This is a genomic window from Streptomyces sp. NPDC005195, from assembly GCF_040608315.1.
In the GTDB taxonomy this organism is placed as follows: Bacteria; Actinomycetota; Actinomycetes; order Streptomycetales; family Streptomycetaceae; genus Streptomyces; species Streptomyces kaempferi.
Window position 1 is genome coordinate 1 of the sequence record NZ_JBEXHZ010000013.1, and the last position, 53,653, is coordinate 53,653.

At 72.0% G+C, this 53,653-nt stretch carries 60 protein-coding genes, 1 tRNA gene, 1 other RNA gene and 2 pseudogenes (1 of these 64 cut by a window edge); 35 read left to right on the forward strand and 29 right to left on the reverse strand.

The window, feature by feature from the left end; genetic code table 11:
- The 4 genes and pseudogenes from ABZV34_RS16465 to ABZV34_RS16480 form a co-directional block, all read right to left on the reverse strand.
- A pseudogene (locus tag ABZV34_RS16465) lies at positions 1-604 on the reverse strand (energy-coupling factor transporter transmembrane protein EcfT); the annotation flags it as partial.
- Positions 605-784: 180 nt separating this feature from the next.
- Positions 785-1,465, reverse strand: a complete 681-nt coding sequence (locus tag ABZV34_RS16470) for an SCO2322 family protein (RefSeq protein WP_356276167.1) — start codon at positions 1,463-1,465, stop codon at positions 785-787.
- Positions 1,462-2,718 (reverse strand): prenyltransferase/squalene oxidase repeat-containing protein, encoded by a 1,257-nt coding sequence (locus ABZV34_RS16475; protein WP_356276170.1) that lies wholly within the window; start codon positions 2,716-2,718, stop codon positions 1,462-1,464. The genes ABZV34_RS16470 and ABZV34_RS16475 overlap by 4 nt, the downstream gene beginning before the upstream one ends.
- Positions 2,719-2,925: 207 nt before the next feature.
- A tRNA-OTHER gene (locus tag ABZV34_RS16480) sits at positions 2,926-2,997 on the reverse strand.
- Between the two features lie 59 nt (positions 2,998-3,056).
- On the opposite strand from ABZV34_RS16480, the gene ABZV34_RS16485 reads away from it, so the two are divergent.
- Positions 3,057-3,719 (forward strand): phosphotransferase, encoded by a 663-nt coding sequence (locus ABZV34_RS16485; RefSeq protein ID WP_356276173.1) that lies wholly within the window; start codon positions 3,057-3,059, stop codon positions 3,717-3,719.
- 100 nt (positions 3,720-3,819) lie between these two features.
- Here the strand turns inward: ABZV34_RS16485 and ABZV34_RS16490 are convergent, their stop codons facing one another.
- Positions 3,820-4,857: an MBL fold metallo-hydrolase gene (locus ABZV34_RS16490; protein WP_356276176.1), complete on the reverse strand. Its 1,038-nt coding sequence runs from the start codon at positions 4,855-4,857 to the stop codon at positions 3,820-3,822.
- A gap of 191 nt (positions 4,858-5,048) precedes the next feature.
- Here ABZV34_RS16490 and ABZV34_RS16495 point away from each other — a divergent pair, with 191 nt between their 5' ends.
- Positions 5,049-6,506 (forward strand): aldehyde dehydrogenase, encoded by a 1,458-nt coding sequence (locus ABZV34_RS16495; protein ID WP_356276179.1) that lies wholly within the window; start codon positions 5,049-5,051, stop codon positions 6,504-6,506.
- A 3-nt stretch (positions 6,507-6,509) separates the two neighbouring features.
- Positions 6,510-6,743, forward strand: coding sequence for a ferredoxin (locus ABZV34_RS16500; protein WP_356276182.1), 234 nt, complete (start codon positions 6,510-6,512; stop codon positions 6,741-6,743).
- Between the two features lie 62 nt (positions 6,744-6,805).
- On the opposite strand, the gene ABZV34_RS16505 is transcribed toward ABZV34_RS16500, so the two are convergent.
- Entirely contained in the window at positions 6,806-7,453 is a 648-nt protein-coding gene (locus tag ABZV34_RS16505) for a TetR family transcriptional regulator (protein ID WP_356276185.1), read from the reverse strand.
- A 226-nt stretch (positions 7,454-7,679) separates the two neighbouring features.
- Between ABZV34_RS16505 and ABZV34_RS16510 the strand changes: the two genes are divergently transcribed.
- Genes ABZV34_RS16510 through ABZV34_RS16520 form a run of 3 tightly spaced genes read left to right on the forward strand, consistent with a single transcriptional unit; the run spans position 7,680 to position 10,986 of the window.
- Positions 7,680-9,182 (forward strand): glycosyltransferase family 4 protein, encoded by a 1,503-nt coding sequence (locus ABZV34_RS16510; RefSeq protein ID WP_356276188.1) that lies wholly within the window; start codon positions 7,680-7,682, stop codon positions 9,180-9,182.
- Positions 9,176-9,922, forward strand: a complete 747-nt coding sequence (locus ABZV34_RS16515) for a class I SAM-dependent methyltransferase (RefSeq protein ID WP_356276191.1) — start codon at positions 9,176-9,178, stop codon at positions 9,920-9,922. The genes ABZV34_RS16510 and ABZV34_RS16515 overlap by 7 nt, the downstream gene beginning before the upstream one ends.
- The gene (locus ABZV34_RS16520) at positions 9,919-10,986 is read left to right on the forward strand and encodes a prenyltransferase/squalene oxidase repeat-containing protein (protein ID WP_356276194.1); all 1,068 of its coding nucleotides are present in this window, start codon (positions 9,919-9,921) and stop codon (positions 10,984-10,986) included. The genes ABZV34_RS16515 and ABZV34_RS16520 overlap by 4 nt, the downstream gene beginning before the upstream one ends.
- A gap of 38 nt (positions 10,987-11,024) precedes the next feature.
- On the opposite strand, the gene ABZV34_RS16525 is transcribed toward ABZV34_RS16520, so the two are convergent.
- The gene (locus ABZV34_RS16525; protein WP_168527884.1) at positions 11,025-11,318 is read right to left on the reverse strand and encodes a hypothetical protein; all 294 of its coding nucleotides are present in this window, start codon (positions 11,316-11,318) and stop codon (positions 11,025-11,027) included.
- 144 nt (positions 11,319-11,462) lie between these two features.
- On the opposite strand from ABZV34_RS16525, the gene ABZV34_RS16530 reads away from it, so the two are divergent.
- A complete protein-coding gene (locus tag ABZV34_RS16530; RefSeq protein WP_356276197.1) occupies positions 11,463-12,035 on the forward strand; it encodes a hypothetical protein in 573 nt (190 codons plus the stop codon).
- 21 nt (positions 12,036-12,056) lie between these two features.
- On the opposite strand, the gene ABZV34_RS16535 is transcribed toward ABZV34_RS16530, so the two are convergent.
- The 4 genes from ABZV34_RS16535 to ABZV34_RS16550 form a co-directional block, all read right to left on the reverse strand.
- Positions 12,057-13,091, reverse strand: a complete 1,035-nt coding sequence (locus tag ABZV34_RS16535; protein ID WP_356276591.1) for an LLM class F420-dependent oxidoreductase — start codon at positions 13,089-13,091, stop codon at positions 12,057-12,059.
- Positions 13,092-13,207: 116 nt separating this feature from the next.
- Positions 13,208-14,041 (reverse strand): hypothetical protein, encoded by an 834-nt coding sequence (locus ABZV34_RS16540; protein ID WP_356276200.1) that lies wholly within the window; start codon positions 14,039-14,041, stop codon positions 13,208-13,210.
- A 159-nt stretch (positions 14,042-14,200) separates the two neighbouring features.
- On the reverse strand, positions 14,201-15,190 hold the full coding sequence (locus tag ABZV34_RS16545; protein ID WP_356276203.1) for an N-acetylmuramoyl-L-alanine amidase: 990 nt from the start codon (positions 15,188-15,190) through the stop codon (positions 14,201-14,203).
- A 130-nt stretch (positions 15,191-15,320) separates the two neighbouring features.
- Positions 15,321-15,533, reverse strand: a complete 213-nt coding sequence (locus tag ABZV34_RS16550; RefSeq protein ID WP_356276206.1) for a helix-turn-helix domain-containing protein — start codon at positions 15,531-15,533, stop codon at positions 15,321-15,323.
- A 211-nt stretch (positions 15,534-15,744) separates the two neighbouring features.
- Between ABZV34_RS16550 and ABZV34_RS16555 the strand changes: the two genes are divergently transcribed.
- The 11 genes from ABZV34_RS16555 to ABZV34_RS16605 all read left to right on the forward strand — a co-directional run bounded on the left by ABZV34_RS16555 (position 15,745) and on the right by ABZV34_RS16605 (position 21,399).
- Positions 15,745-16,212, forward strand: a complete 468-nt coding sequence (locus tag ABZV34_RS16555) for a hypothetical protein (RefSeq protein ID WP_356276209.1) — start codon at positions 15,745-15,747, stop codon at positions 16,210-16,212.
- 109 nt (positions 16,213-16,321) lie between these two features.
- Positions 16,322-16,459 carry a hypothetical protein gene (locus ABZV34_RS16560; protein WP_356276212.1) on the forward strand — a complete coding sequence of 46 codons (138 nt, stop codon included), beginning with the start codon at positions 16,322-16,324 and terminating at the stop codon, positions 16,457-16,459.
- On the forward strand, positions 16,456-16,698 hold the full coding sequence (locus ABZV34_RS16565) for a hypothetical protein (RefSeq protein ID WP_356276214.1): 243 nt from the start codon (positions 16,456-16,458) through the stop codon (positions 16,696-16,698). The genes ABZV34_RS16560 and ABZV34_RS16565 overlap by 4 nt, the downstream gene beginning before the upstream one ends.
- The gene (locus ABZV34_RS16570; RefSeq protein WP_356276217.1) at positions 16,695-17,060 is read left to right on the forward strand and encodes a hypothetical protein; all 366 of its coding nucleotides are present in this window, start codon (positions 16,695-16,697) and stop codon (positions 17,058-17,060) included. The genes ABZV34_RS16565 and ABZV34_RS16570 overlap by 4 nt, the downstream gene beginning before the upstream one ends.
- Positions 17,061-17,199: 139 nt before the next feature.
- On the forward strand, positions 17,200-17,943 hold the full coding sequence (locus tag ABZV34_RS16575; RefSeq protein ID WP_356276220.1) for a DUF6879 family protein: 744 nt from the start codon (positions 17,200-17,202) through the stop codon (positions 17,941-17,943).
- Entirely contained in the window at positions 17,940-18,779 is an 840-nt protein-coding gene (locus ABZV34_RS16580; RefSeq protein ID WP_356276223.1) for a helix-turn-helix transcriptional regulator, read from the forward strand. Before ABZV34_RS16575 ends, ABZV34_RS16580 begins: the two co-directional genes overlap by 4 nt.
- An 86-nt stretch (positions 18,780-18,865) precedes the next feature.
- A complete protein-coding gene (locus ABZV34_RS16585; RefSeq protein ID WP_356276226.1) occupies positions 18,866-19,330 on the forward strand; it encodes a hypothetical protein in 465 nt (154 codons plus the stop codon).
- On the forward strand, positions 19,327-19,728 hold the full coding sequence (locus ABZV34_RS16590) for a hypothetical protein (protein WP_356276229.1): 402 nt from the start codon (positions 19,327-19,329) through the stop codon (positions 19,726-19,728). The genes ABZV34_RS16585 and ABZV34_RS16590 overlap by 4 nt, the downstream gene beginning before the upstream one ends.
- Before the next feature lie 330 nt (positions 19,729-20,058).
- Positions 20,059-20,247, forward strand: a complete 189-nt coding sequence (locus ABZV34_RS16595; protein WP_356276232.1) for a hypothetical protein — start codon at positions 20,059-20,061, stop codon at positions 20,245-20,247.
- A gap of 61 nt (positions 20,248-20,308) precedes the next feature.
- The gene (locus tag ABZV34_RS16600) at positions 20,309-20,872 is read left to right on the forward strand and encodes a hypothetical protein (protein WP_356276235.1); all 564 of its coding nucleotides are present in this window, start codon (positions 20,309-20,311) and stop codon (positions 20,870-20,872) included.
- A 38-nt stretch (positions 20,873-20,910) separates the two neighbouring features.
- Positions 20,911-21,399, forward strand: coding sequence for a tyrosine-type recombinase/integrase (locus ABZV34_RS16605; protein WP_356276238.1), 489 nt, complete (start codon positions 20,911-20,913; stop codon positions 21,397-21,399).
- A gap of 100 nt (positions 21,400-21,499) precedes the next feature.
- On the opposite strand, the gene ABZV34_RS16610 is transcribed toward ABZV34_RS16605, so the two are convergent.
- Both ABZV34_RS16610 and ABZV34_RS16615 read right to left on the reverse strand, forming a co-directional pair.
- A complete protein-coding gene (locus ABZV34_RS16610) occupies positions 21,500-22,150 on the reverse strand; it encodes a class I SAM-dependent methyltransferase (RefSeq protein WP_356276241.1) in 651 nt (216 codons plus the stop codon).
- Between the two features lie 187 nt (positions 22,151-22,337).
- The gene (locus tag ABZV34_RS16615) at positions 22,338-24,077 is read right to left on the reverse strand and encodes an MFS transporter (RefSeq protein WP_356276244.1); all 1,740 of its coding nucleotides are present in this window, start codon (positions 24,075-24,077) and stop codon (positions 22,338-22,340) included.
- 238 nt (positions 24,078-24,315) lie between these two features.
- Between ABZV34_RS16615 and ABZV34_RS16620 the strand changes: the two genes are divergently transcribed.
- From ABZV34_RS16620 to ABZV34_RS16630, 3 genes are all read left to right on the forward strand, one after another.
- The gene (locus ABZV34_RS16620; protein ID WP_356276247.1) at positions 24,316-25,512 is read left to right on the forward strand and encodes a lipid-transfer protein; all 1,197 of its coding nucleotides are present in this window, start codon (positions 24,316-24,318) and stop codon (positions 25,510-25,512) included.
- A 223-nt stretch (positions 25,513-25,735) separates the two neighbouring features.
- The gene (locus tag ABZV34_RS16625) at positions 25,736-26,275 is read left to right on the forward strand and encodes a SigE family RNA polymerase sigma factor (protein ID WP_356276250.1); all 540 of its coding nucleotides are present in this window, start codon (positions 25,736-25,738) and stop codon (positions 26,273-26,275) included.
- A complete protein-coding gene (locus ABZV34_RS16630; RefSeq protein ID WP_356276253.1) occupies positions 26,272-27,102 on the forward strand; it encodes a hypothetical protein in 831 nt (276 codons plus the stop codon). Before ABZV34_RS16625 ends, ABZV34_RS16630 begins: the two co-directional genes overlap by 4 nt.
- A 34-nt stretch (positions 27,103-27,136) precedes the next feature.
- Here ABZV34_RS16630 and ABZV34_RS16635 read toward each other — a convergent pair whose 3' ends face one another.
- The 4 genes from ABZV34_RS16635 to ABZV34_RS16650 form a co-directional block, all read right to left on the reverse strand.
- On the reverse strand, positions 27,137-27,769 hold the full coding sequence (locus ABZV34_RS16635; RefSeq protein WP_168533566.1) for a response regulator transcription factor: 633 nt from the start codon (positions 27,767-27,769) through the stop codon (positions 27,137-27,139).
- Between the two features lie 68 nt (positions 27,770-27,837).
- Positions 27,838-29,205 carry a sensor histidine kinase gene (locus tag ABZV34_RS16640; RefSeq protein ID WP_356276256.1) on the reverse strand — a complete coding sequence of 456 codons (1,368 nt, stop codon included), beginning with the start codon at positions 29,203-29,205 and terminating at the stop codon, positions 27,838-27,840.
- Positions 29,206-29,325: 120 nt separating this feature from the next.
- Positions 29,326-30,048: an ABC transporter permease gene (locus ABZV34_RS16645; RefSeq protein WP_356276259.1), complete on the reverse strand. Its 723-nt coding sequence runs from the start codon at positions 30,046-30,048 to the stop codon at positions 29,326-29,328.
- Positions 30,048-30,929, reverse strand: a complete 882-nt coding sequence (locus ABZV34_RS16650) for an ABC transporter ATP-binding protein (protein WP_356276594.1) — start codon at positions 30,927-30,929, stop codon at positions 30,048-30,050. Before ABZV34_RS16650 ends, ABZV34_RS16645 begins: the two co-directional genes overlap by 1 nt.
- 356 nt (positions 30,930-31,285) lie before the next feature.
- On the opposite strand from ABZV34_RS16650, the gene ABZV34_RS16655 reads away from it, so the two are divergent.
- The 3 genes from ABZV34_RS16655 to ABZV34_RS16665 are packed head-to-tail and all read left to right on the forward strand — an operon-like array spanning position 31,286 to position 34,265.
- Positions 31,286-32,170, forward strand: coding sequence for a MaoC/PaaZ C-terminal domain-containing protein (locus ABZV34_RS16655; protein WP_356276262.1), 885 nt, complete (start codon positions 31,286-31,288; stop codon positions 32,168-32,170).
- Between the two features lie 30 nt (positions 32,171-32,200).
- Entirely contained in the window at positions 32,201-33,277 is a 1,077-nt protein-coding gene (locus ABZV34_RS16660) for a Zn-dependent alcohol dehydrogenase (RefSeq protein ID WP_356276265.1), read from the forward strand.
- 31 nt (positions 33,278-33,308) lie between these two features.
- Positions 33,309-34,265 carry a 3-oxoacyl-ACP reductase gene (locus tag ABZV34_RS16665; RefSeq protein WP_356276268.1) on the forward strand — a complete coding sequence of 319 codons (957 nt, stop codon included), beginning with the start codon at positions 33,309-33,311 and terminating at the stop codon, positions 34,263-34,265.
- A 217-nt stretch (positions 34,266-34,482) separates the two neighbouring features.
- Here the strand turns inward: ABZV34_RS16665 and ABZV34_RS16670 are convergent, their stop codons facing one another.
- Entirely contained in the window at positions 34,483-34,650 is a 168-nt protein-coding gene (locus ABZV34_RS16670) for a hypothetical protein (RefSeq protein ID WP_356276271.1), read from the reverse strand.
- 58 nt (positions 34,651-34,708) lie between these two features.
- A complete protein-coding gene (locus ABZV34_RS16675; RefSeq protein WP_356276274.1) occupies positions 34,709-36,103 on the reverse strand; it encodes a hypothetical protein in 1,395 nt (464 codons plus the stop codon).
- Positions 36,104-36,356: 253 nt separating this feature from the next.
- Between ABZV34_RS16675 and ABZV34_RS16680 the strand changes: the two genes are divergently transcribed.
- The 3 genes from ABZV34_RS16680 to ABZV34_RS16690 are packed head-to-tail and all read left to right on the forward strand — an operon-like array spanning position 36,357 to position 39,387.
- Positions 36,357-37,217: a Nif3-like dinuclear metal center hexameric protein gene (locus ABZV34_RS16680; RefSeq protein WP_356276277.1), complete on the forward strand. Its 861-nt coding sequence runs from the start codon at positions 36,357-36,359 to the stop codon at positions 37,215-37,217.
- Positions 37,214-37,957, forward strand: a complete 744-nt coding sequence (locus tag ABZV34_RS16685) for a C4-type zinc ribbon domain-containing protein (protein WP_356276597.1) — start codon at positions 37,214-37,216, stop codon at positions 37,955-37,957. The genes ABZV34_RS16680 and ABZV34_RS16685 overlap by 4 nt, the downstream gene beginning before the upstream one ends.
- Before the next feature lie 11 nt (positions 37,958-37,968).
- Positions 37,969-39,387, forward strand: a complete 1,419-nt coding sequence (locus tag ABZV34_RS16690) for a bifunctional RNase H/acid phosphatase (RefSeq protein WP_356276280.1) — start codon at positions 37,969-37,971, stop codon at positions 39,385-39,387.
- Here ABZV34_RS16690 and ABZV34_RS16695 read toward each other — a convergent pair.
- Positions 39,362-40,201: a helix-turn-helix transcriptional regulator gene (locus ABZV34_RS16695; RefSeq protein ID WP_356276283.1), complete on the reverse strand. Its 840-nt coding sequence runs from the start codon at positions 40,199-40,201 to the stop codon at positions 39,362-39,364. The genes ABZV34_RS16690 and ABZV34_RS16695 overlap by 26 nt on opposite strands.
- Positions 40,202-40,374: 173 nt before the next feature.
- Between ABZV34_RS16695 and ABZV34_RS16700 the strand changes: the two genes are divergently transcribed.
- Positions 40,375-41,397 carry an NAD(P)-dependent alcohol dehydrogenase gene (locus ABZV34_RS16700; protein ID WP_356276286.1) on the forward strand — a complete coding sequence of 341 codons (1,023 nt, stop codon included), beginning with the start codon at positions 40,375-40,377 and terminating at the stop codon, positions 41,395-41,397.
- Between the two features lie 15 nt (positions 41,398-41,412).
- Here ABZV34_RS16700 and eda read toward each other — a convergent pair whose 3' ends face one another.
- Together eda and yaaA are read right to left on the reverse strand one after the other, a co-directional pair.
- Complete coding sequence (gene eda, locus ABZV34_RS16705) at positions 41,413-42,123, reverse strand: bifunctional 4-hydroxy-2-oxoglutarate aldolase/2-dehydro-3-deoxy-phosphogluconate aldolase (RefSeq protein ID WP_356276289.1); 711 nt, start codon at positions 42,121-42,123, stop codon at positions 41,413-41,415.
- 99 nt (positions 42,124-42,222) lie between these two features.
- Positions 42,223-43,023, reverse strand: coding sequence for a peroxide stress protein YaaA (yaaA, locus tag ABZV34_RS16710; protein ID WP_356276292.1), 801 nt, complete (start codon positions 43,021-43,023; stop codon positions 42,223-42,225).
- A gap of 95 nt (positions 43,024-43,118) precedes the next feature.
- On the opposite strand from yaaA, the gene ABZV34_RS16715 reads away from it, so the two are divergent.
- The 4 genes and pseudogenes from ABZV34_RS16715 (at position 43,119) to rnpB (ending at position 46,933) form a co-directional block, all read left to right on the forward strand.
- Positions 43,119-44,552: an RNB domain-containing ribonuclease gene (locus tag ABZV34_RS16715; RefSeq protein ID WP_356276295.1), complete on the forward strand. Its 1,434-nt coding sequence runs from the start codon at positions 43,119-43,121 to the stop codon at positions 44,550-44,552.
- Between the two features lie 171 nt (positions 44,553-44,723).
- Positions 44,724-45,548: an AraC family transcriptional regulator gene (locus ABZV34_RS16720; RefSeq protein ID WP_356276298.1), complete on the forward strand. Its 825-nt coding sequence runs from the start codon at positions 44,724-44,726 to the stop codon at positions 45,546-45,548.
- A 74-nt stretch (positions 45,549-45,622) separates the two neighbouring features.
- Positions 45,623-46,411: pseudogene (locus ABZV34_RS16725) on the forward strand (DMT family transporter); the annotation flags it as partial.
- Between the two features lie 118 nt (positions 46,412-46,529).
- Positions 46,530-46,933, forward strand: an RNA gene (rnpB, locus tag ABZV34_RS16730) — RNase P RNA component class A.
- Between the two features lie 377 nt (positions 46,934-47,310).
- On the opposite strand, the gene ABZV34_RS16735 is transcribed toward rnpB, so the two are convergent.
- Entirely contained in the window at positions 47,311-47,679 is a 369-nt protein-coding gene (locus ABZV34_RS16735) for a VOC family protein (protein WP_356276301.1), read from the reverse strand.
- A 62-nt stretch (positions 47,680-47,741) separates the two neighbouring features.
- Between ABZV34_RS16735 and ABZV34_RS16740 the strand changes: the two genes are divergently transcribed.
- Positions 47,742-48,200: a MarR family transcriptional regulator gene (locus tag ABZV34_RS16740; RefSeq protein WP_356276304.1), complete on the forward strand. Its 459-nt coding sequence runs from the start codon at positions 47,742-47,744 to the stop codon at positions 48,198-48,200.
- A gap of 597 nt (positions 48,201-48,797) precedes the next feature.
- Here the strand turns inward: ABZV34_RS16740 and ABZV34_RS16745 are convergent.
- The 3 genes from ABZV34_RS16745 to ABZV34_RS16755 form a co-directional block, all read right to left on the reverse strand.
- Entirely contained in the window at positions 48,798-48,983 is a 186-nt protein-coding gene (locus tag ABZV34_RS16745; RefSeq protein WP_356276307.1) for a hypothetical protein, read from the reverse strand.
- A gap of 377 nt (positions 48,984-49,360) precedes the next feature.
- Positions 49,361-49,585 carry a hypothetical protein gene (locus tag ABZV34_RS16750; RefSeq protein ID WP_356276310.1) on the reverse strand — a complete coding sequence of 75 codons (225 nt, stop codon included), beginning with the start codon at positions 49,583-49,585 and terminating at the stop codon, positions 49,361-49,363.
- Positions 49,582-49,797 (reverse strand): hypothetical protein, encoded by a 216-nt coding sequence (locus tag ABZV34_RS16755; RefSeq protein ID WP_168527863.1) that lies wholly within the window; start codon positions 49,795-49,797, stop codon positions 49,582-49,584. The genes ABZV34_RS16750 and ABZV34_RS16755 overlap by 4 nt, the downstream gene beginning before the upstream one ends.
- A gap of 208 nt (positions 49,798-50,005) precedes the next feature.
- Here ABZV34_RS16755 and ABZV34_RS16760 point away from each other — a divergent pair, with 208 nt between their 5' ends.
- The gene (locus ABZV34_RS16760) at positions 50,006-50,848 is read left to right on the forward strand and encodes a helix-turn-helix transcriptional regulator (RefSeq protein ID WP_356276313.1); all 843 of its coding nucleotides are present in this window, start codon (positions 50,006-50,008) and stop codon (positions 50,846-50,848) included.
- Complete coding sequence (locus ABZV34_RS16765; protein ID WP_356276315.1) at positions 50,830-51,039, forward strand: DUF397 domain-containing protein; 210 nt, start codon at positions 50,830-50,832, stop codon at positions 51,037-51,039. Before ABZV34_RS16760 ends, ABZV34_RS16765 begins: the two co-directional genes overlap by 19 nt.
- A 25-nt stretch (positions 51,040-51,064) precedes the next feature.
- Here ABZV34_RS16765 and ABZV34_RS16770 read toward each other — a convergent pair whose 3' ends face one another.
- From ABZV34_RS16770 to ABZV34_RS16780, 3 genes are all read right to left on the reverse strand, one after another.
- Positions 51,065-52,069 carry a Gfo/Idh/MocA family oxidoreductase gene (locus ABZV34_RS16770; RefSeq protein WP_356276318.1) on the reverse strand — a complete coding sequence of 335 codons (1,005 nt, stop codon included), beginning with the start codon at positions 52,067-52,069 and terminating at the stop codon, positions 51,065-51,067.
- Between the two features lie 79 nt (positions 52,070-52,148).
- Entirely contained in the window at positions 52,149-52,913 is a 765-nt protein-coding gene (locus ABZV34_RS16775) for an SDR family oxidoreductase (RefSeq protein WP_356276321.1), read from the reverse strand.
- Positions 52,914-52,936: 23 nt separating this feature from the next.
- On the reverse strand, positions 52,937-53,653 hold the 3' portion of the coding sequence (locus tag ABZV34_RS16780; protein ID WP_356276324.1) for a phytanoyl-CoA dioxygenase family protein. 450 nt of this gene lie beyond the right edge of the window; the window shows 717 of its 1,167 coding nt (coding positions 451-1,167); its start codon lies beyond the right edge, outside the window; it ends in the stop codon at positions 52,937-52,939.

Consider the following 53,653-nt stretch of genomic DNA (forward strand, 5'->3'; position numbering starts at 1 on the left):
GGCCGCGCAGCCGGCGGGCGGCGCGCAGCCGCCCCGCGTCCGCGATCAGGTGCGGCGCGAAGGTCAGCGCGACGACGACGGCGACGCCCGCCTCGTACAGCGCCCCGGGCAGGGACTTCAGGAGCCGTGCCGGGTTCGCGAGGGCGTTCGCCGCGCCGACGCAGATGAGGAGCGTGGCCAGTTTCAGACCGTCGTAGAGCGCGAAGACCAGGCCCTCGGCGGTGACCCGGCCACCGATACGGATGCCCTGCGCCCAGTGCGGGAGGGGGACCTCGGGAAGCGTCACGAGGACGTGGGAGCCGGGGACGGGGGAGCCGAGGAGGACCGCGAAGGCGAGTCGGATGCCGAGCACGGTCATACCGAGCCTGACGAACGCGCCGTACGAGCGGGACCAGGGCGCCGAGGTGCGGCGGGCCGCCACCACGTATCCGGCCGTGCCGATGAGGAGGGCGAGCAGCAGCGGGTTGGTGGTGCGGGAGGCGGCGGTGCCCAGGCCCAGGGCCCAGATCCACCAGGCCCCGGGATGCAGGGCGTTGCCACGGTGCGCCTGCGGCGCGCGGGTACGCCGTGGCCGCCGACGCCCACGGCGGCCGGCAGCGGGCATGCCCGGCGTGGCGTGGGCGCGGGAGTCCGACTCCGTCCGGGGGAGGCGGGCCGGCCGGGCGGGGCGCCCGAGGGCGGCGAGGGAAGTGCCGGGTTCGCCGGCCCCGGCGGCTCCCCGTTCCTCGTTGCCAGTCGTCACCCGCGTCACCCTCGTCACCCTTGTGGTCCTCGTCACCCCGGCTCAGCTCCGGCGGCGGCGGGCCTGCCAGATCGCGGCCGCGCCCAGGAGGGCCACCGCGGCGACGCCCGCGAGCAGGCCCGCCGACGGGCCGTGGTGGGGCGCCCCGGACCGAGGCCGGGCGGACGCCGTCGGCTCGTGCGGGGCCGAGACCTGCTCGCCGCAGCCGGTCCGCGGATAGCCCGCGATGGCGCACAGCAGGGCGTTGGTGTCGTAGCGGAGGGGCTTGGCCACCGAGGCCAGGGCGTCCGCCGCCGTCGCGTCGGAGGGGACCCGCGCACAGGCCGTACGCGGCGCCGGCGGCGTCTCCGCGGAGGGAGCGTCGGCCGCCGTGCCGAAGTCGAGGACGAGGGCCACCCGTTTGGTGCCCGCCCGTGCCTCGGTCCTGGCGCAGACGGACGCGAAGTCCGCGTTCCCGCGCGGCTTCGAGGCGTCCTGCGAGTCCTCGCTCACCGCGAAGCGGAAACCCTCGACGTCCCCGTCGGACGGCCGCGCGGTCGACGGGCCCTGGGTCGCGTACGTCCAGGAGTGGCCGGTCCGGTCCCAGAAGGACCAGTAGCGGTAGCCGACCGCCTGCGCCTGCCCGGCCGCGGTGAGCACGAGCAGCAGCGGGGCGAGCAGCAGGAGGACGAGGAACAGGGGGACGGGGAACAGCGCCGGGGCCGTCGTGCGGCGCCGGCTCACAGCTGCTGCTGCTTCTTCGAGCGTCCGCTGATCAGGAAGCCGATGCCGATGCCGCCGACGAGACCGACACCGATGATCCACCAGACGTTGACGCTCTTCGCGTCGTCCTTCCGGTCCTTCTTCTCCGCGTCGGTGGAGGCCGCCGCCGAGCCGGACGCCTGGGCGGCCGGGCCCGTCGCGCCGAGCTTCTGGACGAGGTCGGTGCCGCCGAACGCGCGCGGGTCGGTGCCGGTCGCGTGCGCGGCGAGGATCAGCTGCGCGTACGCGGCCGGGCCGGACGTCGCCGCCCAGGGACCGGAGTTCTTCTCCAGCCAGGCGAGTGGCTTCTTCGTCTCCGCGATCCAGCCCCGCGCGGCAAGCGCGACGACCGCGTCCGCCGTGTTGCCGTAGTCGGGCCGGTCCTTGGCGCCGGGCATCGCCGACTTCAGGTACGGGGTGTCGCGCAGCAGGCGGGCGAGGTAGGAGGCGCCGTTGTCCGCGGCCTGCGCGGGGGTCGGGGTGTCCGCCTTCTCGCAGGTGTAGCCGTGCGGGAGAGCCGTTCCGGCCGTCGTCACGAGCCCCTTGCCGAGGGCTCCCAGCACCGCCGCGGCCGTGGCGTCCGCGTTGGCGGTCAGCGCGCCCCGCTTGTCCGGCTGGTAGGCGAAGGCGCCCGCGTCGGCGCCCTTGCCGTCGCACGGGACCGACAGCTCGACCAGCGCGTCGTACGGCGAGCTGCCGTCCTTGGACTTCGCGTCCCCGGGCTTCCCGCTGGCCGCGGCCAGCGCGCCGACCACCACGGAGGTGGAGTTCGCGTCGCTCGCCCCGCCCGCCGTGTAACCCCAGCCGCCGTCCTTGTTCTGTACGGACGCCAGCCAGTCGGTCGCCTTGCGCGTCGCGCCGTCGTGCCCGCCGAGCGCGGCGAGGGCCTGGACGGCCGAGGCGGTGCTGTTCGTGTCGACCATGGTCTTGGCGTCGCACGGGGCCGCGGCGTCGGCGCGGTACGCGGCGAACGCGCCGTTCGCGCACTGCTGTCCGGCCAGCCAGTCGACGGCCTTGGCCGCGGGCCGCTCGCCCACCGTGTGCTGGGCGAGCAGGGCGAGGGACTGCCGCCACACACCGTCGTAGGTGGGGTCGGTGCTGCCGAAGAGCCCGGAGGGTATCGCCCGGGTCGGGGTGGGGGACGGGGAGGAGCCGTCGGCCACGGCGGCCGGGACAAGGACCGTACCGATCACGACGGTGGCTGCCAGTACCGCGGCGGTGCGGCGAACGATCATGACTCTCCCTGCGGGGGCCGGGCAGCACCGGGCGCAGGCTTGGCCCCGAGCGGCTCCGGCTCCGTATGCCTTGACGGTGCCGGCCACCGGCGGGCTGCCGATGGCACGAGTCGTCCACGTCCCGGGCGCGATGATCCGGCTCACCGCCGGCCGGGCGGTTCACGGATCGGGGTCTCCCCGCTCGGACGGAGCCGAGAGCTCGGGGACAGGGCCGGCGCCGGATTCGAACCGGCTTCCTCCCGTACGGGCGTGATGACGACGCGTTCACTCTACCGGCCCGTAGGAATCGCCCCGGCGCCGCCTGTGGGGCGGGGCTCACGACCGGCTAGGTTCGCCTCATGCGGACGGGGAGACTGCTCGGCTCGGGGCGTTCGGCGGATGTCTACGAGATCGACGAGACGTGGGTGCTGCGGCGCGACCGGGAGGGCTGGGGTGACGCGACGGCCGAGGCCACGGTGATGGAACACGTACGACGGCACGGCTATCCGGTGCCGGGGGTACGGGCGGCGACCCGCGGCGACCTGGTGATGGAACGGCTGACGGGGCCGACCATGCTGGAGGCGTTCGGCGCGGGGCTCTTCTCCGCCGAGGAGGCCGGGCTCACCCTCGCCCGGCTGCTGCGCAAGCTGCACGCCGTGCCAGCGCGGCTCTCCGCCGACCCCGCCGTCCGTGTGCTGCACCTGGACCTGCACCCCGACAACGTGATGCTGACGCCGGACGGTCCGAAGGTCATCGACTGGGCCAACGCCGAGGAGGGCCCGCCGGGCCTCGACTGGGGCATGTCCGCGGTGATCCTCGCGCAGGTCGCCGTCGGCGGCGAGGCACAGGCCGGGGTGGCCGGGGAGACGCTGGCCGCGATGCTCGACGCGAACACGGACTGTGTGACGGAGGACGGTCTCACGCGGGCCGTGCGGCGGCGGGCCGCCGATCCGGCCATGAGCGCACCAGAGGTCCAACTCCTCGGCGAGGCCGAGAGACTGGTCCGCACGCTGGCCTTCTAGTGCCTGCCGCGGCACTGGGTGGATCGCCCTGTGACGTCGTGTCGCGAAAGCCCCGCCCGCCGCGCGACGCCCGGCACGCCCTCTCGCCGCACGGGGCGGCTCACACCGCCACGTACATCACCGGACCCCTTCCCGCGACGGCCTCCGCGCGGCCGAGTTTCACCAGGCGGCGGACATGGGCCTCGGCCTCCGAGACGGCGATGTTCCGTGAGGTGAAGGGGATCTGTTCCCAGGGCCGGTTCCACTCCATGCGTTCGGCGAGCTGCCAGGCGGTGAGGGGGGTCGCGAGGAGGGCGAGCAGACCGGTGAGGCGCTCCTCGTGGTGCGTGAGCAACTCCCGCACCCGCGCGGGTGCGTCGGTGAAGGCGTACTGGTGGGCCGGCAGTACCTCGGCGGGTTCGAGGCGGCCGACCCGCTCCAGGGAGTCGAGGTAGTCCCCGAGCGGATCGGCGACCGTGGCGTCGTCCGGATCCTCGTACAGGCCGATGTGCGGGGTGATCCGCGGCAGCAGGTGGTCGCCGGAGAACAGGCGGCCGTGGCCCGGCAGTCCGGCGGGATGGGCCTCCTCCAGGTGGAGGCAGACGTGGCCGGGTGTGTGGCCCGGGGTCCAGATCGCGCGCAGCCGGCGGCCGGCCAGGTCGAGCAGTTCGCCGGGGACGATCTCGCGGTCGGGGAGCGCGGGGGTGAACTGGGGCAGGCCGTCCGCGCGCCGGGCCGTGCCCGCCGCGCGCAGCAGTGCCACGTGCTCCTCGGGTGCGCCGCAGGACTCCATTTTGTCCGCCATGTAGGCGAACCAGCGCTCGGCCTTGTGCTCCCGGGTCCGCCGGACGATCTCGGTGTCCAGCGCGTGCATCGCGATCCACGCCCCGGACGCGTCCCGTACCTTGCCGGACAGGCCGTGGTGGTCGGGGTGGTGGTGGGTGATGACCACGCCGTGCACCTCGGTGACCGGGATGCCGCAGGCGGCGAGCCCGGCGGTGAGGACGTCCCAGGAGGCCGGGTCGTCCCAGCCGGTGTCGATCAGTACGGGGCCCCGGTCGGTGTCGACGACGTGGACCAGCGTGGTGCCGAGGGGGTTGTCGGGGATGGGGACCCTGAGCGACCGTACGCCCCCGCCGTGATCGGTCACCTGTGTCATGGGGCTCCCACCAATCGTCGTCCGGCCGTCAATATAACTAGAACGTATTCCAATGGGTGCCCGAACCAACCGTTGTGCCGTTGGCTCCGGCCCGTGGACTCCTCCGACCGGAGCTGGTATCAGTTCTCGTATCTGATGAAGTGTCAGAAGTCGGCAGTGTCGGAGAACGCCCCCCGGGGAGGCGGTCGGTCATGACCGAGCTCGTGGAACACGGACAGCTGTTCATAGGCGGGGAGTTGACGGACCCCCTGGGCACCGGCGTCATCGAGGTGATCTCGCCGCACACGGAAGAGGTCGTCGGACGCGTCCCGCACGCCTCGGCCGAGGACGTCGACCGGGCCGTCGCCGTCGCGCGGCGCGCCTTCGACGAGGGTCCCTGGCCCCGGATGAGCCCCGGCGAACGGATCGAGGTCGTCACCCGGATCAAGGACGCGATCGGCGCCCGTCACGAGGAGATCGCCCGCGTCATCTCCTCCGAGAACGGCTCCCCGTACTCCTGGAGCGTCCTCGCGCAGGCCCTCGGCGCGATGATGGTCTGGGACGCGGCGCTCACGGTGGCGCGCGGCTTCACGTACGAGGAGACGCGCGACGGAGTCCTCGGCAGAATTCTCGTCCGGCGCGAGCCGGTCGGGGTCGTCGCGGCCGTGGTGCCGTGGAACGTGCCGCAGTTCGTGGCCGCCGCCAAACTCGCGCCCGCGCTGCTGACCGGCTGCACGGTCGTACTGAAGCCGTCGCCCGAATCGCCGCTGGACGCCTACCTGCTGGGCGAGATCGCGCGGGAGGCCGGACTGCCCGAGGGTGTCCTGTCGATCCTCCCGGCAGACCGCGAGGTGAGCGAGTACCTGGTCGGGCACCCCGGTGTGGACAAGGTCTCCTTCACCGGATCGGTCGCGGCCGGCCGGCGCGTGATGGAGGTCGCCTCGCGCAACCTCACCCGGGTGACCCTCGAACTGGGCGGCAAGTCGGCGGCGGTCGTGCTGCCGGACGCGGACCTCGCCACGGCCGTCCCCGGGATCGTCCAGGCCGCCTGGATGAACAACGGGCAGGCCTGCGTCGCCCAGACCCGCATCCTTCTGCCGCGCTCGCGCTACGACGAGTTCGCGGACGCCTTCGCCGCGGCGGCGAGCGCCCTGGTGGTCGGCGACCCGCTGGACCCGGCGACGCAGGTGGGCCCGCTGGTCGCCGAGCGGCAGCGGCGGCGCAGCCTCGACTACATCCGCATCGGCCAGGAGGAGGGCGCCAAGATCCTCACCGGCGGCGGCCGTCCGCAGGGCCTCGACCGCGGCTGGTACGTCGAACCCACCCTCTTCGGCGACGTGGACAACTCCATGCGGATCGCCCGCGAGGAGATCTTCGGACCGGTGATCTGCCTGCTCCCCTACGGCGACGAGACCGAGGCCCTGAAGATCGCCAACGACTCCGACTACGGGCTGAGCGGCAGCGTCTGGACGGCGGACGTCGCCCACGGCGTCGACATCGCACGCCAGGTCCGTACCGGCACCTACTCCGTCAACACCTTCAGCCTCGACATGCTCGGCCCCTTCGGCGGCTACAAGAACTCCGGGCTCGGGCGGGAGTTCGGCCCCGAGGGCTACGGCGAGTTCCTGGAGCACAAGATGATCCACCTGCCCGCGGGCTGGGAGGCGTAAGGGATGGGCGACCGCTGGAACATCGAGGTCGACCGCTCCCTCTGCATCGGCTCCGCCCAGTGCGTCCACCTCGTCCCGGGCGCCTTCCGCCTCGACTCCGCCATGCAGTCCCACCCCGCCGAACCGGAGACCGACGCCAACGAGAGGCTCCTCGCGGCGGCGGAGGGCTGTCCGGTGGAGGCCATCATGATCACGCTGCTGGGCAGCGGGGAACCGGTGTTCCCGCCCGAGGAGTGAACGAGGGGCGAGGAGGAGGCGAAGCGGGGCGCGGGAGGGGCGAACCCCGGCGCCCCGCGCCGTCACGCCTGCTTGGCCGGGCCCGTCGCGCCCGGGTCCGTCAGGTCGATGAGACGGCACACCGTCTCGATGTCGATCTTGACCTGGGCGATGGAGGCGCGCCCGGAGAGCCAGGTGATCAGGGCCGAGTGCCAGGTGTGCTCGATGACGCGGACCGCGGAGAGCTGGGCGGGACTCGGGTCGTCCAGGCCCATGGCGTCGAGGATGATCGCGGTGGTCTGCCGGGACACCTGGTCGACCTCGGGGCTGACGCTGCGGTCCGCGAAGGTCAGCGCGCGGACCATGGCGTCGGCGAGGTGCGGCTCGCGCTGCAGGGCGCGGAAGGCCCGCATCAGCGTCTCGGCGACCCGCTCCGCCGCCGAGTCGCCGGCCGGCGGCTTCTTGCGCAGCGTGCCGTGCATATGGTCCAACTGGTCCTGCATCGTGGCCACCAGCAGATGGACCTTCGAGGGGAAGTAGCGGTAGAGCGTGCCCAGGGCGACCTGCGACGACTCCGCGACCTCGCGCATCTGCACCGCGTCGAAGCCGCCCCGGCCGGCCAGCTGCGCGCTCGCGTGCAGGATCCGCCGACGGCGTGCTTCCTGCCGCTCGGTGAGCGGGGGAGAGGCGAACTGCGCGGACTTGGCTTCCACCTTGACTTCCGCAGGCATGGGTCCCGTTCCGTGGGTTCAGCTGGAGGAGCGATCAGACAGCATGGCAGAACACTTCCGCGGGCCGGAACGCCTCCGTCGTGGCGCGGATCACCTGATCCACTTCTCCCGGAGGCCCTACCTGCCGGTAGATTCAGTGCTCCTCGAACGATCAAGTCTGAAACTTGTTCTAGATTAGCGTCCCGGCGTAATCTCGCGGGAATGTGCAGGGAGAAGGGGGCCGTAAGTGACCGCTGAGGCCATGGAGGCGGGCCCCGGAGCGGGCGCGGCCATCGACGGCGGCGGACCGTTGCGCATCGCGCTCCTGACGTACAAGGGAAACCCGTTCTGCGGCGGTCAGGGCGTGTACGTACGGCACCTCTCGCGCGAACTCGCCCGCCTCGGCCACCGGGTCGAGGTCGTGGGCTCCCAGCCCTACCCCGTCCTGGACGAGGGCCTCCCCGGCCTGACCCTCACCGAGCTGCCGAGCCTCGACCTCTACCGGCAGCCGGACCCGTTCCGCACGCCCGCGCGCGAGGAGTTCCGCGACTGGATCGACGCCGTCGAGGTCGGGACCATGTGGACCGGGGGCTTCCCCGAGCCGCTGACCTTCTCGCTGCGCGCCCGCCGTCATCTGCGGGACCGGCGGGGCGCGTTCGACGTCGTGCACGACAACCAGACCCTGGGCTACGGGCTGCTGGGAGACGTGGGCGCGCCGCTGGTCACCACGATCCACCACCCCATCACCGTCGACCGCCGGCTGGAGCTGGAGGCCGCCGAGGGGCGCCGCCGCCGCGCGTCGGTGCGCCGCTGGTACGCCTTCACGCGGATGCAGAAGCGTGTCGCGCGCCGGCTGCCGTCCGTGCTCACCGTCTCCGGCACCTCGCGCCAGGAGATCGTCGACCACCTGGGCGTCACCCGGGACCGCATCCACGTCGTGCACATCGGCGCCGACACCGACCTCTTCTCGCCCGACCCCGCCGTGCCGCAGGTGCCGGGCCGGATCGTCACCACCTCCAGCGCGGACGTGCCGCTCAAGGGACTCGTCCACCTCGTCGAGGCGCTCGCCAAGGTGCGCACCGAGCACCCCGGCGCCCACCTCGTCGTGGTCGGCAGGCGCGCCGAGGACGGGCCCGTCGCCCAGGCCATCGAGCGGTACGGCCTGGAGCGCGCCGTCGAGTTCGTCAAGGGCATCTCGGACGCGGAACTCGTCGATCTCGTACGGTCCGCCGAAGTCGCCTGTGTGCCCTCCCTGTACGAGGGGTTCTCGCTGCCCGCCGCCGAGGCCATGGCCACGGGTACGCCACTGGTGGCCACCACCGGCGGAGCGATCCCGGAGGTCGCGGGCCCCGACGGCGAGACCTGCCTGGCGGTGCCGCCCGGCGACGCCGGCGCGCTGGCCGCGGGCCTGAGCCGGCTCCTGGGCGACCCGGAACTGCGCGCGAGGCTCGGCTCCGCCGGGCGTGCGCGGGTCCTGGAGCGCTTCACCTGGGCCCGCGCCGCCCAGGGCACGGTCGCCCACTACCGCGAGGCCATCGCCCGCGCCGAGACCCCCGCCCCCCGCCGCTCCGTGCCGGGCCCCGACTCCTCCGCGTCCGCGGTTCCCGGCCTCGCCGCGTCCTCGGCGCCCGGCCTCGCCGCGTCCGCGGTCTCCGGCCGCTCCGTGACTCCCGGTTCCGCCCCCGCAGGCGTCGCCGAAGAAGCAGTTGAAGTTGTCGTATCCAATCGCGAAAGCAGGGCCACGTGCTGACCGTCGACTTCTCCCGGTTCCCGCTCGCGCCGGGCGACCGCGTACTGGACCTCGGCTGCGGTGCCGGCCGGCACGCGTTCGAGTGCTACCGGCGCGGCGCCCGGGTCGTCGCGCTGGACCAGAACGGCGAGGAGATCCGCGAGGTCGCCAAGTGGTTCGCGGCGATGAAGGAGGCGGGTGAGGCGCCCGAGGGGGCGACCGCCACCGCCATGGAGGGCGACGCACTCCAACTCCCCTTCCCCGACGAGTCGTTCGACGTCGTGATCATCTCCGAGGTGATGGAGCACATCCCCGACGACAAGGGCGTCCTCGCCGAGATGGTCCGGGTGCTCAAGCCCGGCGGCCGGATCGCGATCACCGTCCCGCGCTACGGGCCCGAGAAGGTCTGCTGGGCGCTGTCCGACGCCTACCACGAGGTCGAGGGCGGCCACATCCGCATCTACAAGGCGGACGAACTGCTGGGCAGGATGAAGGAGGCCGGGCTCAAGCCCTACGGCACCCACCACGCCCACGCCCTGCACAGCCCCTACTGGTGGCTGAAGTGCGCGTTCGGTGTCGACAACGACAAGGTGCTGCCCGTGCGGGCCTACCACAAGCTGCTGGTCTGGGACATCATGAAGAAACCCCTGGTCACCCGGGTCGCGGAGAACGCGCTGAACCCGCTGATCGGCAAGAGCTTCGTGGCGTACGCGACCAAGCCGCACCTGCCCGTCGCCGCCGCCGCGGTGGACGCTTCGTGACCACACCCCGTACGGAGCACCTCGTCCTGCCCGGGGTGCTCACCGCCGAGGAGGCCGCCGTCACGGTGCGCGCGATCCTCGGGGCGCAGCGTCCGGACGGCGCCATACCGTGGTTCCGCGGTCACCACCTCGATCCGTGGGACCACACCGAGACGGCCATGGCGCTGGACGCCGCGGGCGAGCACGAGGCGGCGGAGCGGGCCTACGAGTGGCTGGCCCGGCACCAGAACCCGGACGGATCCTGGTACGCGGCCTACGCCGACGGGAACTTCGAGGACGTCACCGACCGCGGCCGGGAGACCAACTTCTGCGCGTACATCGCGGTGGGCGTCTGGCACCACTACCTGGCCACCGGCGACGACACCTTCCTGGACCGGATGTGGCCGTCGGTCTACGCGGCCGTGGAGTTCGTACTGGGGCTCCAGCAGCCCGGCGGACAGATCGGGTGGAAGCGCGAGGACGACGGGACGGCGACGAACGAGGCGCTGCTGACCGGGAGTTCGTCGATCCACCACGCGCTGCGCTGCGCGCTCGCCATCGCCGACCAGCGTGAGGAGCCGCAGCCCGACTGGGAGTTGGCGCTCGGTCTGCTGCGGCACGCGATCCGCAGGCACCCGGAGCGGTTCCTCGACAAGGGCCGTTACTCGATGGACTGGTACTACCCGGTGCTCGGCGGCGCGTTGACGGGCGTCGAGGCCGAGTCCCGGATAGCGGAGGGCTGGGAGCGTTTCGTCGTGCCCGGACTCGGTGTGCGCTGTGTCGTGCCCAACCCGTGGGTGACCGGCGGTGAGTCGGCCGAACTCGCCCTGGCGCTGTGGGCCGTGGGCGAGTCCGACCGTGCTCTGGAGATTCTCCAGTCCATCCAGCACCTGCGCGATCCGAAGACCGGCCTGTACTGGACGGGCTACGTCTTCGACGCCCGAGCGGTGTGGCCCGAGGAGCTGACCACCTGGACGGCGGGTTCCCTCCTCCTCGCCGTCGCCGCGCTGGGCGGCGACGAGCCGACCTGCGCGGTCTTCGGCGGCGAGCGCCTGCCGCGGGGACTCGACGCGGAGTGCTGTTAGGCCGTGTCCGCCCCGGCGGACCGTGGTGCCGTACGGGCTCAGTGGCGGTGCATGCGGTTGGCGATGGCGTGGCCGATGAAGAGGTAGACGACGGCGGCGAGACCGTAGCCCGCGACGACGCGCGCCCACGCGTCGTCGAAGGTGAACAGGTCACGGGACCAGCCCGCGAGCCAGCTCGCCAGATTGTGGACGAACTGAACCAGGTCGTTGGCCCGGTTCGCGTCCAGCAGGTACATGAGGATCCACAGGCCCAGGATGAGGGCCATCACGTCGGCGACGATCGCGATGACCGTGCCCGCCTGGTTGGAGCCGTTGCGATATCGAGGGGACATGCCGTCCGGGTTGCCGCGTATTCAGGGTTGAAACCCGTACGGGTCTCGCCCAAGTGGCGTAACGCGTCGTGACGGGTGACGCTGCTGTAAGAGACGTGTTCTCCCGCATCCGAGGAGAACCGTGCCCCCACCCCGGAGGACCCCGTGCCTGTATCGATACGGCGCCTCATCGTGGCGCTCACTCTTTCCTGTGCTCTGGTCGCCGGTGCCACCGCCTGCTCCAGCAGCGGCAGCAGTGCCACCAAGGACACCGCGGCCGTTGCGGCGGCGGTGGCCGCGCCCCCGTCCCCGAGCACCACCGCCGAGAAGCAGAAGCTCTCGAAGACCCGCTTCGTGGCCAACGCGAGCCTCGCGGCCGGAGCCACCTACCAGTGGATCGTGAAGCCCTGGAAGGCCGGAAAGTTCAAGAAGGGCGCGAAGGGACGCAAGTTCGCCCTCATCAAGGCGGGCGTCGCCGGCGCGTTCGCGTACAACAGGCTCAAGGCGGCGAGCAGGAACGCCAAGGGCGACCCGACCCTGTCCAAGGCGATCGGCCCGCTGACCGCGGGTATCGACGCCCTCAAGAACCTGCCCGCCAAGCTCCGCAAGGGCAAGTCGACCGACGACACGGTGGGTTCCTTCGACGACATCATCAACCAGGTGAAGGACGCCGGTAAGAGCGCGGGCGCCAAGGTCACCGACAAGGTGCCGTCGACCTCCCAACTGTCCGGCGGGTGAGTCCCCTTCCGTCCTGACGGACTAGTGGTTGAGGTCCGCCAGCACGCGGAGCGAGTGAGGGTCCGGTGACAGCGCCAGCAGGTCTGTCACCGGACCCTTGCGCCACAGTTCGAGCCGTTCGGCGATGCGCTCCCGCGGCCCGACCAGTGAGATCTCGTCGGCGAAGGCGTCCGGCACGGCGAGCACCGCCTCCTGGCGGCGGCCGGCGAGGAACAGCTCCTGGATGAGCCGCGCCTCCTCCTCGTAGCCCATGCGGGCCATCAGATCGGCGTGGAAGTTGCGCGCCGAGTGCCCCATGCCGCCGATGTAGAAGCCGAGCATCGCCTTGACGGGCAGCAGCCCCTCGGCGACGTCGTCGCAGACGCGGACGTGGGCCATGGGCGCGACGAGGAACGGGGCCGCACCCGTTCCCGCGCGGGCGTCACCCAGCTCCGCCAGCGCGGCCTCGTAGGCCTGCGGGCGGGTGGGCGACCAGTACAGCGGCAGCCATCCGTCCGCGATCCGGGTCGTCTGCGCGATGTTCTTCGGCCCCTCGGCGCCGAGCAGGACGGGCAGGTCGGCACGGAGGGGGTGCGTGATCGGCCGCAGTGCCTTGCCGAGCCCCGTGCCGTCGGCACCGCTGTAGGGGAGGGAGTGGAAACGCCCGTCGAGCCGCACGGGCCCCTCGCGTCTGAGGACCTGGCGTACGACGTCCACGTACTCCCGGGTCGCGGTCAGCGGAGACTTCGGGAAGGGGCGCCCGTACCAGCCCTCCACCACCTGCGGCCCCGAGAGGCCGAGGCCGAGCATCATCCGGCCGCCGGAGAGGTGGTCGAGCGTGAGCGCGTGCATCGCGGTCGTGGTAGGGGAGCGCGCGGCCATCTGCGCGACCGCCGTGCCGAGGCGGATACGGCTGGTCCGCGCGGCGATCCAGGTCAGCGGGGTGAAGGCGTCCGAACCCCAGGACTCGGCCGTCCACACGGAGTGATAGCCGAGCCGCTCCGCCTCCAGCACCAGTGGCAGGTGGTCCGCGGAGGGGCCGCGCCCCCAGTAACCGAGTGCGAGGCCGAGCCGCATGTCCCCTCCAGGCGCCATGTTCTGACGCATCGTCAGCTCTGTGCAACCGTCAGGCGACTGTACGGCAACGGCCCCCCGCCCGAAAGGGCGAGGGGCCGCGGCGAAGCGGGTGCGCGTCAGCCGCGCTGGATGCCCGAGGCGTCCTGCAGCACCCCGCGGCGGCCGTCCTGCGTCTGCGCCACCAGGTGCTGGCCACGCTGCTCCACGGCCAGGTACCAGGTGCCCGGCGCGAGTTCGGCGATCGGCGCCGGCGAGCCGTCCTCCGGGAACAGCGGACGCGGCACCGGCACGGCGAACCAGAACGGCGAGAACTCCCCGGCGGGCAGCTGCGTCTGCGGGGTCGGCGCCTGCTGCGGCTGGCTGGGCTGCGCACCGCCGAACGACTGCCCCTGCTGCGGCTGACCGCCGTAGGGCTGCCCCGGCTGCTGGGCGCCCGGGTACCCGTAACCACCCTGCGGCTGGCCGCCGTAGGGCTGGGGCGTGACGGGCTTCGGGGCGGGCACGAGGCCGACCTGGAGCGCGGGGACGAGGGGGGTGGCGATCGCGGCGGCCGCCATGACGAGCGTCGCGATGAGGGAGAGGATGAGGCCGGCGCCGGGGCTCACGCTGCCGCTCCCGGCACCCGCCGGGTCGAGGGTGTTCCCCAGTGCGCTCCAGGCGGCGAAGACGGTGAGGGCGACACCGAACGGGCCGAGGTCGAGACCGGCGACCTTCGGCACCTGCGGCAGGGCGCGGGAGGCGACCACCAGCCCGGCTCCGAGGATGCCGGCCAGGACCACGCTGAACACGAAGGGGCCGCTCGACCAGATGCCGGGGCTGTCGCCGCCGATCTTCTGCCCGTTGAAGGTGACCGGTGCGATCGGAAAGAGGGTGAGGAACGACGCGATGAACAGCAGTACCGCTGCTCCGATCACCACGCCGTCGCCTCGAGTGAGGGAGCGGATATTCACTTCAGGTCCTTCGTCAGTCGTCTCGTCGTCAGTGGAGGCGTCGCTGACACCATGTCGCCGTAAGGCCCCGGTGTGAAGCGCGGGAGCGGCCCCACATCGTAAAGGCGACACTATCGCCCGTGCGATCGAGGTGTCCGGAGGGTGTGACCCCGTTGGTCACTACCCGCGCAGGAAGCTCACGATTCCCTCGGAGATTCCACGCGCCGCCTTCTCGCGCCACGCGCCGCTGGTCAGCAACGCCGCGTCCTTGCTATCGCGCATGTTGCCGCACTCGATGAACACCTTGGGAACCGTTGACAGATTGAGACCGCCGAGATCGCTGCGGACGTCCAGTCCGGTACCGCCGCCGATGTAGTTGGAGGGCGCGCTTCCGGTGGCGTGGACGAAGTTGCCCGCGATGCGCTCCCCCAGATCGCGCGACGGGGCGACGATGGGGCGGGTGTCGGCGTCGCCCGAGTGGACGGACGCGGGGAGGATGACGTGGAAACCGCGGTTGCCCGCCGCGGAGCCGTCCGCGTGGATGGAGACGACCGCGTCGGCGTGCGCGTCATTGCCGATCCGGGCCCGCTCGTCGACGCACGGACCCCAGGAACGGTCGCCGTCCTGGGTGAACTTCACCGTGGCGCCCTCCTGTTGGAGAAGCGCGCGCAGCCTGCGGGCGACGTCGAGAGTGAACCGGGCTTCGGCGTAACCGGCGTTGGTCGACGTGCCGGTGGTGTCGCACTCCTTGGAGTTCGTGCCGATATCCACCTTGCGGTTGATCTCCGCCGTGTGCTCGAAGTTGCCCGGGTTGTGTCCCGGGTCGACGACCACGACCTTCCCCTTGAGCGGGCCGGAGGCGGCGGGGCCGCCCGCGGTGGAGGGACCGGAACGGGTGGAGGCCCCCGAGGGGGACGGGCTCCGTCGCCGCTCCCCGCCCGTCCCGGACGCCGACGGTGTCCGGGACGCGGCGGCCCCGGAGGACGGGGACGTGGGCGAGGCGGACGAGGACGAGGCGGCCCCGGCGGGACCGCCCGGGTCATCCACCGCCTGCCACACCAGCCATCCCACCAGTGCGCCCGTCACCAGCGCGGCGAGCGTCACGGTCATCGGCCCGCGCCGGGGACGGCGCGGCTGGGGAGGATCGAAGTCAGGGCCTACGTACGACACGTCTGCCACCCTAGCGGGCGTCCATGGTGTCCACGGGGTCCACACGAACGAAGGCAGGGGCCCGGAATCTAGCTCCGGGCCCCTGCCGACCGCACGGTCTGTGAGAGATGTGTGAGACGGCTTCAGCGTCCTACGCGTCGTCGGGCCCCTCGCTCTCGACGGCCATGACGATGCGCCGGACCTGCTGGCGCGTGTATCCCGTGGCCTCGCAGATGTCCTTCTGTGAGACGTCGTCCGTGTCGGCCTGCTGGATCGCTACCGCGAGTTCCTGCCGCAGGACTTCTGTCCGCTGCTCGGCATCCCTGAAGCGCTGCGCGAACTGCGCGAGTGATCGCTTATCCATGGCACACAGTGTCCCATCCGTTTTCATGGAACATGCTGTTACCTAGACTTACGTCAATGTCCATGGCTGTGGCGCTTGTCGATGGAACATAATGTTCCCCAAAGTAGAGGTGTCGGCAAGGGAAATCAGCCCGACAACGCAAGCGGCCCCCGCCGGTGTTGGAGCACCGGACGAGGGCCTCCGGAACCGCCTGCAGCAACAGGGAGAACCGATGCTCAACCTTCTCATGAGCCCCCGTACCACCCGCACCGTCCGCAGCATGCTCGGCACCGTTGCCGACGCCGTCCGCTCGATCGTCACCTCGGCCGCCCTCACCGAGGCGCAGCAGCTGGAGACCATCGAGACGGAGACCGCCCCCGACCCGGCCGACGTCTACGCCGCCGACGAGCTGCCGGAGGTCGAGGCCATCGAGACCGCCGCCGCCGAGTACGCGGCCGCCGCCGACCAGTACCGCGCCGCGGACCGCGCAAAGCGCAAGACCCGCAAACTTCTCGACCGTCTCCCGGCCGGCCTGTACGGCGGATGGCTCGTCTCCCGCACCCCGTCCAGCCGGCAGACCGCCGACCTCGACGCGATCCGCGCCACGTACCAGCGGCTCGGCCTCGGCGACGTCCCGATGAAGCAGTCCGCGCCGGCCCTGAAGGTCGAGCGCGTCGACGTCCCGGCCCTCACCGCCTGACCCGCTCTCCGCCTCACGGCCCTGCACAAGCAGACGGCCCCGGCAGGTGTAGCGAGCACCCGCCGGGGCCTAGGGCCGAACCTCGCCACAACCTAGGGAGAGAACGACCTTGGGTACCAGCGTAGCCGCCCCCAGGCGGCGCCTCATCGCCGCCGGAGTCATCCGCCGCCAGGACGGACGCACCTTCACCGTCCGCGTCACCCAGGCCGGCGTCACCGGAGTCATCACCAAGCAGGTGACCCGATGATCCACAGCTCTGTCCACAGTGTGGAAAACCCCGTCGAGCGGCTCCGCGAGCCGAACTACGTCACCCCCGACGCCTTCCCGCTCGACCTGGAGATCGGGATCACCCGGCACGTCCTGGAAGAGATCGCGGCCTGCAACATTCACAGCCACGACGACATGCTGCACGCCGCCGTCACCCTCGACTGCCGCGTCCGTGCCCTGCTCGCCGCCCTCGACGCCGAACGAGGTGAGCGCCCGTGAGCACCGAGCCGCGCACCGTCAACTTGCCCACCGCCGATTACGGCGCCGTCACCCTCCCGTGCCCGGAATGGTGTGCCGGTCACGCAGACCACCGGTCGGACACCCGCCGCGCTGACCTCGCGCACAGCGGCCCCGACGTCGTCCTCGCCTTCCGCGGCCAACAGGTCTCCTACGCCTGCCTCGACCAAGCCCCCTACGCGGACACCGGCCCCCGCCATCCTCAGATCTCCCTCAGCCTGATCGGCATCGCCCTCGACGCCGGCGGCGTGTACGAGTTCGCGGCCGCCCTCGACCGGTACGCGGACCAGTTACGTGACCTCGCCGACCAGCTCGACACGATCACCGCCGAAGGCAGCGAGTGAGCGGCCGCTCCCGCATCGCCCGGCCGACCGAGCAGGCAGCCATCCGCGCGGCCGGCGGGGCACGATCTGCGCCCTGTCGCCCACGAACCCGGGAGCACTACGGTGCCCCGGCAGCCAACCCACCGAAGGAGAACACGCCATGACCAGGCGCCTGTGGAAAGTCGGCACGAACTCCGGCAACGACGGATGCCCCACCCTCTACACCGAGCCCGGCACCGACACCTACGTCGTCCAGGGCGATCCCGTCACCGCGCCAGCCGACCTCGCGCAGCTCGACCTCGCGGCCGGCGAAGCCGCGGTGACCGTGCCGCGCGAGCTGCTCGCCAACTTCGGCCCGAAGGAGCCCGTGCACGTGCCCCAGCACATCAGCTTCGAGGACTTCGGCGCCATGTTCGCCAAGCTCAAGCACTCCGCCTGGCGGCTGGAGACCCGCCGCCGCTACGCCTCCGACGAGACCACCAGCACCTACGCGCAGTTCCTCGCCGAGGGCCATGTCGAATGGGACCTCGACGACCCGTGGTGCGCCGGCCGCCGCGCGCAGTCCTCGCTCGGGAAGCGGTTCGAGCGGGTACGGATCCTCGACGAGCCGCCCACCGTCGGGCAGCGGTACCTCCTCGACAACGCCCGCCGGAACACCGCGGTGGGCGAAGACATCCGGGTCCTCGCCCGCTCTCGCGCCGAGGAACTCGGCCTACCGTGTGAGGACTTCTGGCTCTTTGACGCCCGGGTCGTTGCCCTGCTCCACCACGACGACGCGGACAACCTGACCGGCGTCGAGCTGATCACCGACCCCGTTCAGGTACTCCGCTACGCGCAGGCCCGCGAAGCCGCCTGGCACCACGCCGTGCGCTACGAGCGGGCCGCGGGTAACTTGCCCACGTGACCACGGACTTCCAGCAGGCTCGCGAGGCGCTCGGCCGCCGGCTCCGCGAACTACGGGGCGAGCGGACACAGCGGGACCTCGCGGGCTTGCTGGACTGGCCGCAGGCCAAGGTCTCAAAGCTGGAGACTGGACGGCAGACTGCCACCGACGACGACGTCACCGCGTGGGCTGCCGCCGTGGGCGCCCCGGAGACGGCCGCGGAGCTCGCGGCCCGGCTTCAGGGCCTGGAGACGCAGACGCGGTCCTGGAGGCGCCAACTGCGGGCCGGGCACCGGCCAGTCCAGGATGTCCTCACTATCGAGTACGAGCGGTCCACAGAGCTGCGGGCCTGGCAGGGCGCCATGGTCGTCGGCATGCTCCAGACCCCCGACTACGCGCGCGCCGTGTTCACCCGGTACGCCGAACTCCACCAGTCGCCCCGGGACGTCGAGGACGCGGTGCGGGCCCGGGTGCGCCGACAGGGACTCATCTACCAGCCGGGCCGGACCTTCCACATCCTGCTGTGGGAGGCGGCCCTGCACGCGGGCGTCGCCCCACCGAACGTGCTCGCCGCGCAGATGGACCGCCTCACCAGCGTGATCGGCCTCGACACGGTACGGCTCGGGATCATCCCCTTCGGCGCGCAGGTCGGGGTGCCGCCGGGCAATGGGTTTTGGCTGTATGACGACCGCACGGCGATCGTCGAGGAGTGGCACGCCGAGCTGTGGCTGAACGATGCGGACAGCGTGGCCCTGTACCGGCGGTTGTGGGACACCCTCGACCAGGCCGCGGTGTACGGAACGCACGCGCTGCGCCTGGTCGCCCGGGCGCGCAGCCAGTTCGCGGACCGCCCGTAGCATCACGGCGAATCACCGCGGGGCCTGGTCGAATATTCGCGAATCGGATCGGCCGCTGATTCTCGTGGTTCCCTAGGATCCTGGTCATGGACCTACACCCGGCCCCGTACGTACGGCAGGCAGGACAGGACTGGCTCCTCTCCTGTGCCGACAGCCCCGCAGAGATACGCACCCTGTGGGACGCCGAGGAACTGGGGGCGTTCCCCATCGGCGGTCACTGGATGGTCGCCGAGACAGCCCTCACGCACGCCATGGACGCGCTCAAGCGAATCAGTGCGGACCGCCGGGGGCCGGTCCTCTCGGACGTCCCCCGGGGCATCGCCTGGTGGCTCCTGCCGCCGACCCTCGGCGACGAGCTCGACGACGTCCACACGATCACCGTCCGCCCCCGCGGCTGGGTCCTCCGGTGCCCGCCCGTCCTGTACCCGGTGCGCGGCCGCGTGTGGATCGAACGGCCGGACGGCACCGGCCGGCTCACTGACCCTGTACTGCTCGGCGCTGCGCTTGGTCCTGGCGGCGGGCCCCGACTCCCTGCGGAGGCATTCGGATGACCGTCACTTCGGCTGAGACCACAGACGGTTCCATGCTCGAGCGGCGCGGTCAGAGGCTGATCGACTCGGCGAAGAACGACCGGGAGCGGGCTGCCGCGGAGGCCCTTGTCGAGGAACAGACGATCCTCTCCCGCCAGAACGTGCTGACCGCGCTCGGCCTCTGGGACACGCCCAGCTCATCGGAAGTCCGCTGGGAGGGTCTGGGAGGACGCGTCTACAGCCTTGGCCTGGACGACGAGCAGCGCGCGTTCCTCGGGCTGACGCTGTCCATGGTGGGCATCGGCAGCGTCGGGCTCACCGCGGTGAGGGAGCTCGACGATCGCCGTCTGGCGGTCATGCTGCGCGCGATCGCGCGCCTCGCTGGGAACGACACCCTCGCGGTGGGTACTCGGCTCTGACCTCTCGTGGTCGGCCCTGTGGCTGGCGGCGGGGAGGGGCCGGCCTGCTCCGTGCGCCGATGGAGCAGGCCGATGACGGCTGTCCGCCCGTCCTCAGCACCCCAGTAGTACGAGGGCGGGCGGGCTCGGCCTAGTCCATGACGGGCAGTCGGCCATCACAACACCACCGCCACCGCGGCACGATCCGTCTCCTTCGGATGGAATCCGACGAAAGATCGGAGCGGCGTCGATGCTGTCGGTACCGTGCCCCGCATTCGCGCAGAGTCCGTCTGATCGGGGTGTTCCATGGGCGTGCGGTTGTCGGGCGGGATCGGCCCGTTACGGGTATCGGTGCCGCTACTCGGAGGCGGTGGCGGGCTGGGTGAGATCGTCGTGCTGATGTTCAAGCTGCTCGGCTGGCTGCTGTGGTGGGAACTCGTTCTGTGCTGGTACCTGCTGCTCGGCTGCTACTGGCTCTTGCGGGGCATCTACTGGGACGGGCCGCGGGCGGCTTGGAGGTGGTGGCAGCGCCGGGATTGAGGATCACCCGATCGGGGTCACAACCCGGACACACGCCCCACACCAGTCGCTCATACAGCGCATGATGCGACCTCATCACACGCACGTCCTGGGGGGACCATGCGCTACATCACCATCACTGGCACGCTCGCTGCCTGCCTGCCTACTGCTTACATCGTGCGGAGGAAGCGGCGACGACGCCAAGGCCTCCGCCTCATCCAAGGCAACCGCTACCCACACGTCCGCGAAACCGGCTCCTCTCACCAGTCAGGAGGCGGCGGCCGAGAAGGCCAAGAAGGACTACGAGAAAGCCCAGAAGAACTTCGAGAAGGCACTGAAGGACGCGGACAACGCGCTCGGTGAAACCATCGGCGTGCAGGAAGGCACCTACGAAGCCACGAACGACCAGCCGGACTACGAGGACGTGACGGAGGCGCTGGACGACGAGTACATCGCTCCGGGCACCTACACCACGAAGGGGCCGGCCGACCCGGCGTCTAGCTGTTACTGGGCGCGGATGGGCGACGCGTCCGGTGGGTCCATCCTCGCCAACGACCTCACCACCGGACGAGCGATCGTCTCGCTGAAGGAGGGTGAGTTCTTCAAGACGTCCGGCTGCAAGCCCTGGACGCGCTCCGGAGACTGAACAAGGCAGGCCGGTGACGGCTGTCCGCCCGCCCCCGCATGGACGTCGCCAACACGCGGACCATGCTGCGGAACGCGAAGGTCATCGAGAAGGACACCAAGAGCGAGGCAGGGGAGCGGACACTCCCGCTTCCTGAACCGGTACGTCTTGCCCTGATGAACTTCCGAGTCCTCCAGGAGGCGGAGCGCGCCACGATGGGCGAGGACTACGTCGACTCGGGCTATGTGTTCGTGGACGAGATCGGCCAGCCGCTCACGACCAGGCACCTGCGCGAGGCCGCGTACCGACTCATGACGGACCTCGACCTACGGCGCGTCCGCCTCTACGACGCTCGGCACTCCTGGCTGACGTTCCTCGCGGTGAACGGCGTCCCGGACGTCGTCCTCGCCGCGTGGGCCGGCCACACGAACGCCTCCTTCACCAAGCGGAAGTACGTCCACCCGACGGCCGCAGACATGGGCGCGGCCGTGACTCACCTGAACGAACTTCTCGGGATCTCCGAGGGCCCGTCAGAGCCTGCGATGTGAGAGAAAGTGAGATACCCGTGATCGCCCACTCCAAGAAACAGCCTCTGAACTGCGTGAACATGAGAGTCGGTAGAGCACGTCTGCGACTCTAACCGGGCCCTCAGGTCCCTGCTCCCGTTCGGCGCAGGACGCGCAGTGAGCCGGTCACCGAGATCTCCGTGAACACGCCCGACTCCAGGGCCCTGAGGTAGACGCGGTAGGGGGCCTGGCCGGTGAACTCGTCGGCGGGGTCCGGGAACACGTCGTGGATCAGCAGCAGCCCGCCCTCGGCCACATGGGGAGCCCAGCCCTCGTAGTCGCCGGACGCGTGCTCGTCCGTGTGACCGCCGTCGACGAAGACGAGGCCCAGTGGTGTCTCCCAGAACGCGGCGATCTGCGGTGAGCGGCCGACGAGCGCGACCACCTGCTCCTCCAGGCCCGCCCGGTGGAGGGTGCGGCGGAAGGTGGGCAGGGTGTCCATGCGGCCGATCTCGGGGTCGACGGTGGACGGGTCGTGGTACTCCCACCCGGGCTGCTGCTCCTCGCTGCCCCGGTGGTGGTCGACGGTGATCGCCGGCACCCCGGCCGCGCGCGCCGCGTCGGCGAGCAGGATCGTGGAGCGCCCGCAGTAGGTGCCGACCTCGAGCAGGGGCAGTCCGAGCCGGCCCGCCTCGACGGCGGCGTCGTACAGCGCGAGGCCCTCGTCGAGCGGCATGAACCCCTTGGCGGCCTCGAAGGCGGCGAGGATCTCCGGCTTGGGCACCGCGGGCATGGGGTCCTCCAGGTGATACCGGCCCCGCGTGCGCGGGCCCGTGAGCGCCCCATGCTGCACCACACCCCCGCCGCGGGGGGCGACGGGGGTGGGCTCCGGGGGGTGGGGCTCCGCGCGGACAGGGCCCCACGGGCGCGACAGCCGCCGGTATCGGCGGTACCCCGCGGTGGGGCCGGTTCGCGCGGATCTACGCGGGGACCGTCTCGCCCGGCAGGGCGAGGTCGAGGTCGACCGGGCGGTCGTCGCCGGAGTGCGTCGCCGAGGAGGCGAGCGGGCCGTGGCCCGCGGCCCTGGCGGCGAGGACGTACGCGCCCTCGGCGGGCACGGCCAGCGTGTAGCTGCCGTCCTCCCCGGAGAGGGTGGCGCCCGCCTGCCGGCCGCGCCGGTCGATCAGGGTGACCTTGGCACGGGCGACGGGGTCCCCGTCCGTGTCCAGGACCCGGCCGCGGAAGCCCCCGAGCACCTCGTGGGCCCGCTCCAGCGCGGCGTCCTCGGCGCTGCTGGCGATCAGCTGCGGCTTGGTCGCCTGCCGCTGGCGGGGCAGGAAGAGGGCCATGACCAGACCCACGGCCACCGCGCCCGTCGCGATCATGAAGGAGACCCGGAAGCCGTGCAGGGTCGGGACCGCGACACCGCCGACGTCGTTCGCGGTGTTCGCGAGCACCATGCCGATGACGGCGCTGGACACCGACGTGCCGATCGAGCGCATCAGGGTGTTGAGACCGTTGGCCGCACCCGTCTCGGAGGCCGGGACGGAGCCGACGATCAGCGCGGGCAGCGAGGAGTAGGCGAGGCCGATGCCCGCGCCCAGGATCACCGCGATCACGATGGTCTGCCAGGCGGCGCTCATCAGGCCGAGACCCGCGCCGTAGCCGATCCCGATGATCAGCATGCCGAGGATCAGCGTGACCTTGGGGCCGTACTTGGCGGAGATCCGGGCGTAGACCGGCGCGGTGAACATCATCGTCAGGCCGAGCGGCGCCACGCACAGGCCCGCGACCACCATCGACTGGCCGAGACCGTAACCGGTGGCCTTCGGCAGCTGGAGGAGCTGCGGCAGGACGAGGGAGACGACGTAGAAGGAGACACCGACCATGATCGAGGCGAGGTTGGTGAAGAGCACCGAGCGGCGGACGGTGGTGCGCAGGTCGACCAGCGGCGCCTTCACGCGCAGCTCCATCACCCCCCACAGCACGAGCACGGCGGCCGACGCCGCGAACAGGCCGAGCGTGGTGCCCGAGCTCCAGCCCCAGTCACTGCCCTTGGTGATCGGCAGCAGGAAGAGGACGAGCCCCGCGGCCAGGCCTATGGCCCCCAGCACGTCGAAGGTCCCCTCGGCCCGCATCGGGGACTCCGGCACGGCGACGAGGGTCAGCACGATCGAGACGACGCCGAGCCCGGCGGCGAGGAAGAACAGGGCGTGCCAGTCGGCGTGCTGCGCCACCAGGGCCGCGACCGGCAGCGCGAGACCGCCGCCGACGCCGATCGAGGAGCTCATCAGGGCCATCGCCGAGCCGAGCTTCTCGCGGGGCAGCATGTCGCGCATCAGGCCGATGCCGAGCGGGATCGCGCCCATGGCGAAGCCCTGCAGCGCGCGGCCGGCGATCATCACGAGCAGATCGCTGGTGAACCCGGCGATCAGTGAGCCGACGACCATCACGGACAGGCTCGTGAGCAGCATGCGCCGCTTGCCGAAGAGATCACCGAGCCGGCCCATGATCGGGGTGGCGACGGCTCCCGCGAGCAGCGTCGAGGTCATGACCCAGGTGGCGTTGCTGGGCGCGGTGCCCAGCAGCTCCGGCAGGTCCTTGATGACCGGGACGAGCAGGGTCTGCATCACCGCGACAACGATGCCCGCGAAGGCCAGCACCGGCACGACCGCAGCACTGGTCCTCCGGGCGGGCCGTTGGGTCGTCGTGTGCGTCATTGCGTGAGGCCTCCAGGCCGGGAGAGAAGAGAGCAGGGGAGGACGATCCGTGCGGGAATCCGTGCGGGAGCCGATCCGGATACGTGCAAGGGGAACCCGGTGTGCCGGGGCAACTATTCCGATGCTTCGGCGTACTAACGAAAACTTGACCTTCTCGTGAGGATCTGAACGGCCGTCAGACCTGGCGCCTCGGTAGAACGTGTTCTAGTCTGGCGCGCACCGCGAGGCTGGGGGTGCCGTGAAGGCGTACGTCGTCGGGGTCGGAATGACCCGTTTCGAGAAGCCGGAGACCCGGGAGTGGCAGTACTGGGACATGGCGAAGGAGGCGGGCACCCATGCCCTGCGGGACGCGGGGATCGCGTACTCCGATGTCCGGCAGGTGCCCGTCGGCCACTGCTTCCAGGCGTCCACCGCGGGACAGCGGGCCGCCTACGAGCTCGGCCTGACCGGCGTGCCCGTCTACAACGTCAACAACAACTGCGCCACCGGGGCGAGCGCCCTGATGCTGGCGCGGCAGTTCGTCGAGGGCGGGATCTCGGACTGCGTGCTGGCGCTGGGGTTCGAGAAGATGAAGCGCGGGGCACTGGGCGGTGGCGCCGACGGCGGGGACTTCGCGACCTCGCCGGTGGCCCGGCACTACGGGATCATGGCCGCCCGGCACGGCTTCGAGATGTCCCCGCCCACCGCGCAGATCTTCGGTGACGCGGCACGCGAGCACATGGAGAGGTACGGGACCACCGAGGCGCAGCTCGCCGCCGTCGGCGCCAAGAACCACCGGCACTCGGCGCACAACCCGTACGCCCAGTTCCAGGACGTGTACGGGGTCGACGAGGTCCTCGCCTCCCGGGCCGTGCACCGGCCGCTGACGAAGCTCCAGTGCTCGCCCACCTCCGACGGCGCCGCGGCGGCCGTCGTCGTCTCCGAGCGGTTCGCCGAGGAGCGCGGGCTGGGCGGCAGGGCGGTGGAGATCGTCGCGCAGGCGATGACCACGGACACCGAGGAGTCCTTCGCCTCCGGGTCGTGCATCGACGTCGTGGGGCAGCCCATGTCCCGGGAGGCCGCGCGCCAGGTCTACGAGCGTGCGGGGCTCGGCATCCACGACATCGACGTCGTGGAACTGCACGACTGCTTCTCGATCAACGAACTGCTGACGTACGAGGCGCTCGGCATGTGCGGCGAGGGGGAGTCCGGCAAGCTCGTCGAGTCGGGGGCCACCACCTACGGCGGGCGGTGGGTGGTGAACCCGTCCGGGGGGCTGATCTCGAAGGGGCACCCGCTGGGGGCGACCGGGATCGCCCAGGTGGCCGAGCTGGTCTGGCAGTTGCGGGGCGAGGCGGGCGAGCGCCAGGTGGCGGACGCGCGCGTCGGCCTCGCCCACAACATCGGGCTCGGCGGGGCGGCCGTGGTCACGCTGCTGCGGGCGGCACGCGACTGAGCCGAGGCGGAGGCCGGCGTCCGTGGTGACCAAGCCCGGGGCGAGGACGGCCCGGACCCCGGAGACCCCGTCGAGGGCCGCGCCCCGGCTCCTCGTACGGTGTGGACCTGCGAGGTCCGGCGGCGCGGGGCCCGCCCCGCCGGGACCGCCGCGGAGGATCTCCGGCCACCGAGGCAACGAAAACCGGTGCTCGTGGACTCCTATGCACATCTAGGAGGTGCCCATGGGGGATCGGAAACAGGCCCGGGACGAGGAGTTCCAGGGTTTTGTCGTCGGCCGGTGGCCGCGGCTGTTGCGTACGGCGTTCCTCCTCACGGGGGAGCAGCACGCGGCCGAGGACCTGGTCCAGTCGACGCTGGAACAGGTGTACGTGGCCTGGCGCAGGGTCGGCACGGCCGACGACCCGGACGCGTACGTCCGGCGCGTGATGATCAACGCGCATGCCCGCAGGCACCGCCGGCGCCTCAAGGAGTTCCTGGCGCCGAAGGACGACTCGGGCCTCACCCACGAGGTTCCCGAGGGCGGCGACCGGATGGCCCAGGCCGACGACCGCGGCACCCTGCTGAAGGCCCTCGCCCAGTTGCCGCCACGCCAGCGCGAGGCGGTCGTGCTGCGGTACTGGGAGGACCTGGGCGAGGCACGGGTGGCGGAGGCGATGGGCTGCTCGGTGGGCGCGGTGAAGAGCAACGCGGCGAAGGGGATCGCGAAGCTCCGCGCCGTACCGGGACTGGCCGACATGGTGACGTACGGAGGGCGGAAATGATGAACGCGGACCGGGAGACCGACCACGGCAGGACGCACGGGGACATCGCCGTGCTGCTGGCCACGGTCGCGGACGAGGTGAGGATCGGCCCGGCCCCCTGCCAGGCGCTGGTGCGCGGCGGCCGGCGTCGCAGGGCCCGCCGCTGGGCGATGGCCGCGACCGCCGCCCTGGTGGTCGCCGGCTCGACGGGGACGCTGGCGCTGGCCGGGGCGACGGACGACGACGCGAAGCGCGTAGCGCCGGCTGCGACACGACCGCCGGTGAGCGACGAACGGCATCTGTACGAGCCGCGGAGCAGCGCCCTCGCCAGGGGAACCGACCACGGCAAGAAGTGGAAGGTGATCATCTACGTGTGGGGGGCGCCCCGCGACCGGACGGAGGCGCAGCGACAGCTGGACGCCATGACCGACTCCGGGTTCGGGAAGCCGGGGGTCGAGCCGCCCACCGCCTCCGGACTCGTCGGCAAGAGCGCGTACGTCGTGCGCCTGACCCTGGACGGCAGGACGACGACCAGGATGCGGGGGTCGTTCGAGAAGGGCGACGACACGTTCCGGCAGTCCGCCGCGATGCCGCTGGAGACGAGGAGGACGGCCACGAGCGGTTCCGACCAGCGGCTGGTGATCGGTCAGGCGCCCCCGACCGCCCAGGAGGTCACCTGCACCTGGGACGACGCCACGACGACCACGGCGTACCGGCCCGCCCCGGGGACGGGCATCGCCGGGGACTTCGAGGACCTGATCCGCCCGGCGGACGGTTCCCCGTCCGACTGGTTCGTCTGCCTGGGACCGGAGGGCAGGACCTTCGGGACCGTGGCGGTGACGAAGTAGGAGCCGCGCGGCAGGAGGCGCGGGCGGCCGCCGGTCAGAGCCATCCCTGCTGACGGGCCTCCCGCATCGCCTCCATACGGTTGCGGGTGCCGGTCTTGCCGATCGCGGAGGACAGGTAGTTGCGGACCGTCGACTCGGACAGGTGGAGCCTGCCCGCGATGTCGGCGACGGTGGCGCCGTCCACCGAGGCCTTCAGCACGTCGCATTCGCGGGCGGTGAGCGGACTGGGCCCGGCGCTCAGCGCGGCGGCGGCCAGCGCCGGGTCGATGACCCTCTCGCCGGTCAGCACCCGCCGGATCGCCTCGGCCAGTTCCTCCACGGGCCCGTCCTTGACCAGGAACCCCGCGGCGCCCGCCTCCATGGCACGGCGCAGATACCCGGGCCGTCCGAAGGTGGTGAGGATCAGCACCCGGCAGTCCGGGGCCTGTCGGCGCAGCTCGGCGGCGGCGTCCAGACCGCTCATGCCGGGCAGTTCGATGTCCAGCAGGGCCACGTCCGGGCGGTGCAGCAGCGCCGCGTCCACGATCGCGTCGCCGGACGCCACCTGCGCGACGACCTCCAGATCCTCCTCCATGCCGAGCAGCAGGGCGAGCGCCCCGCGCATCATTCCCTGGTCCTCGGCGAGCAGGACCCTCACACACTTCACCGGCCGGTGGTCCCGGGGCATCTCGTCCACGGGCCCAGCGTAGGCCCGTGGCGGCGTCATGTCCGGGACGGACGAGGTGAGATGGGTGGTCACCGTGGTCCGGGGGCCTTCGACAGCGGCGGCTCGGCCGCGTCCGCGGGGAGCGCGCCCTGGCCGGGGAGGCCACCCGCCGTGGGGAGTTCGCCCTCCGCGGGCAGCTCGTCCTGCGGGGGGAGTTCACCCTCGACGGGGAGTTCGGCGGTGACCGTGAAGCCGCCGCGCGGGGACGGGCCGGCCCGCAGGGATCCGCCGGCCGCCGCCAGACGTTCGGTCAGGCCCTTCAGACCGGTTCCGCCGATGCCCGGCACGGACGGCGGGGAGAGCACGCCGTCCCCGTCGTCCGCGACCTCCAGACGGACCCGGTCCCGCGTACCGGTGACGGTGATCTCGCAGCGGGTCGCGCCGCTGTGCCGGACGACGTTGGTGACCGCCTCGCGCACCACCCAGCCCAGCAGGGCCTCCGACCGCGGCACGAGAGGCGGCCCCGACTGCCGTACGACCGGGTCGACGCCCACCGCGGACAGCGCGGACCGCGCCCGGTCCAGCTCGGTGGCGAGGCTGCCCTCGCGGTAGCCGGTGACCGCCTCGCGGATCTCCGTGAGGGCCTGCCTGCCGACCGACTCGATGTCCGTGACCTGCACCAGGGCCGCCTCCAGATCGCGGGGCGCCAGCCGGCGGGCCGCCTCCGACTTCACCACGATCACGGAGAGGGTGTGGCCGAGCAGGTCGTGCAGGTCACGCGAGAAGCGCAGGCGCTCCTTCTCGACGGCGCGCCGGGCCAGCTCCTCACGGGCCGCCCGCAGCTCCCGTACCGCCTCGGCGAGGGACAGGATCGCCGCCGTGACCATCGTGGACAGGAAGGTGCCGTACGCGATGTTGATCGCGTCCCAGCCCTCCTGGTAACCGGCGACGGCGCCCGCCAGCGCGGCCAGACCGATGCCCGCCCGGCCGAGCCAGGGACCGCGCAGGGTCGCCCCCGTCGCGAGACCCAGCAGCGGGAAGAACAGCAGCCAGTTGCCGCCGTAGCCGATGGCGAGGCCGCAGGTCAGGATCGCCATCGCGGCGAGCGCCAGGCGGGTGGAGCGGGCCTCGCGCGTCACCTTCACGAAGGCGCGGAACGCGACGTAGATGTACAGGGAGTTGAAGGTGAGCAGGCCGATGGCGCCTATCCAGGGGTTCGCGGTCGTGCCCTGGAACAGGTTGGAGAAGGCGCCCATGCCCAGCAGCAGCCACGGCAGCAGGGCGAAGCCGGTCGGCGGCGGCCCCGGATTCTCCGGTGGCGGCTCCCCGTTCCCGCGCGCGGTGCGCCGCGCCGCCTTGAACCGCGCCATGTCCGCCTTCCACCGCCGCCGCGACTCCCGCCACGCCGTCAGCCGGCCGACGATCCCGCGTGCCCACGAGCTGTCCGTCCACGCCATGTCCGCGCTCCCCGTTCCCCGCTCCTGCCGGTATCTGTCCCGGTTCCCGCCGCCGTACGGACGGACGGCCCGCCGCCGGGGCGGGCTGCCGCGGTACGGACGGCCCGCCCCCTCCGTCTCTCAGGCGAACCGCCCCGCCCTGCGGTACGAGACCACAGCGTACGAACCGAACGCCAGCAGCCAGGCCACGAGCACCGCGACCGCGCCGAGCGCCGGAGCGCGGCCGTCGGTGACGGACATGCCGAGCTCCGCGAAGCGGTTGGCCGGCGTGTACACGGACACCGACCGCAGCCAGCCGGGGAACAGGGTGATGGGGAACCACAGACCGCCCACCACCGAGAGCCCCAGGTTGCACGCCATGTTCACGACGCCGGTGGTCTGCGCGGTCAGCCGGTAGCCGTTGCCGAGGCCGAGCAGCGTGAAGGGGACGGAGCCGAGCCAGAGCAGCACCGCGACCGCCGCCCACTGCCAGGCCGCCAGACGTACGTCGTTGACCACTCCGCCCGCCGTCAGCACCGCGGCGATCGCCGGCAGCACGGTCACCGAGCCGGTCAGCGCCCGCCCCAGCACCACCTCGCGCGGTGTCATCGGCGTCACCCGGAGCTGTCGCAGCCAGCCGGTCACCCGGTCCTCGGCGACCCCGCCGCCGGTGTTCAGGGCCGAACCCACCGCCCCGTACGCGGCCATCCCGATCATCGAACCGGTCTTCCAGCCGCCGTCGTCGCCTCCGCCGCCGAGGTTGGTGAACAGCAGATACATCATCACGGGCATCGCCACGCCACCGATCACGAAGCCGGTGTCGCGCAGCGTGCGGCGTACCTCCAGCCGCAGGTAGTCCAACATCACACCGCCTCCAGAGCAGATGAGGTGAGGGCCAGGAACGCGTCGTCCAGTGACGCCGCGGTGACCTCCAGGCCACGGATCGAGCCCCGTTGGGCCAGTGCGACCACCGTCGCGTCCGAGTCGTCCGTCCGCAGCCGCGCACGGTCCCCGCGCACCTCCACCGACACCACGCCGGGCAGCAGGGTCAGCCCCCGCGTGCTCGCCCCGGCCAGGTCGAAGGAGACCAGGTTGCCGCCCACCGACCGCTTGAGCTGCTCACCGGTGCCGTCCGCGACGATCCGCCCCCGGTCGATGACGAGGATCCGGTCCGCGTGCGCGTCGGCCTCGTCCAGGTAGTGCGTGGAGAACAGGACGGTGTGCCCGCGCCGCGCGTACGCCCGCATCGACGCCCAGAACGCCTGCCGCGCCTCCACGTCCAGCGCGGCGGTCGGCTCGTCGAGCACGATCAGCGCGGGGTTCCCGGCGAGCGCCACCGCGAACCGCACCCGCTGCGACTGGCCGCCGGAGAGCCGGTCGGCGCGCCGCCCCGCCAGCTCCGTGATCCCCGCCAGCCGCAGCGCCTCGTCCACCGGCAGCGGCGCCGGATAGCGGCCCGCCACGAAGGAGACCAGCTCGCGGACGGTGACGCGGGACACCGGCCGCGCCTCCTGGAGCATGGCGCCGACCCGCCCGGCGCGCACCGCCCGCTCCGGGGGCCCGCCGAAGAGCGCGACCGATCCCTCGTCGGGCTCGTCCAGTCCGAGCAGGAGGGAGATCGTGGTCGACTTGCCCGCCCCGTTGCGCCCGAGCAGCGCCACGGTCTCGCCGCGGGCGATCTCCAGATCCACCCCGTCCACGGCGCGCACCGCGCCGAACGCCTTGACGGCCCCCGTGAAGGACACCGCCGCTTCCGTCTCCGCCGCTTCCGCCCCCGTTGTCTCCGTCGATCCCGTGGTCCCCGTGATGGCCGTCGTCCCCGTGGTCCATGTCATGAGGACGACGCTACGAGCCGGACGCCGGGCCCGGCAGAGGCACTTGTGGGCAGTCGGCCGGGACAAATGTCACGGCCCCGCCGTGAGTCCGGATCTGACATGACGTCAGCAGCCTTCACAACTCCGGGGCGCTGGGCTATACAGGGGGTCGCCGTACTGGAACGCGTTCTAGAACGGGCGGGTTCCGAGGCCCTGTGTCGACCTCGGTGCGGCCGACGGTGCGGACGGCCGCATCGAGGTCTTTCGCGCTAGTGATCAGGAGCCCCATGCCCATCGACGCCGCAAAGGCCCTCGCCGCCGAACCCCGCATCGGTGAGATCACCTGGGACCGGAAGGACGTCCAGCTCTACCACCTCGGCCTCGGAGCGGGCGCGAACCCGGACAAGCGCAGCCCCGCCACGGACGCCGACGAACTGCGGTACACCCTCGAATCCCGACTGCACGTCCTGCCGAGCTTCGCCACCGTCGCGGGCAACGGCTCCCCCGGTGTGATCAGCGGTCTGTCCATGCCCGGGGTCGACGTCGACCTCACCCGCGTCCTGCACGGCGGACAGCGCGTCGTACTGCACCGCCCGATACCGGCCGAGGGCAGGGCGACGGCCACCGGACGGATCGCCGCCGTGTACGACAAGGGCAAGGCCGCGATCCTGGTCATGCGCACCGAGGTCGCGGACGCCGGGGGACCGCTGTGGACGAACGACGCCCAGATCTTCGTACGCGGAGAGGGCGGCTGGGGCGGCGACCGCGGCCCCTCCACCCGCCTCGACGCACCGGACGGGCCGCCGGACCGGACCGTCGAGCGCCCGGTCCGTGAGGACCAGGCGCTGCTCTACCGGCTCTCCGGCGACTGGAACCCGCTGCACGCCGACCCCGACTTCGCCAAGCTGGCCGGCTTCGACCGGCCGATCCTGCACGGCCTGTGCACGTACGGCGTGACGCTCAAGGCGGTCGTCGACACGCTGCTCGGCGGGGACGTGACCCGCGTCCGCTCGTACACCACCCGCTTCGCCGGTGTCGTGTTCCCCGGCGAGACCCTGCGCGTCAGCATGTGGCGCGGACCGGCCCCGGACGGCGGGATCCGGGTGGCGGTGACCGCGGCCGACCGGGACGACGCGCCGGTGCTGGCCGACACCGTCGTCGAGCACGCGTGAGCCCAGCCCACCGTTGAGAGGAGCCGCGCCATGCGCGCAGCCGTACAGCACGAGACAGGCCAGGACAAACTCGACGTCCTCGACGACGTCGAGGCGGTGGGTTTCGGCCCCGGAAGGGTCAGGATCCGGGTGCGGGCCACCGGACTGTGCCACTCGGACCTGTCCGCGATGAGCGGCGTACTGCCGCAGCCCGCGCCGTTCGTGCCCGGCCACGAGGGCGCCGGGGAGGTCACCGAGGTGGGCGAGGGCGTCACCCACCTCAAGCCCGGCGACCGGGTCGTCGTCTGCTGGCTGCCGGCCTGCGGCGCCTGTCCCGCCTGCAAGCGCGGCCAGACCGAGCTGTGCCTGGCCGGGTTCATGAACGCGGGCACCCCCAACTTCAGGCGCTCCGGCCAGGACGTCTTCGGCTTCGCGGGGACCGGCACCTTCGCGGAGGAGGTCGTGGTGGACGCGGGCTGCGCCGTGCCCATCCCCGACGACGTGCCTTTCGACATCGCGGCCCTCATCGGCTGCGGCGTCACGACCGGGCTCGGTGCTGCCCTCAACACCGCCGACGTGGAGGCCGGTTCGTCGGTCGCGGTGATCGGCTGCGGCGGCGTCGGCATCTCCGCCATCCAGGGCGCGCGGCTCAAGGGCGCCGCCGAGATCGTCGCCGTCGACCCGGTCGCCTCCCGTCGCGAGGCCGCGCTGAGGTTCGGCGCGACGAGGGCGGTCGCGCCGGACGCACTCGCCGACGCCAAGCAGTCGGTGACCGCGGGCGAGGGCTTCGACTACGTCTTCGAGGTCGTCGGCAGGTCGGCCACCGCCCGCACCGCCTACGAGAACACCCGGCGCGGCGGCACCCTCGTCGTCGTCGGCGCGGGCGCCATGGACGACTTCCTCCAGCTCAACATGTTCGAGCTGTTCTTCGACGAGAAGCGCATCCTGCCCTCCATGTACGGCGGCGGTGACGTCCTGCGCTCCTACGAACGGACCATCGCCCTGTGGCGTGCGGGCCGCATCGACCTGGAGGGCCTGATCACCCACCGGGTGCCGCTGTCCGGGATCAACGAGGCACTGGACCAGATGCGGACGGGCACCGCCCTGCGCACCTGCATCGAGATCTGACCCCCGACCCCGACCACCGCTGAGGACCCTGATGTCACTGCCACTCGAGGGGCTGACCGCGATCGTCACCGGCGCGGGGCGCGGCCTCGGCCGGGCCGAGGCGCTGGAGCTCGCCGGCCTGGGCGCGTCCGTCGTCGTCAACGACTACGGGCGCCCCGGGCGGGACGGTTCGGGCGCGGCCTCGGCCGCGCCCGCCGAGGAGGTCGCCGCCGAGATCCGTGCCGGGGGCGGCCGTGCCCTCGCCCACACCGGCGACGTCGCCGACCACGAACAGGCTCGCGGGCTGGTCGAGTCGGCGGTCGCCGAGTTCGGCGGACTGGACATCCTGGTCAACAACGCGGGCATCCTGCGCGACCGGATGGTCTTCTCGATGTCCGAGGAGGAGTGGGACTCGGTGATCCGGGTCCATCTCAAGGGCCACTTCAACATGACGCACTTCGCGTCCGTGCACTGGCGGGCGCGGTCCAAGGCGGCGGACGGACCGGTGTACGGGCGGATCGTCAACACCTCGTCGGAGGCGTTCCTCGCGGGTTCGGCGGGACAGCCCAACTACGCGGCGGCCAAGGGCGGGATCGTCGGTCTGACCACGTCGACCGCGCTGGCGCTGGCCAGGTACGGGGTGACGGCGAACGTCATCTGCCCGCGCGCCCGGACCCGTATGACCGAGGACGTGTTCGCGGGCTTCCCGGACCGACAGGCCGGTGCGGAGCGGGGGGAGGGGCTGGACCCGCTCGCCCCCGAGCATGTCGCCCCGCTCGTCGGCTACTTGGTCTCGCCCGCCGCCGCGCACGTCAACGGCCAACTGCTCGTCGTGCACGGCGGCATGGTGGCGGTCGTCGAACGGCCGCGGGTGGCCGCCAAGTTCGACACCAAGCAGGACGCCTTCACCTACGACGAACTCGACGCCCTGCTCAGCCCGCACTACGCCGGGCGCCCACGCGGGGAGACGTTCGCGGCGGCGGAGGTACTCGGACTGAAGCGCGGGTAGCACCCGACAGGGCGGGGTCATGCGGGACAGGGCAGGACCGGGCGGGACCATGCAGGACCCGGTGGGACCGTACCGGGCCGACCGGCGTGACCGGGTGATCCCGGGCGCGCGAGCGGGCCCCGGTGGCGTGGGGGAGATCCCGCGGCGGACGCCGACGGTACGACACAGCCCCGCTCACCTCGGGTGAGCGGGGCCGTGTCGTAGGTCCGACGTGTCGTCAGGCCGATCTGTCCGGCCGGCCGGACGGCTTGCGGTGCCGGCCGTGCGGCAGGACCTCGTCGTCCTGGCCGGAGACCGGCCCCCGGTGCCTGCCCTGGCCCGCGGCCTGCGCCGCGGCGTCCTGGGCGTCGGTGACCGGCGGTTCCATGGTGCTGATGTCGCTCATCTGGTGTTCACCCCGTCAACAAGATCCTTCTTTGTAGCCGGGGGATTCTAACCGCTGGTCATGGCCGCTTCGTCGGCGGGTGACCGGGATGAGCCCCGGCCAGTTCCACCCGTTCCCATCCACCGGGCGTCCTGCCCCCGGCCCCCTGCTCGCCCCTGGCCACCGGAAAGGCCGGACCGACCGGAACGATCGGAACGGCGGGAACGAACGGAAGGGCGGGAACGGCCGGAACGGGCCGGCCCTGCTGTCCCCCCGGCCGGCCGGACGGAGCGGCCCGGCCGGTCAGGGGCGCCTGTTGCAGCGGGACCGGACGCGCGGCCACCCGTTCCGGTGGACGGGCGCACTCCGCGTCCACCGCAACTGGCGGCGCCTCCAGCCACGCCACCCCGCACGGCACCGCCGCGGTGGCGTAGGGCAGTTGGAGCAGTCCGTCCTCCGTCAACCGGCCCGCCCCCGCCAACCACCCCTCGGGCGGGGGGAGATGGTGGACCTGACGCTCGACGGGCCGCCACATCCCCACCCAGGTCCCGGCCGGCCCGTCGATCCGCAGGGCCACCGCGCAGCGCTCCGGCGTCAGCACCTGCCCCGGCTGGATCGCGAACGGCGTCACCGCGCAGTCCGAGGCGCGCAGACACTCCGGGAAGCGGACCGGGAGCGTGCTCCCCAGCACCCCCCAGCCCAGCCGGGCGTGCCCCGGTGAGGGCGCGTCCGAGCGGATGAGCAGCAGCCCGCTGTCGGCGTCCGCGAGCAGCAGCCGGTCGTTGCTGTCCTCGGCGATCTGCAGCAGCGGTGACACCTCGCCGCCGCGCTCCAGGTCGACGACCACGGTCTTGGTCCGGCCGCCCTGGAAGTGGTCCAGCGCCAGCATGCGTCCCGTGCCGTCCAGCCACACCCCGCCCGAACAGCGGCCCGGGATCTCGGCGAGGTGCTCGGGACCGAAGGCGCCGCCCGCCACCAGCCAGACCGCCGTGGACCCCCGTCCCACGGCGAGGGCGTACGCGCGCTCCCCGTCCGGCGCGGGCGGCAGCAGCCGCAGCCGGGAGCCCTCCTCCGGGCACTCCACCGCGCCGAGCGGCAGCTCCCCGGTGCCTGGCCCGGTCGGATACAGCAGCGAGAACGCGTGCCGTCCGGCCGTCACCCGGTGGATCAGCACCCGCCCGTCGGTCATCGGCAGCACCTCGGTGCCGGGCTCCTCCGGCTGGTGGGACGGCAGCGGTACGGCGTACGGCTCGGGGCCGTCCAGCGTCCAGCGCTCCGGGAACCAGCACTCGCCGTCGAGCGCGAGACGCGCCGCGTAGGTCCCGTCGGCGGTGATCACGCATCCGGGGCGGCCGGCCCGCCCGTTCCCGTGATCCGCGTTCTCCGGATGCTCCGAGTTTTCCGGGTTCTCCCGGTTCTCCCGGTTCGCCGGGTTCTCGTGGTTTGCCGCTGGTTCGGTCGCACAGGCCGTCATCGCTCGGTCACCTCCGGCGACGAAGCTAGTTTTCGTACGCACAGACGCGGGACCGACGCCCGGCCGCTTCACACATAAGGGTGGCCAAGTCGCGATTCGCCTGAGGGAACGGGGACAGGTGTGCTGAGCGGGGCGCGAAGGAGGGGGTGGGGCCGGGGTGATCACCGTCCCCGGGCCCGGAGGCGGCCCGCCCGCCCGGTCGGGAGAGCCCGCGACCGGTGGGACACGGACGCGAGGCAGGTAGCCTTTGCCCGTGCCCCGTCTGTCTGAAGTCATCGCCGCGCTCGACGCCCTCTGGCCGCCCGGGAGGGCCGAGGGATGGGACGCGGTCGGCACCGTCTGCGGCGACCCCGACCAGCAGGTCGCACGGGTCCTGTTCGCGGTCGACCCGGTCCAGGACGTCGTCGACGAGGCGGTGAAGCTGGGTGCCGACCTGCTGGTCACCCATCACCCGCTCTATCTGCGCGGGACGACGACGGTCGCGGCCGGCACCTTCAAGGGCCGGGTCGTGCACACCCTCATCAAGAACGACATCGCGCTGCACGTCGCGCACACCAACGCCGACCAGGCCGACCCCGGTGTCTCGGACGCCCTGGCCGGCGCGCTCGACCTCCGTGTCGTACGCCCCCTCGTACCGGACCCGACCGACCCCGAAGGGCGCCGTGGCCTCGGCCGCGTCTGTGAACTGGACCACCCGGTGACCGTCCGCGAGTTCGCCGCGCGCGCCGCCGGGCGACTGCCCGCCACCGCGCAGGGCATCCGGGTCGCCGGCGACCCCGACGCGCTCGTACGGACCGTCGCGGTCAGCGGCGGCTCCGGCGACGGCCTCTTCGACGACGTGCGTGCCGCGGGCGTCGACGCCTTCCTCACCGCGGACCTGCGCCACCACCCGGCGTCGGAGTTCACGGCGGTCCGCGCCCCCCGTCCTCTCGCGCTGCTCGACGCGGCGCACTGGGCCACCGAGTGGCCCTGGTGCGAGCTGGCCGCCACCCAGCTCGACGAGATCTCCGACCGCCACGGATGGGACCTGAGGGTCCACGTCTCGACAACGGTCACCGACCCCTGGACCGCCCACGCGGCCTCGAACACCGACACATCTGGAGCCCCCAACTGAACGCCGCGCCCGCCGACCAGATCCGACTTCTCGACGTCCAGGCCCTGGACGCACGCCTGCAGCAGCTCGCGCACAAGCGGAGGTCGCTGCCCGAGCACGCCGAGATCGAGTCGCTGAACAAGGACCTCACCCAGCTGCGCGACCTGCTCGTCGCCGCGCAGACCGAGGAGAGCGACTGCGCCCGCGAGCAGACCAAGGCGGAGCAGGACGTCGACCAGGTGCGCCAGCGCGCCACCCGTGACCAGCAGCGCCTGGACTCGGGAGCCGTGACCTCCCCCAAGGACCTGGAGAACCTGCAGCGCGAGATCACCTCCCTCGCCAAGCGGCAGGGCGACCTCGAGGACGTCGTCCTGGAGGTCATGGAGCGCCGCGAGTCCGCGCAGGAGCGGGTCGCCGAACTGACCGAGCGGGTCTCCTCCGTCCAGTCGAGGATCGACGACGCCACCGGGCGCCGGGACGCGGCCTTCGAGTCCCTCGACGGTGAGACGGCCACGGCGACGAAGGAGCGCGGCGTCGTCTCGGGTTCGGTCCCGGCCGATCTCCTCAAGCTCTACGAGAAGCTGCGCGACCAGCAGGGCGGCGTCGGTGCGGCCCGGCTCTACCAGCGCCGCTGCGAGGGCTGCCGCCTGGAGCTCAACATCACCGAGGTCAACGACGTCAAGAAGGCCTCCCCGGACACCGTGCTGCGCTGCGAGAACTGCCGCCGGATCCTGGTGCGCACGTCCGAGTCCGGCCTGTAGGGGCCACGGGCGTGCGGGAGTTCATCGTCGAGGCCGACGGCGGTTCCCGGGGCAACCCGGGCCCCGCGGGGTACGGGTCCGTGGTCATCGACGCGGTCACGGGGGAGACGCTGGTGGAGGCCGCCGAGTACATCGGCTTCGCCACCAACAACGTCGCCGAGTACCGGGGCCTGGTGGCCGGGCTGACGGCGGCCCGCGAGCTGGACCCGACCGCCACGGTCCGGGTCCGGATGGACTCCAAGCTCGTCGTCGAGCAGATGTCCGGCCGCTGGAAGATCAAGCACCCGGACATGAAGCCGCTGGCCGCCGAGGCGGCCCGGATCCTGCCGCCCGCGCAGGTCGGCTACGAGTGGATCCCGCGCGAACAGAACAAGCACGCCGACCGCCTGGCCAACGAGGCCATGGACGCGGGGAAGCGGGGCGAGCGGTGGTCGCCGTCGCGGTCGACGGCGGAGCTGGACGCGAGGGCGACGGGACCCGCGACGCCCGAGCCGCCGGGCCCGCCCGGCGACGCGGCGGCGGGCGCGGCGAAGGCCCGCGCGGCCTTGAGAGCACCGGGCTCGGCAACGCCGCGCACGGGGCGCGGGGAACCGAGCGACCAGCTCCCCCTGTCCGGCGGCGTGACGACTCCCTCCGCGAGCCCGTCCTGCGAGGTCGACACCGCGACGTCCGAGAACGACGAACGGGCCGCACAGAACGTACGGGAAGCGCGGCACGACGTACGGGCCGCGCGGGACGACGCTCGGGCCGCGCGGAACGTGGCCACCCCCGCGCCGGCCGTCGGATGGGGCGCGGCCCCCGACATGGGCGCGCCCGCCACCTTCGTGCTGCTGCGGCACGGCGAGACCCCGCTGACCCCGCAGAAGCGGTTCTCCGGCAGCGGTGGCACCGACCCCTCGCTGTCGGACGTCGGCCGGGAGCAGGCCGAGCGGGTCGCCGCGGCGCTGGCCGCGCGCGGCACGATCCAGGCGATCGTGGCCTCCCCGCTCACCCGGACCCGGCAGACCGCGGAAGCCGTCGCCGCGCGTCTCGGGCTCGACGTGACCGTCGAGGACGGCCTGCGCGAGACGGACTTCGGCGCCTGGGAGGGCCTGACCTTCGCCGAGGTCCGCGAGCGCCACCCCGACGACCTGAACGCCTGGCTCGCCTCGCCGGAGGCCGAACCCACCGGCGGCGGCGAGAGCTTCGAGGCGACCGCCCTGCGCATCGCCGCCACCCGCGACAGGCTGGTCGCCTCCTACGCGGGCCGCACGGTCCTGCTCGTCACCCACGTCACCCCGATCAAGACGTTCGTACGGCTCGCGATCGGCGCCCCGTCGGAGTCGCTGTTCCGCATGGAGCTGTCCGCGGCCTCCCTGTCCGCGGTGGCGTACTACGCGGACGGCAACGCCAGCCTGCGCCTCTTCAACGACACCTCCCACCTCCGCTGACCCGGCCGCCGGTCCCCGCCCGCCGGACGTCCCGCTCCCGGAGGATGTCCGCCGTCTCCCGGTCCGCCGGCAGGAACGCCTCCAGATGGAGTTCGGCGAGCGTCACGTCGACGGCGGTCGCGAACGACGTCAGTGTGGTGAGCAGCCTCAACTCGCCCTCGGCGCACCGCAGTCGCAGCGGGACGGCGAAGCCGAGGTAGTCGGTGCCGGGCTCGCCCGCGGGCACGTACCGTGCCAGCTCCCCGGCCAGCGCGTCGAGCAGCGGGTCGGGGCTGCGCGCGGCCCGGTCCCGGAGGCTCTCCACGATGTGTCGCCCCCACGCGTCCAGGTTCACCACCCGTGGCCCCATGCCCCGCGGATGCAGCGCGAGCCGCAGCACGTTCACCGGCGGGGCGAGCAGCTCGGCGTCGGCTCCCTCCGTGAGTACCTCGAACGCCGCGTTCGCCGCGACGAGTTCACCCCGCGGCCCCGCCACCAGCGCCGGATAGGGCAGGTGTCCCTCCAGGATGCTGTGCAAGGCCTCCCGTACGGGCCGCAGCGCGACCGCGTCGAGCGGCGACTCCCCGAACGCCGGCGCGTAACCGGCCGCCAGCAGCAGCGAGTTGCGCTCCCGCAGGGTCAGACCCAGTGACTCGGCGAGCCTGATCACGATCTCCCTGCCGGGCACCGAACGTCCGCGCTCGATGAAACTGACGTACCGCTGTGTCGTCCCCGCCCGCGAGGCGAGCTCCAGCTGACTGACCCGGCGGGCGGTGCGCCACCGCAGCAACTCCCGTGCGAAGGGAGGAGGTTCACTCACGATGCCGGTGGTCATGGACCAGTTGTACGTCATCGGGACGGCGGCGGTAGGTCATCGGGAGCGCGCCGGTGCGGCCGCGACCCCGGGGTGATCCGTCATACCCTGCCGGGAATTGAGGCGCGGCTCCCCTCCGGACAGCATCGACGCATCCGAGGAGTTCACCCGGAACACACACCGCAGGGGGCGGCATGCGTACGTACCACCTCGAGACGCTCGGCACCATCGACGGCGTCGTCGCGCGCGAGACGGCCCGTCCCGAGCCCGGCCCCCGGGAGATCCTCGTCCGCGTCCGGGCCGTCTCCCTCAACAAGCGCGATCTGCTGATCATGAAGGGGACGTACCCGCTGCGGGCCGTACCGGACGTGATCCCGGTGAGCGACGGCGCGGGAGAGGTCGTCGCGGTGGGCGGAGAGGTGACCCGGTTCGTGGCCGGCGACCGGGTGGCGGGGACGTACTTCCCGAACTGGCTCGACGGACGGATCACCCCGGACCTCCTGGACCAGCCGGGTGCCACTCTCGACGGCATGCTCACCGAGTACGCCCGACTGGACCAGGCGGCGGCGGTACGCGTCCCGGACCATCTGACCTGGGAGGAGGCCGCCTGTCTGCCCTGCGCCGGCGTCACCGCGTGGCACTCCCTCACCGGCGGCGACCCGCTCGCCCCGGGACAGACCGTGCTCACGCTCGGCACCGGCGCCCTGTCCCTCTTCGCCGTGCAGTTCGCCAAGATGTTGGGCGCCCGGGTCGTGGCGACGACGTCGAGCGCCGCCAAGGCCGACCGTCTCAAGGCGCTCGGCGCGGACCATGTCGTCGACTACACACGACACCCCGCCTGGGGCTCCGTCGTGCGGGAGCTGACCGGCGGGCGCGGCGCGGACCTCGTCGTCGAGACCAACGGCCCCGACACCGTCGAGCAGTCGATGCGCGCCGCCGCGCTGTACGGGCAGATCGTGCTCCTGATCACCGGGAATCCGCGCCGGCCCGGCATCGAGATCTCCCACGCGGCGTACGCGTCGAGCCTGGCGACCATCCGCCGGGTGTTCGTCGGCAGCCGGGCCCACTTCGAGTCCATGAACAGGGCGCTCGCGCTGCACGGCACGCGTCCCGTCGTCGACCGGGTCTTCGGCTTCGGCACCGACGAGGTGCGCGAGGCGTTCCGGTACTACGAGAGCGGCGTGGCCTTCGGCAAGGTCGTCATCAGGGTGAACTGATCCCTGTGCCGCGTCTCAACGGGCGTACTGGGCGTACCGCGTCGCCGCGTCCCTCGCCAGCGACTCGATCCGGCCCCAGTCCTTCGCCGCGATCGCGTCACCGGGAAGCATCCAGGTGCCGCCCACGCACCCGACGTTGGGCAGCGCGAGGTACTCCGCGGCGCAGTCCGGCGCGATGCCGCCGGTCGGGCAGAACCGCGCCTGCGGCAGCGGTCCGGCCAGTGACCTGAGATACGCCGTCCCGCCCGCCGCCTGCGCGGGGAAGAACTTCATCTCCCGCACCCCCCTCTCCAGCAGCGCCACGACCTCCGAGGCCGTGGACACTCCCGGCAGGAACGGCAGCCCGGACGCCTTCATGGCGTCGAGCAGCCCGTCCGTCCAGCCCGGACTGACCAGGAAGCGCGCTCCGGCGGCCACCGTGTCCGCCACCTGGGCGGGCGTGATGACGGTGCCGGCGCCGACCACCGCGTGCGGCACCTCGGCGGCGATCGCCCAGATGGCGTCGAGTGCTGCCGGGGTCCGCAGCGTCACCTCGATGGCGGGCAGTCCGCCCGCGACCAGCGCCCGCGCCAGCGGCACCGCGTCGGCGGCGTCCGTGACCACGACGACGGGCATGACGGGCGCGAGGTCCAGCACGGAGCCGAACGCGGGACCGGGCGCGGGAGCAGGCGCGGGACCGGAAGCAGGCGCAGGGGCAGGCGAAGGCGAGGGCGGTGACGAGGTCATGCCCGTCATCCTGCCCGCGGTGCGCAGCGTGCGCAAAGGTCGTTGCGCATGCTGCAACGCATGGGGGGATCGTGCGGTGCGACGCCCGGCGGACGGCCGCTAGTGGATCTCGGTCACCACCACGTCGAGCGCCCACGGCCGGCCCGCGCCGGCCGGCGCTTTCGCCTCCACCACGTACCCGAGATCCCGCAGCGCCTCCAGCAGCTGGGCCGGGTCCTTGGGCGCCGCGCCCGCGCTCAGCAGACTCCGTACGATCCGGCCCTTCGTCGCCTTGTTGAAGTGGCTGACGACCGACCGCCTCTCGACACCGTCCACCCACTGCGAGTGCAGCACCCGCACCGTCGCCGTCCGCCCGGCGACCTCGCCCCTCGGCTTCCACGCGGCCGTGTACGCCGAGGACCGCAGATCGAGCACCAGTCCGTTCCCGGCCGCCTCCGGCAGCGCGGCGGCCATCGGAGCCCGCCAGTGCGCGCCGAGCGCCCCGAGACCGGGCAGCTTCACGCCCATCGAGCAGCGGTACGAGGGGATCCGGTCCGTCACCCGGACCGCGCCCCACAGCCCCGAGAACACCAGCAGCGACCGGCTCGCCCGCCGCTTCGCGGCCGTGTCCAGCGAGGCCAGGTCCAGCGAGTCGTACAGGACCCCCGTGTAGATCTCTCCGGCCGGCCGCGCGCCGGTGGTGCGCAGCTCCGTGTTCTTGGCGATCTCCCCGCGCAGCCCCTCGCTCAGCCCGAGCACCTCGCGGGCCTTCTCCTCGTCACCGGCGCACAGCCCGGCCAGCTCGTCGAGGACCGCCCGACGTGCCTCGGTGAGGCCGGGCAGGGACAGCGACTCCAGCTTCAGAGCGGTTCCACGGCCCGAGGGGGCCTTCCCCTCGGAGGGCGGCAGCAGCACGAGCACGGTGGTGTTCTCCTCAGGGTGGGTGTGGCCCGCGCGCCAGCCTAAGGGGTGCGGCCCGGGGTGCCCGCCGCGCGCGGGCGTCCTACGCTCGACCCATGCCCTGCCGCCACATGCGCGCCGTCTGCGCACCGGAGGCTCCCCTGGGTGCCGCCCTGCGCGCCCTGCGCACCGAGCTCGGCGTACCCGGGAGCTTCCCGCCCGACGCCCTGGAGGAGGCGGCCCGGCCACCCCGGCTGCCCTCCCACGACGCGACGGACATCCCCCTCTTCACCATCGACCCGCCGGCGTCCACCGACCTCGACCAGGCGATGCACCTCGCACGGCGCGAGAGGGGCGGCTACCGCGTGCGGTACGCGATCGCCGACGTCGCCGCCTTCGTGACACCCGGCGGTCCGCTGGACGCCGAGGCACACCGCCGCGTGACCACGCTCTACTTCCCCGACGGGAACGTCCCCCTCCACCCGCCCCGGCTCTCCGAGGGCGTGGCCAGCCTCCTCCCCGACCAGACCTGCCCGGCCGTGCTGTGGACGCTGGACCTGGACGCGGACGGCCGCACCGAGTCGACCGACGTACGCCGCGCCCTCGTGCGGAGCCGCGCCAAGCTCGACTACGCGCACGTCCAGGAACGGATCGACGCGGGGACGGCCGAGGAACCCCTCGCCCTTCTCAAGGACATCGGCGCGCTGCGCGAGCGCCTTGAAGTGGAACGCGGCGGCATCTCGCTCAACGTCCCCGAACAGGAAATCGTCGAGAAGGACGGAACCTACGTACTCGCCTACCGCGCCCCCCTGCCCACCGAGTCCTGGAACGCCCAGATCTCCCTGCTCACCGGGATGGCCGCGGCCGATCTGATGCTCGCCCACGGCACAGGCGTCCTGCGCACGCTCCCGGCCGCTCCCGACGGCGCGGTCGGCCGGCTGCGCCGTACCGCCAAGGCCTTGCGCATCGACTGGCCGCACCATGTCTCGTACGCCCAGCTCATCCGGTCCCTGGACCCGCACCGGCCGCACCACGCGGCCTTCCTCCAGGAGTGCACGACACTGCTGCGCGGCGCGGGCTACACGGTCTTCCGCGACGGCCTGCTCCCCGAGGTCACCTCCCACGCGGCCGTCGCCGCGCCCTACGCCCACTGCACGGCCCCACTGCGCCGCCTCGGCGACCGCTACGCCGCGGAGATCTGCCTCGCCGCCGCCGCGGACCGGGAGCCTCCCGAGTGGGTCCTCGCCGCCCTCGACGCCCTTCCCAAGGAGATGGCCGAGGGCAGCCGGCGCGCGGGCACCGTCGAGCGCGAGTGCGTCGACATCGTCGAGGCCGCACTGCTCAAGGACCGGGTCGGCGACCTCTTCGAGGCCTGCGTGGTCGACGTACAGGACCATGACCCCACCGTCGGAACGGTGCAGTTGGAGTCCCCGGCCGTCGTCGCCCGCGTCACGGGCGGCCGCTCGAGGCTCCCCCTCGGCGAACACCTGCGGGTACGCCTCACGGAAGCGGACCCGGGCACGACGAAGGTACGGTTCACGCCGGCGTGAACGGACCGGTGGCTGTGTCCCTGTCCGCCGACCTTTCGGCGCGGGCCCGCATCTTCAGCCCGGGGTCGGGCAGCGGCGGTGGTGCGAGGAACAGCGGGCGCGAGCCGGAGGCCGGGCATGGAATCGTCCGCAACGGCGTTGCACCCCTGACGACACCGGGGGAGAGCGAACATGCGCGCAGGACGTGAAGAGACCCGATGGACCCGGGCCACCCTCGGCCACGACGGCCACCCCCTCGACCTCCTCACCGCCCGCTTCGAGAGCCACCGCTACGCCCCGCACGCGCACGACGAGTACTCGGTCGGCGTCTGTGTCGGCGGCGCCGAGTTCATCGACTACCGAGGCGGCCGTATCCACCCCGGCCCGGGTTCCATCGTCGTCCTTGCCCCGGGTGAGGCCCACACCGGCGGCCCCGCGATCCCCGACGGCTACGCCTACCGCGCCCTGTACCCGCAGCCCGCCCTCCTCGCCGAAGGCACCCGCACCCGCACTGCCCCCGACTTCCGTGATCCCGTCATCGACGACCCCGAACTGGCCGCCGCCCTGCGCGCCGCCCACACCGACCTGAGCGACTGCCCCGACCCGCTGGAGGCCGAGTCCCGCATCCCCTGGCTGCTCACGGCCCTGGCCTGCCGCCATTCCACGGCCCGCCCCGCCCGCGACACGATCCCCGGCGCGGGCACCGTCGCCCGCATGGTCCGCGACCGCCTCGCCGACGAACTCCTCACCCCGCCCTCCCTCGCGGACCTCGCCGCCGACCTGGGCCTGTCCCGCTACCAACTGCTGCGCGCCTTCCGTACGACGATGGGCATGCCCCCGTACGCCTGGCTGGCGCAGCACCGGGTGAACCGGGCCCGCGGCCTGCTGGAGCGCGGTCTGCGCCCCGCCGAGGTCGCCTCCCTCGTGGGCTTCGCCGACCAGGCACATCTGACGCGCTGGTTCCGCAGGGTGCTGGGGGTGACCCCGGCGGCGTACCGCGCGAGTGTGTCGGCGTAGGGCGAGGCTGCTCGCGCCGACACAGCGCAACAGCGTTCAAGACGAAGGTCCCCCACCCGGCCCACACTGCCCGCATGACTGCACGCGGCTGGTTCCTGTTCTCCCTGATGGGAGTGGTCTGGGGCATCCCCTACCTGATGATCAAAGTGGCGGTGGACGGGGTGTCCCCGTCCGTGGTGGTGTTCACGCGCTGCGCGGTGGGCGCCGCGCTGCTGCTGCCCTTCGCCCTCCGCCAAGGGGGTCTCACCGGCCTCACCCGGAGCGTACGGAGCCACTGGCGCCCCATGCTGGCCTTCGCGTGCATCGAGATCATGATCCCTTGGTGGACCCTGACGGACGCCGAGCGTCACCTCTCCAGTTCCACGGCGGGCCTGCTCATCGCGGGCGTGCCGATCGTCGGTGTGGCCGCCGCCCGTCTCTTCGGCGACACGGAACGCCTGGGCGCCCGCCGCATGTCGGGCCTGACCCTCGGACTGTCCGGCGTCGCGGTCCTGACCGTCCCTCATCTGACCGGCGGCGACGCCCGCTCGCTCGCCGAGGTGCTGCTGACGGTCCTCGGCTACGCGACGGCCCCGGTCATAGCCGCCCGCCACCTCAAGGACGTCCCCTCACTCCACCTCACGGCCCCCTGCCTGGCCCTCGCGGCCCTGGTCTACGCCCCCGCGGCGGCCGCCACCTGGCCTTCCTCGCCCCCCTCGGCCCAGGTCCTGACCGCTCTCGCGGGCCTCGGCGTCATCTGCACCGCGGTCGCCTTCGTGGCCTTCCTCGAACTCATCAAGGAGGCGGGCCCGACGCGGGCGACGGTGATCACGTACGTCAACCCGGCGATCGCCGTCGCCGCCGGAGCCCTCTTCCTGGACGAACGCCTGACCCCCGGCACCCTCGCGGCCTTCGCCCTCATCCTGGCCGGCTCGGTGCTGGCGACGGCGACGGCCGGACCGAGGCGGGCCGCGCGCCCGGTACCATGGTCCACACGGCAGACGAGCCGGGCGGACGGCCGCGTGGAGGTCCTTGCGGACCTTCCCGAGGAACGTCCGGGCTCCACAGGGCAGGGTGGTGGCTAACGGCCACCCGGGGTGACCCGCGGGACAGTGCCACAGAAAACAGACCGCCGGGGATCTCGGTCCCCGGTAAGGGTGAAACGGTGGTGTAAGAGACCACCAGCGCCTGAGGTGACTCAGGCGGCTAGGTAAACCCCACCCGGAGCAAGGTCAAAAGGAGCGCCGTAAAAAGCGCTCTGCGCGGACGTTCGAGGGCTGCTCGCCCGAGTCCGCGGGTAGACCGCACGAGGCCGGTGGCAACACCGGCCCTAGATGGATGGCCGCCTCCCCGGCCGCCGCGAGGCGACCGGGAGACAGAACCCGGCGTACAGCCCGACTCGTCTGCCGCCACCTGCGGCTTTTCCTTGAAAAGGGCCTCTGACCTGTGTCGGAGGTCCTTTCCGATCTTTCGGGAACTTGCCGCGTCAGACGGCGAAAAGCCCCTCGGAGTCCCTCGGGCAGCGCTGAAAGTCCCTGAGAAGTCCCAGGGGCGGAGGGGCGCGCGGCCTCTCTCAGCTGGTTCGGATCGATCAGACATAGCGCTGGCCCCGACCGGGGTAGGCATGACGGACACGATCGAGCCGTCGGGCAGAACCAACACAGTGGTGGCAGGGCGAGGTTCTTTTTGATCCGCCAGGACGAAGTGGTCCACCGCGCGGGCCGGTAGACGCCCCTGCGGTCGTCGAAGGCATCGCATCCTGTGTCCGGTGGCGTTCGGCCGATCAGGTGCGGTCGTGGAGGGTGACCTGGTAACCGTCGGGGTCGGCGAAGGTGAATGTCCGACCGAAGGGGCCGTCGACCGGTGCGGAGACGATGGGGTGACCGTCGGCGACGAGAGCATCGTGAATGGCCTGGACGTCCGTGGCGTGGAGCCAGATCGCGGCACCGATGCCGGGCTGGGCGACGGATGCGAGATCGGTGCCGGGAACGACGTCGCGGAGTGCGAACGCGATCGGCTTCGTCTCGAAGACGACGGCGTGCGGAGGTCCGGCCGGCGAGCGGACGAGGCCCAGGTACTGCTCGTAGAACGCCTGCGAAGCGTCGAGGTCGCGTGCTTGGAGCGAGATGAAGTCGGGGCCGGTGGCGGGCATGGTGATGCTCCTTCTTTCGTGTCAGCTTTCTGACACGGCGCAATCTATGTCAGAATGCTGACATGAATCAAGACCGTGCCGGCGTCGACCTGGAGACGTCACTGGGCTACCTGCTGAAAGAGGCGTCGAGCGCCCTCCGCGCAGCCATGGAGGAGGTGCTGCGGCCGCTCGGGATGAACGTGACGCGCTACTCCTGCCTCGAACTGCTGGCTCAACGACCGGGCTTGTCGAACTCCGAGCTCGCGCGGGGCGCGTTCGTGACACGGCAGTCGATGAACGTGCTGCTCCAGGCCCTGGAACGGGAGGGCTACGTGACCAGGCCTGCGGAGGCCCCCGTCGGGAAGGTTCTTCCCACGCGGCTCACGCCTCGCGGCCGACGGAGCCTCGAGAAGGCGACCGTGGCGGTCCGGTCCGTCGAGGTCAGAATGCTGGCGGGTATGACCGAGGCCGAGCAGTCGGCCGCGTTCCGGATCCTGCAGGGCATGATCCATTCCCTGCGCGATGGCAACGACGGCGCGTAGGTCGTTCCCCCGCGCACGTCTCGTCGCGTCCGGACAGGAGTGCGGCCGAGCGTGAAAATCCGTGCCGGCGACCTCGAAGACCGACAGGCCCCGACTGCGTCTTCTTCTGCGATGAGCCGGTTTGCGACAGCCGCTGGCTGTCGAGTTCGGACTCGCGGTGAGCCGCACGCGGAGCGGCCGCCAGTACTTGTAGTCCTTGTAAGCCTCGGTGTATTCGGCGTGGGCCACGGTGCCGTACAGCTGGTGGTGGACGTCGGCCATATTGGCCAGGGCGATGCCGTCCGGTTCACTCCACCGGTGCTGTGTGTCGATTCCGCCACGCGTTGCGAGGTTTCTCCAATATGCCTGATGCTTCGGTGACCGCTCGAAAGGCGGAGGTGAATACGGCCGCTCCGAAGAATGCTCCTGTATTGAAATGCGAGTAGTGTGGTCCGGCTCCGAACAATATTCCGACGGCGCAACAGTAGAGGGCTGCCCAAAAGCCGCGTCGCCGGTTCATCGGGTAGATGAGCAGCGGAATCACCGGCCACGCGTAGGCTGCACACAGGAATGCGACGGCCAGTGCGGTGATGAGGATCTTCATCTACTCCCTGCCCTCTACAATGCGCCGGCTTCGTACATGCCGATAATGGTGAGGGAGCCGGCGGGCAGGAATATGAGAACTGTTGCGAACAGTAACCCCATTTTCCAGGAGTTTTTCTCTGTGATTTTCACGCACAGCAGCGCGGCCAGTGTCACATAGAAGAACAGTGGGATGAATATGAATTCGAGCCCTGAACCCATGCGGTTTCTCCGTGGCTGTGGCCCGAGGGGTCGATCCCGTACAGGAACGGCCCCTCGGTATTCGATGACCCGTCGTCAGGGCGTCAGGTTATCAGTGGACTTCGTGCCCGAGTCGTCGCAGTGAGCGACGCTTGTAGGGCGAATTTCGGCTCCTTCTCCGAATCGGTAGCACTGCTGCGCGGCACCAACGTTCTTGAGGTGGAGGTTCACCTCGGTGAACACCGCCTTGCCCTGCTTTCGTGTGGCGCGCACGTCAAAGCCGTTACTCCACGCCCCACTTGGGACTTTCGAGGGCGCGTCGGACAGTCGGCCGGGTCTCCCCGCTTTCCTCGGTCACACCGTGGAGCGTGGTGCCGGTCGCCGTACGTGTGGTTCCGTCATCCGGCCTTTCTGCTGCGGGCGTTCGCCTCGGCGACCAGGGCGCTCAGCAGTTCGTCCTGGCTCAGAGGTCTGAGGTGGCCCGGGTCCGCGTCCCACTCGACGCCGCCGCCGAGCGGGCGGACCTGGAGATACGGGCCCTCATGGCCCATGACGCGTCCGACGCGGTCGCGGACGGTGTCGTGGACGGCCGCTCCGACGCCGGGTACCGCGTTCCCGGTCATGCGGCGATCCCCCTGAGGATCACGTCCGCGAGCATCAGAGCCACGGGCGCGGAGCACACACCGAGGTGCACGAGCGCGTAGCGGACTTCGCCGTCGTCCGCCCAGGGGGTCCGGACGTCCATCGCGGGGAGCTGGATGCCGGCCCTGCTGAGGGCGGAGGCGAGGGCGTCACGGGCGTCCAGGGCTTCTTGGGTCTTGGGCGTGCGGGGCATCAGCGTCCTTGTCGGTCCGGTGCTGCGGATTCCATGACCAATTCCATGACCCGGCTGCGCTGGGCGTATTACGCTGCGTAGTCCGGGTATGACGAGAATGCGCCCGGTCGTGGCCGACCACGCTGTGGACGGGGCCGTGCTTCCCCGCCGTACGGACGTGGTTCCACACGTTCCACATCGCTCGCGCGAACGTCCCGAAGGGAGCGGTATGCCGCAGCGCCGCGTCATCACCGGCCGCAGCCAGGAACCACGCCAGCGGTTCGCGGAGGAACTGCGGACCCTGCGGGCCGGGAGCGGGACGAGCCTGCGGGCGCTCGGCGAACGGCTCGGCTGGGACTGGTCGTTGTTCGGGAAGATGGAGAAGGGCGAGACGCTCGGCAGCCCGGAGGTCGTCCAGGCGCTGGATCAGCACTATGGGACGCCGGGGCTGCTGCTCGCGCTCTGGGAACTGGCCGCCGGGGACCATACACAGTTCCGCGAGCGATACCGGCGCTACATGGCACTGGAGGCGGAGGCGGTGAGCCTGTGGCACTTCGCGGTGAGTGTGCTGCCGGGGCTGTTGCAGACGCCGGGGTACGCGCGGGAGGTGCTGGCGGCGGGCGGGCTCAAGGGCAAGGAGCTCGAGCAGCAGGTCGAGGCGCGGACGGGGCGACGGGAGTTGTTGGAGGGGGAGGACGCGCCGTCGTTCCGGACCATCCTCTCGGAGGCGGTGCTGCGGACGCCGATGCGGGACACGGGCGAGTGGTGCGCGCAGCTTGAGTACCTGGAAGAAGTCGCGGAACGTCCCAGCGTGACGGTCCATGTGCTGCTGCAGAGCGCGGGATTGCACGGTCTCATGAGCGCCGACATGTGGTATCTGCTCCTTCCGGAGGGCAGGACCGTCGCGTACACCGAGAACGGATACCGGGGCGAACTCATCGAGGAAGCCGGGCCTGTTGTGCGTTTGCAGAAGACGTACGATGCGGTGCGCGACCTGGCGCTCACGCCGGTGGAGTCGCGCAGGTTCATCCGGCGGATGTGGGAGGAAGCGACGTGCCATCCATCGACCTGACCGCCGCCTCTTGGCGTAGGAGCAGCTACAGCAACCAGGACGGCGGCGCCTGCCTGGAGGTCTCCGACGACCTCCCCGCAGGCATCCCCGTGCGGGACAGCAAGGTCCCGCACGGGCCGGTTCTCGTGTTCCCCGCCGGAGGCTGGGCCTCGTTCGTCGCCGCGGTCAAGGGCGGCCGCCTGCCCCGCTGATCCGGCCGCACCCCGCCGGACCGGCTCAGCCCCGTCGTACCTCCTCCACCCGCACCGGCCGGTGCTCCGCCAACGACAACGCGCACGCCTCCGCGATCCAGCTCGCCTCGATCGCGTCGGCGACCGTGCACGGGGAGGTGGCTCGGCCCGCGACGACCTCGGTGAATGCGGTCAGTTCGGCGCGGTAGGCGGGGGCGAAGCGGTCCATGAAGAAGTCGTGCGGGGTGCCGGCCGGGAAGGTGGCGCCGGGTTCCACGGAGCGCAGGGGGAGTTTGTCCTCCAGGCCGACGGCGATGCTGTCGCGCATGCCGTGCAGTTCCAGGCGGACGTCGTAACCTCGGGCGTTGTGGCGGGAGTTGGACACCAGCGCGAGGGTGCCGTCGTCGAGGGTGAGGATCGCCGACGCGGTGTCGACGTCGCCCGCCTCGGCGATGTACTCGGCCCCCCGGTTGCCCCCGGCCGCGTACACCTCGACCACCTCGCGGCCGGTGACCCAGCGCACGATGTCGAAGTCGTGCACGGCGCAGTCGCGGAAGATGCCGCCGGAGACCGCCACGTACGCGGCCGGTGGCGGCGCCGGGTCCAGGGTCGTGGAGCGTACGGTGTGCAGCTTGCCGAGTTCGCCGCTCACCACGGCCTTGCGCGCGGCCACGCAGCCCGCGTCGAAGCGCCGGTTGTAGCCGATGTGGACCTCGACGCCGCTGTCCTGGACCGCGCGCAGGACGGCGACGCTCTCCTCGACCGTCCGTGCCACCGGCTTCTCGCAGAAGACGGGGATGCCCGCCTCGACCGCGGCCAGGATGAGCGCGGGGTGCGCGTCGGTGGCGGCCGCCACCACGATGCCGTCGACCCCGGCGGCGAGCACCGCCTCGGGGGAGTCCACCGCCGTCGCCCCGAAACGCTCGACCGCCGCCGCGGCCGCCCCGGCCACCGGGTCGGTGACCACCAGCGAGTCCACGGCGTCGAGCCCCGCGAGCGTCGCGGTGTGGAAGGCGCCGATCCGGCCCAGTCCCAAGATGCCTATACGCATGAGAAGTTGCTCCTAAAGCCTGAATACCGTAACCATCAGCCCTGTGCGCAGCCCCGCGGGGCTGAAGCGGGGCCGTATGTCAGTCGAGTCCGCCGAAGACGGTCTGGTCCCAGTCGACGACCGAACCGGTGACCACACCGCTGCGGTCGGAGAGCAGGAAGACGACGAAGTCGGCGATCTCGTCGACCTGGCCGAGCCGGCCCATCGGACGGCTCCCCGCCGCCTCCTCCCGCCAGTCGTCGCCCGCGCCGTGGAAGGTGCGCTGGATCTCGTCCTCGCCCTCGGTGTCCGTCCAGCCGATGTTCAGGCCGTTGATCCGGATCCGGTCCCAGCGGTGGGCGTGCGCCGCGTTGCGGGTGAGGCCCATGAGCCCGGACTTGGCGGCCACGTACGGGGCGAGGAACGGCTGTCCGCCGTGCGCGGAGGAGGTGATGATGTTGACGACGGTGCCCGGCGCCCCGCGGTCCACCAGGTGCCGGACCGCCGCCTGCATCGCGAAGAACGGCGCCCGCAGGTTGACCGCGATGTGCGCGTCGAAGAGCTCGGGTGTGGTGTCCAGGAGGGTGCCGCGCGAGGTCAGTCCCGCCGCGTTGACGAGACAGTCGAGCCGTCCGTGCGTGGCCACGACCCGCTCGACGGCGGCGCGCGCCTGCGCGGGATCGGCGAGATCGGCCCGTACGAAGGTGGCGCCGGTCTCCGCGGCGAACCGCTCACCGAGTTCGGCGCGGCGCGCGGTGAACGCGACCGCCGCGCCCTCGCGGACGGCCGCCCGTACGACACCCGCGCCGACGCCCTGACTGCCGCCGTTGACGAGGACGACCCGGTCCTCGAGAAGTGGTCCCATTGGTTCTCCCCTGACGTGAGTACTCAAGTGCGGCGGCGCTCGGCGCCGTCCCGCAGTTCCTGGCGCAGCCGCCGGGGGCTCCACTCCTCCGTCAGGGCCCGCCACACCGTGTCGGCCTGGGACGGCGGGGCGAGCCCCTCCAGCGGCGGGTCCAGATCGAGGTCCGTGGGGAACGGGTAGCCCTCCGCGCAGGCCGCCACCACCCGGCGCAGCCACGCCTCGCCGACGCCCGCGCTCCGGCGCCGCAGCAGCACCGGGAACAGCGCGTTCACCATCGACTCCCGGTCCACCGTCTCCATCGCGCGGCCGAAGGCGGAGGAGACCTGCAGCAGGTTCGCCATCCGCCTGACGTCCGTCGTGCGGTTGTGGCCCGCCGCGTGGAAGAGCGCGGGGTTGAAGAAGACCGCGTCCCCCTTGGCCAGCGGGAGCTGTACGTGGTGCTCCTCGAAGTACGCGGTGAAGTCAGGGCGCCGCCAGGCCAGGTAGCCGGGCTCGTACTTCTGGGAGTGCGGCAGGTACAGCGTCGGGCCGGACTCCACGGGCATGTCGCAGTGCGCCACCGCGCCCTGCAGGGTGAGCGCGGGGGAGAGCCGGTGGACGTGCGCCGGGTAGCGGGCCGCGCGCTCGTCGGAGAGGAAACCGAGGTGGTAGTCCCGGTGCACACTCTGCGCCGCGCCGCCCGGGTTGACCACGTTGATCTGGGAGGTGACCTGGTAGCCGGGGCCGAGCCAGGCCTCGCA

What these genes read in the sequence shown, in the direction of transcription:
- ABZV34_RS16655 (WP_356276262.1), top strand. Translation starts at nt 31,286, where the DNA reads ATGCCCATCGACGCCGCAAAGGCCCTCGCCGCCGAACCCCGCATCGGT.
- ABZV34_RS16575 (WP_356276220.1), top strand. Translation starts at nt 17,200, where the DNA reads ATGACCAGGCGCCTGTGGAAAGTCGGCACGAACTCCGGCAACGACGGA.
- ABZV34_RS16735 (WP_356276301.1), bottom strand. Translation starts at nt 47,679, where the DNA reads ATGCCCGCCACCGGCCCCGACTTCATCTCGCTCCAAGCACGCGACCTC.
- ABZV34_RS16550 (WP_356276206.1), bottom strand. Translation starts at nt 15,533, where the DNA reads ATGGATAAGCGATCACTCGCGCAGTTCGCGCAGCGCTTCAGGGATGCC.
- ABZV34_RS16615 (WP_356276244.1), bottom strand. Translation starts at nt 24,077, where the DNA reads ATGACGCACACGACGACCCAACGGCCCGCCCGGAGGACCAGTGCTGCG.
- ABZV34_RS16490 (WP_356276176.1), bottom strand. Translation starts at nt 4,857, where the DNA reads ATGACACAGGTGACCGATCACGGCGGGGGCGTACGGTCGCTCAGGGTC.
- ABZV34_RS16590 (WP_356276229.1), top strand. Translation starts at nt 19,327, where the DNA reads ATGACCGTCACTTCGGCTGAGACCACAGACGGTTCCATGCTCGAGCGG.
- ABZV34_RS16600 (WP_356276235.1), top strand. Translation starts at nt 20,309, where the DNA reads ATGATGCGACCTCATCACACGCACGTCCTGGGGGGACCATGCGCTACA.
- ABZV34_RS16770 (WP_356276318.1), bottom strand. Translation starts at nt 52,069, where the DNA reads ATGCGTATAGGCATCTTGGGACTGGGCCGGATCGGCGCCTTCCACACC.
- ABZV34_RS16475 (WP_356276170.1), bottom strand. Translation starts at nt 2,718, where the DNA reads ATGATCGTTCGCCGCACCGCCGCGGTACTGGCAGCCACCGTCGTGATC.
- ABZV34_RS16675 (WP_356276274.1), bottom strand. Translation starts at nt 36,103, where the DNA reads ATGACGGCCTGTGCGACCGAACCAGCGGCAAACCACGAGAACCCGGCG.
- ABZV34_RS16500 (WP_356276182.1), top strand. Translation starts at nt 6,510, where the DNA reads ATGGGCGACCGCTGGAACATCGAGGTCGACCGCTCCCTCTGCATCGGC.
- ABZV34_RS16505 (WP_356276185.1), bottom strand. Translation starts at nt 7,453, where the DNA reads ATGCCTGCGGAAGTCAAGGTGGAAGCCAAGTCCGCGCAGTTCGCCTCT.
- ABZV34_RS16760 (WP_356276313.1), top strand. Translation starts at nt 50,006, where the DNA reads ATGCCGCAGCGCCGCGTCATCACCGGCCGCAGCCAGGAACCACGCCAG.
- ABZV34_RS16755 (WP_168527863.1), bottom strand. Translation starts at nt 49,797, where the DNA reads ATGCCCCGCACGCCCAAGACCCAAGAAGCCCTGGACGCCCGTGACGCC.
- ABZV34_RS16720 (WP_356276298.1), top strand. Translation starts at nt 44,724, where the DNA reads ATGCGCGCAGGACGTGAAGAGACCCGATGGACCCGGGCCACCCTCGGC.
- ABZV34_RS16645 (WP_356276259.1), bottom strand. Translation starts at nt 30,048, where the DNA reads ATGTTGGACTACCTGCGGCTGGAGGTACGCCGCACGCTGCGCGACACC.
- ABZV34_RS16625 (WP_356276250.1), top strand. Translation starts at nt 25,736, where the DNA reads ATGGGGGATCGGAAACAGGCCCGGGACGAGGAGTTCCAGGGTTTTGTC.
- ABZV34_RS16715 (WP_356276295.1), top strand. Translation starts at nt 43,119, where the DNA reads ATGCCCTGCCGCCACATGCGCGCCGTCTGCGCACCGGAGGCTCCCCTG.
- ABZV34_RS16660 (WP_356276265.1), top strand. Translation starts at nt 32,201, where the DNA reads ATGCGCGCAGCCGTACAGCACGAGACAGGCCAGGACAAACTCGACGTC.
- ABZV34_RS16635 (WP_168533566.1), bottom strand. Translation starts at nt 27,769, where the DNA reads ATGCCCCGGGACCACCGGCCGGTGAAGTGTGTGAGGGTCCTGCTCGCC.
- ABZV34_RS16670 (WP_356276271.1), bottom strand. Translation starts at nt 34,650, where the DNA reads ATGAGCGACATCAGCACCATGGAACCGCCGGTCACCGACGCCCAGGAC.
- ABZV34_RS16695 (WP_356276283.1), bottom strand. Translation starts at nt 40,201, where the DNA reads ATGACCACCGGCATCGTGAGTGAACCTCCTCCCTTCGCACGGGAGTTG.
- ABZV34_RS16585 (WP_356276226.1), top strand. Translation starts at nt 18,866, where the DNA reads ATGGACCTACACCCGGCCCCGTACGTACGGCAGGCAGGACAGGACTGG.
- ABZV34_RS16700 (WP_356276286.1), top strand. Translation starts at nt 40,375, where the DNA reads ATGCGTACGTACCACCTCGAGACGCTCGGCACCATCGACGGCGTCGTC.
- ABZV34_RS16605 (WP_356276238.1), top strand. Translation starts at nt 20,911, where the DNA reads ATGGACGTCGCCAACACGCGGACCATGCTGCGGAACGCGAAGGTCATC.
- ABZV34_RS16745 (WP_356276307.1), bottom strand. Translation starts at nt 48,983, where the DNA reads ATGGGTTCAGGGCTCGAATTCATATTCATCCCACTGTTCTTCTATGTG.
- ABZV34_RS16610 (WP_356276241.1), bottom strand. Translation starts at nt 22,150, where the DNA reads ATGCCCGCGGTGCCCAAGCCGGAGATCCTCGCCGCCTTCGAGGCCGCC.
- ABZV34_RS16630 (WP_356276253.1), top strand. Translation starts at nt 26,272, where the DNA reads ATGATGAACGCGGACCGGGAGACCGACCACGGCAGGACGCACGGGGAC.
- ABZV34_RS16555 (WP_356276209.1), top strand. Translation starts at nt 15,745, where the DNA reads ATGCTCAACCTTCTCATGAGCCCCCGTACCACCCGCACCGTCCGCAGC.
- ABZV34_RS16665 (WP_356276268.1), top strand. Translation starts at nt 33,309, where the DNA reads ATGTCACTGCCACTCGAGGGGCTGACCGCGATCGTCACCGGCGCGGGG.
- ABZV34_RS16525 (WP_168527884.1), bottom strand. Translation starts at nt 11,318, where the DNA reads ATGTCCCCTCGATATCGCAACGGCTCCAACCAGGCGGGCACGGTCATC.
- ABZV34_RS16535 (WP_356276591.1), bottom strand. Translation starts at nt 13,091, where the DNA reads ATGCGGCTCGGCCTCGCACTCGGTTACTGGGGGCGCGGCCCCTCCGCG.
- ABZV34_RS16495 (WP_356276179.1), top strand. Translation starts at nt 5,049, where the DNA reads ATGACCGAGCTCGTGGAACACGGACAGCTGTTCATAGGCGGGGAGTTG.
- ABZV34_RS16565 (WP_356276214.1), top strand. Translation starts at nt 16,456, where the DNA reads ATGATCCACAGCTCTGTCCACAGTGTGGAAAACCCCGTCGAGCGGCTC.
- ABZV34_RS16485 (WP_356276173.1), top strand. Translation starts at nt 3,057, where the DNA reads ATGCGGACGGGGAGACTGCTCGGCTCGGGGCGTTCGGCGGATGTCTAC.
- ABZV34_RS16740 (WP_356276304.1), top strand. Translation starts at nt 47,742, where the DNA reads ATGAATCAAGACCGTGCCGGCGTCGACCTGGAGACGTCACTGGGCTAC.
- ABZV34_RS16775 (WP_356276321.1), bottom strand. Translation starts at nt 52,913, where the DNA reads ATGGGACCACTTCTCGAGGACCGGGTCGTCCTCGTCAACGGCGGCAGT.
- ABZV34_RS16750 (WP_356276310.1), bottom strand. Translation starts at nt 49,585, where the DNA reads ATGACCGGGAACGCGGTACCCGGCGTCGGAGCGGCCGTCCACGACACC.
- eda (WP_356276289.1), bottom strand. Translation starts at nt 42,123, where the DNA reads ATGACCTCGTCACCGCCCTCGCCTTCGCCTGCCCCTGCGCCTGCTTCC.
- ABZV34_RS16640 (WP_356276256.1), bottom strand. Translation starts at nt 29,205, where the DNA reads ATGGCGTGGACGGACAGCTCGTGGGCACGCGGGATCGTCGGCCGGCTG.